50 protein-coding genes, 1 tRNA gene and 1 pseudogene are annotated in these 56818 nt (G+C 66.4%); 22 read left to right on the top strand and 30 right to left on the bottom strand.

The window, feature by feature from the left end; all coding sequences use genetic code 11:
• Positions 1 to 1247 precede the first annotated feature (1247 nt).
• The 5 genes from QX128_RS30590 to QX128_RS30570 form a co-directional block, all read right to left on the bottom strand.
• Positions 1248 to 1658: a hypothetical protein gene (locus tag QX128_RS30590; protein WP_316239377.1), complete on the bottom strand. Its 411-nt coding sequence runs from the start codon at positions 1656 to 1658 to the stop codon at positions 1248 to 1250.
• Positions 1659 to 1788: 130 nt separating this feature from the next.
• A complete protein-coding gene (locus tag QX128_RS30585) occupies positions 1789 to 2673 on the bottom strand; it encodes an NAD(P)-dependent oxidoreductase (protein ID WP_316239376.1) in 885 nt (294 codons plus the stop codon).
• 587 nt (positions 2674 to 3260) lie between these two features.
• Positions 3261 to 4553, bottom strand: coding sequence for a TRAP transporter large permease (locus tag QX128_RS30580; RefSeq protein ID WP_316239375.1), 1293 nt, complete (start codon positions 4551 to 4553; stop codon positions 3261 to 3263).
• Complete coding sequence (locus QX128_RS30575) at positions 4544 to 5089, bottom strand: TRAP transporter small permease (RefSeq protein WP_316215390.1); 546 nt, start codon at positions 5087 to 5089, stop codon at positions 4544 to 4546. Before QX128_RS30575 ends, QX128_RS30580 begins: the two co-directional genes overlap by 10 nt.
• A gap of 110 nt (positions 5090 to 5199) precedes the next feature.
• Entirely contained in the window at positions 5200 to 6171 is a 972-nt protein-coding gene (locus tag QX128_RS30570; RefSeq protein ID WP_316239374.1) for a TRAP transporter substrate-binding protein, read from the bottom strand.
• A gap of 455 nt (positions 6172 to 6626) precedes the next feature.
• On the opposite strand from QX128_RS30570, the gene QX128_RS30565 reads away from it, so the two are divergent.
• From QX128_RS30565 to ptsN, 7 genes are all read left to right on the top strand, one after another.
• A complete protein-coding gene (locus QX128_RS30565) occupies positions 6627 to 7241 on the top strand; it encodes a ribonuclease D (RefSeq protein WP_316239373.1) in 615 nt (204 codons plus the stop codon).
• Between the two features lie 159 nt (positions 7242 to 7400).
• A complete protein-coding gene (lptC, locus tag QX128_RS30560; protein ID WP_316239404.1) occupies positions 7401 to 8102 on the top strand; it encodes an LPS export ABC transporter periplasmic protein LptC in 702 nt (233 codons plus the stop codon).
• Positions 8103 to 8106: 4 nt separating this feature from the next.
• The gene (locus QX128_RS30555) at positions 8107 to 8793 is read left to right on the top strand and encodes an LptA/OstA family protein (protein WP_315805646.1); all 687 of its coding nucleotides are present in this window, start codon (positions 8107 to 8109) and stop codon (positions 8791 to 8793) included.
• Positions 8794 to 9147: 354 nt separating this feature from the next.
• Complete coding sequence (lptB, locus tag QX128_RS30550) at positions 9148 to 10161, top strand: LPS export ABC transporter ATP-binding protein (protein ID WP_316178968.1); 1014 nt, start codon at positions 9148 to 9150, stop codon at positions 10159 to 10161.
• A 210-nt stretch (positions 10162 to 10371) separates the two neighbouring features.
• Positions 10372 to 12006 (top strand): RNA polymerase factor sigma-54, encoded by a 1635-nt coding sequence (rpoN, locus tag QX128_RS30545; RefSeq protein ID WP_316178970.1) that lies wholly within the window; start codon positions 10372 to 10374, stop codon positions 12004 to 12006.
• Between the two features lie 72 nt (positions 12007 to 12078).
• Positions 12079 to 12681, top strand: coding sequence for a ribosome hibernation-promoting factor, HPF/YfiA family (gene hpf, locus QX128_RS30540; RefSeq protein ID WP_316178971.1), 603 nt, complete (start codon positions 12079 to 12081; stop codon positions 12679 to 12681).
• Between the two features lie 328 nt (positions 12682 to 13009).
• The gene (ptsN, locus tag QX128_RS30535) at positions 13010 to 13471 is read left to right on the top strand and encodes a PTS IIA-like nitrogen regulatory protein PtsN (protein WP_315805649.1); all 462 of its coding nucleotides are present in this window, start codon (positions 13010 to 13012) and stop codon (positions 13469 to 13471) included.
• On the opposite strand, the gene QX128_RS30530 is transcribed toward ptsN, so the two are convergent.
• From QX128_RS30530 to QX128_RS30485, 10 genes are all read right to left on the bottom strand, one after another.
• Complete coding sequence (locus QX128_RS30530; RefSeq protein WP_316239372.1) at positions 13432 to 14358, bottom strand: sulfotransferase domain-containing protein; 927 nt, start codon at positions 14356 to 14358, stop codon at positions 13432 to 13434. The two genes, ptsN and QX128_RS30530, sit on opposite strands and share 40 nt — an antisense overlap.
• A gap of 265 nt (positions 14359 to 14623) precedes the next feature.
• A complete protein-coding gene (locus QX128_RS30525) occupies positions 14624 to 15130 on the bottom strand; it encodes a GNAT family N-acetyltransferase (RefSeq protein WP_316239371.1) in 507 nt (168 codons plus the stop codon).
• A gap of 144 nt (positions 15131 to 15274) precedes the next feature.
• Positions 15275 to 15538 carry a DUF1150 family protein gene (locus QX128_RS30520; protein ID WP_009026315.1) on the bottom strand — a complete coding sequence of 88 codons (264 nt, stop codon included), beginning with the start codon at positions 15536 to 15538 and terminating at the stop codon, positions 15275 to 15277.
• 58 nt (positions 15539 to 15596) lie between these two features.
• Positions 15597 to 16022 (bottom strand): Hsp20 family protein, encoded by a 426-nt coding sequence (locus QX128_RS30515; RefSeq protein ID WP_006613108.1) that lies wholly within the window; start codon positions 16020 to 16022, stop codon positions 15597 to 15599.
• Positions 16023 to 16156: 134 nt separating this feature from the next.
• Positions 16157 to 17236, bottom strand: coding sequence for a sn-glycerol-3-phosphate import ATP-binding protein UgpC (locus QX128_RS30510; RefSeq protein WP_315805652.1), 1080 nt, complete (start codon positions 17234 to 17236; stop codon positions 16157 to 16159).
• Between the two features lie 138 nt (positions 17237 to 17374).
• Positions 17375 to 18223 carry a sn-glycerol-3-phosphate ABC transporter permease UgpE gene (ugpE, locus tag QX128_RS30505; RefSeq protein WP_315805653.1) on the bottom strand — a complete coding sequence of 283 codons (849 nt, stop codon included), beginning with the start codon at positions 18221 to 18223 and terminating at the stop codon, positions 17375 to 17377.
• On the bottom strand, positions 18223 to 19104 hold the full coding sequence (ugpA, locus tag QX128_RS30500) for a sn-glycerol-3-phosphate ABC transporter permease UgpA (RefSeq protein WP_316239370.1): 882 nt from the start codon (positions 19102 to 19104) through the stop codon (positions 18223 to 18225). The genes ugpE and ugpA overlap by 1 nt, the downstream gene beginning before the upstream one ends.
• Positions 19105 to 19153: 49 nt before the next feature.
• A complete protein-coding gene (gene ugpB / locus QX128_RS30495; RefSeq protein WP_316178976.1) occupies positions 19154 to 20473 on the bottom strand; it encodes a sn-glycerol-3-phosphate ABC transporter substrate-binding protein UgpB in 1320 nt (439 codons plus the stop codon).
• Positions 20474 to 20684: 211 nt separating this feature from the next.
• Positions 20685 to 21887 carry a CaiB/BaiF CoA-transferase family protein gene (locus QX128_RS30490; RefSeq protein WP_316178978.1) on the bottom strand — a complete coding sequence of 401 codons (1203 nt, stop codon included), beginning with the start codon at positions 21885 to 21887 and terminating at the stop codon, positions 20685 to 20687.
• 121 nt (positions 21888 to 22008) lie between these two features.
• The gene (locus tag QX128_RS30485; RefSeq protein ID WP_315805657.1) at positions 22009 to 22434 is read right to left on the bottom strand and encodes an organic hydroperoxide resistance protein; all 426 of its coding nucleotides are present in this window, start codon (positions 22432 to 22434) and stop codon (positions 22009 to 22011) included.
• A 166-nt stretch (positions 22435 to 22600) separates the two neighbouring features.
• Here QX128_RS30485 and QX128_RS30480 point away from each other — a divergent pair, with 166 nt between their 5' ends.
• Complete coding sequence (locus QX128_RS30480; protein ID WP_316239369.1) at positions 22601 to 23062, top strand: MarR family transcriptional regulator; 462 nt, start codon at positions 22601 to 22603, stop codon at positions 23060 to 23062.
• A gap of 36 nt (positions 23063 to 23098) precedes the next feature.
• On the opposite strand, the pseudogene QX128_RS30475 reads toward QX128_RS30480, so the two are convergent.
• The 3 genes and pseudogenes from QX128_RS30475 to QX128_RS30465 form a co-directional block, all read right to left on the bottom strand.
• Positions 23099 to 23336: pseudogene (locus QX128_RS30475) on the bottom strand (GIY-YIG nuclease family protein).
• Positions 23337 to 23714: 378 nt separating this feature from the next.
• A tRNA-Ala gene (locus QX128_RS30470) sits at positions 23715 to 23790 on the bottom strand.
• 81 nt (positions 23791 to 23871) lie between these two features.
• Positions 23872 to 24276, bottom strand: a complete 405-nt coding sequence (locus QX128_RS30465; protein WP_315805660.1) for a TIGR02300 family protein — start codon at positions 24274 to 24276, stop codon at positions 23872 to 23874.
• Between the two features lie 151 nt (positions 24277 to 24427).
• On the opposite strand from QX128_RS30465, the gene aroA reads away from it, so the two are divergent.
• From aroA to QX128_RS30405, 12 genes are all read left to right on the top strand, one after another.
• The gene (gene aroA, locus QX128_RS30460) at positions 24428 to 25765 is read left to right on the top strand and encodes a 3-phosphoshikimate 1-carboxyvinyltransferase (protein ID WP_316178984.1); all 1338 of its coding nucleotides are present in this window, start codon (positions 24428 to 24430) and stop codon (positions 25763 to 25765) included.
• Positions 25762 to 26400 (top strand): (d)CMP kinase, encoded by a 639-nt coding sequence (gene cmk, locus QX128_RS30455; protein WP_316239368.1) that lies wholly within the window; start codon positions 25762 to 25764, stop codon positions 26398 to 26400. Before aroA ends, cmk begins: the two co-directional genes overlap by 4 nt.
• Before the next feature lie 250 nt (positions 26401 to 26650).
• Positions 26651 to 28360, top strand: coding sequence for a 30S ribosomal protein S1 (rpsA, locus tag QX128_RS30450; RefSeq protein ID WP_315741235.1), 1710 nt, complete (start codon positions 26651 to 26653; stop codon positions 28358 to 28360).
• A 309-nt stretch (positions 28361 to 28669) separates the two neighbouring features.
• Positions 28670 to 29650 (top strand): signal peptide peptidase SppA, encoded by a 981-nt coding sequence (gene sppA / locus QX128_RS30445; protein WP_316239367.1) that lies wholly within the window; start codon positions 28670 to 28672, stop codon positions 29648 to 29650.
• A 169-nt stretch (positions 29651 to 29819) separates the two neighbouring features.
• A complete protein-coding gene (locus tag QX128_RS30440; protein ID WP_315803967.1) occupies positions 29820 to 30137 on the top strand; it encodes an integration host factor subunit beta in 318 nt (105 codons plus the stop codon).
• A gap of 77 nt (positions 30138 to 30214) precedes the next feature.
• Positions 30215 to 30607 carry a lipopolysaccharide assembly protein LapA domain-containing protein gene (locus QX128_RS30435; protein WP_315803966.1) on the top strand — a complete coding sequence of 131 codons (393 nt, stop codon included), beginning with the start codon at positions 30215 to 30217 and terminating at the stop codon, positions 30605 to 30607.
• A 77-nt stretch (positions 30608 to 30684) separates the two neighbouring features.
• Complete coding sequence (locus QX128_RS30430) at positions 30685 to 31344, top strand: phosphoribosylanthranilate isomerase (protein ID WP_315803965.1); 660 nt, start codon at positions 30685 to 30687, stop codon at positions 31342 to 31344.
• Complete coding sequence (gene trpB, locus QX128_RS30425; RefSeq protein WP_316178990.1) at positions 31341 to 32564, top strand: tryptophan synthase subunit beta; 1224 nt, start codon at positions 31341 to 31343, stop codon at positions 32562 to 32564. The genes QX128_RS30430 and trpB overlap by 4 nt, the downstream gene beginning before the upstream one ends.
• Positions 32561 to 33397 carry a tryptophan synthase subunit alpha gene (trpA, locus tag QX128_RS30420; RefSeq protein WP_316239366.1) on the top strand — a complete coding sequence of 279 codons (837 nt, stop codon included), beginning with the start codon at positions 32561 to 32563 and terminating at the stop codon, positions 33395 to 33397. Before trpB ends, trpA begins: the two co-directional genes overlap by 4 nt.
• A 94-nt stretch (positions 33398 to 33491) precedes the next feature.
• Positions 33492 to 34430, top strand: coding sequence for an acetyl-CoA carboxylase, carboxyltransferase subunit beta (accD, locus tag QX128_RS30415; RefSeq protein ID WP_315803962.1), 939 nt, complete (start codon positions 33492 to 33494; stop codon positions 34428 to 34430).
• Positions 34427 to 35770 (top strand): folylpolyglutamate synthase/dihydrofolate synthase family protein, encoded by a 1344-nt coding sequence (locus QX128_RS30410; protein ID WP_316239365.1) that lies wholly within the window; start codon positions 34427 to 34429, stop codon positions 35768 to 35770. Before accD ends, QX128_RS30410 begins: the two co-directional genes overlap by 4 nt.
• A gap of 12 nt (positions 35771 to 35782) precedes the next feature.
• On the top strand, positions 35783 to 36523 hold the full coding sequence (locus QX128_RS30405) for a metallophosphoesterase family protein (RefSeq protein WP_316239364.1): 741 nt from the start codon (positions 35783 to 35785) through the stop codon (positions 36521 to 36523).
• A gap of 2 nt (positions 36524 to 36525) precedes the next feature.
• Here QX128_RS30405 and QX128_RS30400 read toward each other — a convergent pair whose 3' ends face one another.
• The 12 genes from QX128_RS30400 to ubiE all read right to left on the bottom strand — a co-directional run bounded on the left by QX128_RS30400 (position 36526) and on the right by ubiE (position 55077).
• Positions 36526 to 37536, bottom strand: a complete 1011-nt coding sequence (locus QX128_RS30400) for an ATP-dependent DNA ligase (RefSeq protein ID WP_316239403.1) — start codon at positions 37534 to 37536, stop codon at positions 36526 to 36528.
• Between the two features lie 143 nt (positions 37537 to 37679).
• Entirely contained in the window at positions 37680 to 38000 is a 321-nt protein-coding gene (gene trxA / locus QX128_RS30395; RefSeq protein WP_015663255.1) for a thioredoxin, read from the bottom strand.
• A gap of 98 nt (positions 38001 to 38098) precedes the next feature.
• Entirely contained in the window at positions 38099 to 41572 is a 3474-nt protein-coding gene (gene addA / locus QX128_RS30390) for a double-strand break repair helicase AddA (RefSeq protein WP_316239363.1), read from the bottom strand.
• The gene (addB, locus tag QX128_RS30385) at positions 41566 to 44712 is read right to left on the bottom strand and encodes a double-strand break repair protein AddB (protein WP_316239362.1); all 3147 of its coding nucleotides are present in this window, start codon (positions 44710 to 44712) and stop codon (positions 41566 to 41568) included. The genes addA and addB overlap by 7 nt, the downstream gene beginning before the upstream one ends.
• A 349-nt stretch (positions 44713 to 45061) precedes the next feature.
• Positions 45062 to 45784: a nucleotidyltransferase family protein gene (locus tag QX128_RS30380; protein WP_316239361.1), complete on the bottom strand. Its 723-nt coding sequence runs from the start codon at positions 45782 to 45784 to the stop codon at positions 45062 to 45064.
• A 150-nt stretch (positions 45785 to 45934) separates the two neighbouring features.
• Positions 45935 to 46240, bottom strand: a complete 306-nt coding sequence (locus QX128_RS30375; protein WP_008963143.1) for a PilZ domain-containing protein — start codon at positions 46238 to 46240, stop codon at positions 45935 to 45937.
• Positions 46241 to 46419: 179 nt separating this feature from the next.
• Positions 46420 to 47961: a tRNA (adenosine(37)-N6)-threonylcarbamoyltransferase complex ATPase subunit type 1 TsaE gene (gene tsaE / locus QX128_RS30370; RefSeq protein ID WP_316239360.1), complete on the bottom strand. Its 1542-nt coding sequence runs from the start codon at positions 47959 to 47961 to the stop codon at positions 46420 to 46422.
• A complete protein-coding gene (locus QX128_RS30365) occupies positions 47958 to 50465 on the bottom strand; it encodes a sensor histidine kinase (RefSeq protein ID WP_316239359.1) in 2508 nt (835 codons plus the stop codon). Before QX128_RS30365 ends, tsaE begins: the two co-directional genes overlap by 4 nt.
• A gap of 189 nt (positions 50466 to 50654) precedes the next feature.
• Positions 50655 to 51113 (bottom strand): dUTP diphosphatase, encoded by a 459-nt coding sequence (dut, locus tag QX128_RS30360; RefSeq protein ID WP_316239358.1) that lies wholly within the window; start codon positions 51111 to 51113, stop codon positions 50655 to 50657.
• Positions 51110 to 52537 carry a bifunctional phosphopantothenoylcysteine decarboxylase/phosphopantothenate--cysteine ligase CoaBC gene (gene coaBC / locus QX128_RS30355; RefSeq protein ID WP_316179007.1) on the bottom strand — a complete coding sequence of 476 codons (1428 nt, stop codon included), beginning with the start codon at positions 52535 to 52537 and terminating at the stop codon, positions 51110 to 51112. Before coaBC ends, dut begins: the two co-directional genes overlap by 4 nt.
• A gap of 207 nt (positions 52538 to 52744) precedes the next feature.
• Positions 52745 to 54319, bottom strand: a complete 1575-nt coding sequence (gene ubiB / locus QX128_RS30350) for a 2-polyprenylphenol 6-hydroxylase (RefSeq protein WP_316179009.1) — start codon at positions 54317 to 54319, stop codon at positions 52745 to 52747.
• Complete coding sequence (gene ubiE / locus QX128_RS30345; RefSeq protein ID WP_316179011.1) at positions 54316 to 55077, bottom strand: bifunctional demethylmenaquinone methyltransferase/2-methoxy-6-polyprenyl-1,4-benzoquinol methylase UbiE; 762 nt, start codon at positions 55075 to 55077, stop codon at positions 54316 to 54318. The genes ubiB and ubiE overlap by 4 nt, the downstream gene beginning before the upstream one ends.
• Before the next feature lie 105 nt (positions 55078 to 55182).
• On the opposite strand from ubiE, the gene mutM reads away from it, so the two are divergent.
• On the top strand, positions 55183 to 56064 hold the full coding sequence (mutM, locus tag QX128_RS30340) for a bifunctional DNA-formamidopyrimidine glycosylase/DNA-(apurinic or apyrimidinic site) lyase (protein ID WP_316179012.1): 882 nt from the start codon (positions 55183 to 55185) through the stop codon (positions 56062 to 56064).
• A gap of 78 nt (positions 56065 to 56142) precedes the next feature.
• Positions 56143 to 56616, top strand: coding sequence for a cyclic nucleotide-binding domain-containing protein (locus QX128_RS30335; RefSeq protein ID WP_315803949.1), 474 nt, complete (start codon positions 56143 to 56145; stop codon positions 56614 to 56616).
• Positions 56617 to 56818: the final 202 nt, after the last annotated feature.

Raw genomic sequence — 56818 nt, 5'->3', positions numbered from 1 at the left:
GGTCAGCTCCCCTCCCCCTTGCGGGGAGCGGTTGGGGGTGGGGGTCCGCACGCTCCGCTGCAAATGAGGCGCACGTCGCTTCTCTTGCTTCAGAGAGGTGGTGCCTGTCGCTTGCTTCATCGCCCGGAGACCCCCACCCCCGACCCCTCCCCGCAAGGGGGAGGGGAGTGGACCGAGACCTTGGTGAGACTTTGATCCGATCGCGTAACGAAGAAAGGCGAGGCGCCTCCTGCGCGGAGATACATCTTGCTTGTCAGTCATCCTCATCGTCTCGGATCTCGTGCGCTTATCGGAAATCATTCCGGACGAGCCTCCTCGGCCTCGCGACGCATCCGCGCCCGAGTCATGCTGATCGTCTCGCCCTCCAAATCATGAGGGCGCAGGGAAGGCCGGGTGCCGACCGCACCCATGGCCCGCCAGCGGAAGAAAATGCTGGCGGCAGGAACCACAGGTACGCGCCGGATCATCCGGCCCTCCCTGCGCAACGGTTTTAACGGCTGCTTCGCGTTCTCCCTGGTGCGCCGGGCTTGTTGGCCACCATCCCCCACGCAATGCGCTAGCATTGCGCCAGGTTGATATCAGCGTCGGGATATCAGGACCGCGCGACTTGACCGTGCGTGCATCGCCGTTCGTCCGCGCGATTAGCTCACGCTGCGTCGACACACGCCCATCGCATCCCACTGCCAACGTCTCGTGACGGTCGCGACACGCCCCTCATGCGGCAGCAGGGACGCGCGGAAATGTGCAGGTGATTTGCCCGACGGTGCAAGGGGGAATATTGCGACGAACTAACACGACGGGCAATTTGCGCATGGTAGTCATGCTGATAGCGCCACCGTCGTCGCGAGCGACGTGACGCAATCCAGAGCTCGGTCCGGACTCCCGATGACTTGCGGACCGAGTTCGATGGCCGATGATGACCGCATCAGGGGCCCCGTCACGGAGATGATAGCGGTGCCGCGAATTGAAGAGGCAACTGCCGCAGCCCGGTGGTGTGGCGCGAAGCCGCCGCCCCACAATTGGTGTCGTCCCCGCGAACGCGGGGACCCATACCGCGTGATGTCTGAAAGGGGCATGCGGCCCATCCCGAGCGCCTCACGGCATCCTGTGGTTATGGATCCCGGATCAGCGCCCGCCGACGCGTTGCGTCGGCAGGCTTGTCCGGGACGACAGCGGAGGGTGCCGCGAGGCGTGATTTCCGGAAGAAGCAGACGGCACGTTATGAGTCCCTAGCCGTATCGCCGCTGCTAGCTTCCAATTCCAAGAAAACGATCCATGCCTGGCGGCAACTCGCCTTGCCGATCGACGGCAAAGCAGAGCATCTTCAGGCATTCGGCTGCCCGCTGACCTAGCTCAGCCGAACGCGCGGCGAACTGCATGGTCAAGGCTTGAGCCTCCACCCAGGTCAGAGTCTGGTTGGGCCCAGACAGCTTGCTATATTGAATGCCTGGGCTAACTGCCGGACGGTTATCAGGGGATGCGTCGATCAGTAAGGGTTCATCGAAGCCGAGTCTCTCCATTCGATCTCCGTGATTGATCGAGCGAAGCGGCAGGAAAACGATCCATTCCGCGTCACGTTCGTCGCAGAACGACACGGCAAGAGAACCGCCATCGCGGATCATCTCAGCCCCGAGCAAGGTCTTCACATTCGTAAACATGCGCAATTCTAGCCACCGATGTCTCTGTTACAAGAAAAGCTCATCGGCCACGCAGAGAATGCCGTTGTCGGCTGGCTATCAAAGCGCAATCCGCCGGTCCAGGGCTGGCCAACAAAGTCCGATGTCCAGGTCACTCCGTGCGTGACGCCGCGATCACACGGGCCAGCACCGGCCAATACAGATCGCCATATCCCGCTTCGATGGCCTCTCCCAATCGTCGGTCGGCGAGCTCCGCGCCCGGCAGATCGATCTGTACGGACCTGGCGAGATCGAGGGCATAGCCGACGTCCTTGCGCGCATATTCGGTCGAGAACGCGCGCTCGGGATATGTGTCGGGGAGCATCGCCTTCATGCCGTGGTTGCGCAGCGCGAAGCTGTCGGCGGAGCCCTTGGCGAGCGTTTCGAACAGCAGCTTGGGATCGAGGCCCGCGCGCTTGGCGGTCTCCAGCGCCTCGCCGAGCGCCACCACGGTCTGCATCAGCACCATGTTGTTGAGGATCTTCACGACCTGGCCTGCGCCGACGCCGCCGCAATGGGTGATGTCAGTCGCAAACGTCGCGATCAGCGGCCGCAGCCTTTCGAACGTGGCGGCGTCGGCTCCTACCATCACGCTCAGCGTGCCGTCTTCGGCCGCCTGCCGGGTGCGGGCGATCGGCGCATCGGCATAGGCGGCGCCGTTGGCCGCGAAACGCGCGGCCAGGTCCCGGGTGGTCTGCACCGGGGAGGTGCCGAGGTCGACGATGGTGTGTCGTGCTGCCGCGTGCCGGAGCAGGCCGTCATCGCCGTCGCACACGGCCTGGACGTGCTTTCCGCTCGGCAACGCCATGAAGATCACGTCTGCCTCGCGCGCCAACTCCGCCAGCGACGCGGCCCTGATGACGCCGACGGCAGCGAGGCGCTCCAGCGGCGCATCCAGACGATCGAAGCCGAGCACCGGGACGCCGGACTTCCGCGCCAGATTGCGGCACATCGGCTCGCCCATGACTCCCAACCCGATGAATCCGATTGCCGCCATTGCAAGCTCCTCTTCATCCGGTCCTGCCGGTCAATTCGACCATGACACCGCGCTGCGGCTCGGCCGAGCGAGATAGTCGTCCGAATAGTCGCCGGTGTCGATGGAGCAGACGATCCTGCCGCTCATGCAGACGCCACGGATCGCGCGGCCGTCGGAACAATTGGCATTGTCGCGGGTCGTGCATGAAGTGAGCGTCGACGCATGCGGACTCCTATCGCCTGATATCCGCAATGTGCAGGCGGTGCGCCGCATGACCGACGGTGACCATGGGTCCCGGATTGGCGCCCGTCGACGCGTTGCGTCGGCAGGCTTGTCCGGGACGACAGCGGAGGAGGTTGCTGTCAGGCTTTGTGGGGTGAGCAAAGGCGCATCGCGAGCTCTCGCGGCTTACGCTGCTGGCGCGCCGTGCCCACCATCTTGATCTCGGCGCAGCGCGGTGGGCACGTCGCGCGCGAGACCGCATAGGCCAGCTGGCTGTCGGGCGCGCCTTTGCCCACCCTACGCTGTCAGCAAATGTTGTTGTCAGCCAATCACGGCGGGCGCGGTTTGCTAGCCTGGCTGGCCAGCAAACCTTCGACCGCTTGCAGCTATCCCTTATACCCCATCAACAGCCGCGGCAGCCAGAGCGAGAAGGCCGGCACGTAGGTCACGAACATCAGGGCGGCGATCAGGGCGGCGTAGAACGGCAGGATGGTGCGCATGACGGCGCCGACCGAGATGCCGCCGATGGCGCAGCCGACGAACTGCGTGGTGCCGACCGGTGGGGTGTTGAGGCCGAGCGCGCAGTTGATCAGCATCAGCATGCCGAACTGCACCGGATCCATGCCGGCCTTCATCGCGATCGGCAGGAAGATCGGCGTGCAGATCAGGATGGTGGCGGCCATGTCCATGAAGGTGCCGAGCAGGAACAGGATGACGTTGATCAAGAGGAAGATCATCCAGGGCTGCGTCGAGACCTTGCTCATCAGGTCGCCGGCGAAATCGGCGACCTCGTAGAGTCCCATCAGGTACTGGAACATGGTGGAGACGCCGATCAGCAGCAGCACGACGCCGGTGGTCTTCACCGCCTTGGCGGCGGCGCGCAGGAAGTTGCCCAGGGTCATCGTGCGGTAGATGAAGAACGTCAGCAGGATCGTGTAGGTCACCGCGACGGCCGCGGACTCCGTGGCGGTGAAGACGCCGGACAGGATGCCCGTCAGGATGATGCCGACGATCAGAAGGCCGGGCAGCGCCGCCGCGAACGAGCGGAAAACTTCGGGCCAGCCGGGAAACTTGCCCGCGGGATAGCCGCGCTTCACGGCGACCGCGTAGGCGGCGACCAGCATGCAGACCATCAGCACCATCGCCGGCAGGAGGCCGGCGGCGATCAGCGCGCCGATCGACACCTTGCCGCCGGCGGCCAGCGCATAGATGATCATGTTGTGGCTGGTCGGCATCAGCGCGCCGACCAGCGAGGCGTGGGTGGTGACGTTGACGGCGTAGTCGGTGTCGAACCCCTCCTTCTTCATCATCGGGATCATCACCGCGCCCATCGCCGAGACGTCGGCGACGGGAGAGCCGGAGACGCCGCCGAACAAGGTGCAGGCGACGACATTGGACATGCCGAGTCCGCCGCGGATGTGGCCGACAAGATTCTTGGCGAGCTTCACGATCTTGTCGGCGACGCCGCCATGCAGCATCAGCTCGCCGCTGAAGACGAAGAACGGGATGGCGAGGAACGAGAAGATGTTCATCCCCGACATCATCTGCTGGAAGATGACGGCGACCGGCAGGCCTTCATACAGAATGGTGCAGATCGCGGAGAGGCCGATGGCGAAGGCGACGGGAACGCCGAGGATGAGAAAGCCGAAGAACGTGACGCCGAGAATGATCAGTTCCATGACGGGATGACCTCTTCACCGCGCAGGAGAGCAATGATGTGCTCGATCGAGAAGGAGACGATCAGGAGCCCGGAGACGACCAGCGGGACGTAGCGGACGAGCTCGGGCAGGCCGAGATTGGCGATCTTCACGGTGCCGACGGAGGCGCCGAGGATCCAGCCGTTGTAGGCCATGGCGATGCCGAACAGGGCGACCAGCACGTGAATCACGATCTCGATCTTCTCGCGCGTCGAGTCCGGCAGCATCACGAGGAGACTATCCATGCCGATATGTCCGGCGTCGCGGACGCCGACGGCGCCGCCGATCAATGTGACATAGAGGATCAGGACCAGCGCCAGGTTCTCGGTCCAGGTCGGGCTGGAGTTGAGCACGTAGCGGCCGAACACCTGGTAGAACACGATGGTGACGATGACGAGCAGGCCGGCGACGGACAGATACATGCCCAGCCGCGCGATGATGGCGTTGATCCGCGTCAGCGGGCCGCGTGACGGGCGTCCCTCCCCATGCTCGTGGTCGCCGACATGTGGGTCTGTCATTCCCGTCCCTCCCCTGGCTTTCCTCCGGCGCCGCCTGATGGCGGCGCCGGACCGTGTGATTGTTGTTCTTGGTAGGTGTCTTTGAAGTCGCGATTGCTACGTCGCTACTCTTACTTCGTATCCTGGATGCGCTTGACGAGGCTCGAGAGCTTCTCGTCGCCGGCGAACTTCTGATAGACCGGCTTCATCGCGTCGACGAATTCCTGCTTGTTGGCGATCGTCACGACCTGGACGCCGGCGGCCTCGACGGCCTTGCGGGAGGTCTGCTCGCGCTCGTCCCACAGCTTGCGCATGACCGGCACGGAGTCCTTTGCCGCCTTGCGGATCATCGCCTGGTCCTCCTTGCTCAGGGTGTCCCAGACCTTCTTGGACATCACGAGGACTTCGGGCGCCAGCGAGTGCTCGGTGACGTTGTAGAACTTGGCGGCCTCGAAATGGCGCGAGGATTCGTAGGACGGCCAGTTGTTCTCGGCGGCGTCGACGAGGCCGGTCTTGAGCGCGGTGTAGACCTCGCCATAGGGCATCGGCGTCGGGTTGGCACCGAGGCTCTGGATCATGCCGACCCAGAGGTCGGACTGCTGGACGCGAATCTTCAGGCCCTTGAGGTCGGCGAGCGACTTGACCGGCGCCTTGACCGTGTAGATTGAGCGCGCGCCGCTGTCATAATAGGCGAGGCCGATCAGGCCCGCGGGCTCCATGGCGGCCAGGATCTCGTCGCCGATCGGCCCGTCGAGCACGTGGCGCATGTGCTGCGTGTCGCGGAAGACGAAGGGCAGGCATAGCGCGACGGTCTCGGGCACGAAATTGTTGAGCGGCGAGGAGTTGATGCGCATCATGTCGAGCGCGCCGATCTTGAGCTGCTCGATCGTGTCCTTCTCGGAGCCCAGCGCCCCGTTCGGATACACCTTGACGCCGAGCTTGCCACCGCTCGCGGCAGCGAGCTGCTTGCCCATGAACTTGACGGCTTCGACGGTCGGATAATCCGCGGGGTGCACGTCGGCTGAGCGGAAATCGCGCGCGACCGCCAAGGGCGACGAGACCGCCAGCACAGCGGCCGCAATGATACCTGTAAGTGCCTTCATCTTGGCTTCCTCCTCATGTGATTATGTCGTTGTCGGCAGATGCTGCGGCCGCCTTGGGTCGCTGCACTTCAGATGCGAAGTCATGCGACAATATCACGCGTACGGCCAGTGGCATTTTCTGTCCAAGCCAAAGGCGGCATCGATCAATGCAAGAGTTGCATCGATCGATTGGGTGCGATCTGGCGCGATGCAACCACCGGGCCGATCGCCTCAGGGCGCCACCTCGACGGCCGCGGCGACACCTGCCGGCGTCACCTCCGATGCGATCACCTTGCCCCGTCCGGCCCTTGCGCCCGGGCGGCGGGGCTGGCATTCCCACGGCTGATCTCCGGACCGGCCCGGCGCGTTTGCCGGTTGGTTACCAGCGCCGGGCTACAGCCGGTTCCCGAGCGCTTCCCGCGGCGTTGCTCCGGCCCGTCGCGTCCGATTTCGATTCGACCGAGGTTTTGAGAGCCATGACCGTACGCCTGCACCGCGGCGACCTGCCCGATCTTTCCCGCTACACCTCGTCGGTCGCGATCGACACCGAGACGATGGGGCTCAATCCGCACCGCGACCGGCTGTGCGTGGTGCAGCTGTCGCCCGGCGACGGCTCGGCCGACGTGGTGCAGATCCCGAAGGGGCACACCGACGCGCCGAACCTGAAGGCGCTGCTCGGCAACCCCGACATCACCAAGATCTTCCACTTCGCGCGCTTCGACATCGCGGCACTGTTTCACGCGTTCGGGGTGATGCCGCAGCCGGTGTACTGCACCAAGATCGCCTCGCGGCTGGCGCGCACCTATACCGACCGCCACGGCCTCAAGGATCTCGTGCGCGAGCTGCTCAATGTCGATCTCTCCAAGCAGCAGCAGTCGAGCGATTGGGGCGCAGATACGCTCAGCGAGCCGCAGCTCGCTTATGCCGCCTCCGACGTGCTGCACCTGCATGCGCTGCGCGAGAAGCTCGACGTGATGCTCGCGCGCGAAGGGCGGCTGGCGCTGGCGCAGGCCTGCTTCGCGTTCCTGCCCCACCGGGCCACCCTCGATCTGGGCGGATTCGAGGCCGAGGACATCTTCGCGCATTCCTGACGGGGGCGAATCGCAGACGTGTTCACGATCATTAATGTCTCGTAATGATCGCGAGGCCCCTGTGTCGCGATTTCGCGCCAGTTCCAGGCTGCAATGGTGGGGCCCCCCATGGTAGGATGGGCGCTGTTTCGCGCGCATCCCGTGTCCGTCGGAGCCCTGGTGAACTCGGTCCACAACACCGCCTATGATCCCACCCTGCAGGCGCGCTTTGCGATCGCGGCGCGCCACAGCCGTTTCGTGCGCGTGCTGCGGGTCGCGGTGCCGGCGGCGGTCGGACTGGCGATGGCGGTCGTGATCGGCATCGCGCTGTTCAATCCGTTCCACATGGAGATCAACACCCCCAATCTCACCGGCAACCTCGTCATTTCCGGCCGCAAGATCACGATGGAGACGCCGCATCTGACCGGCTTCACGCCGGACCAGCGGCCCTATGATCTCGTCGCCCGGAGCGCGGTGCAGGACCTCACCGATCCCGATCACGTCGAGCTCAACATCCTCCGCGCCAAGGTGCTGATGGAGGATCAGTCGACGGTGACGTTGAAGGCCAATACCGGCGTGTTCGACACCAAGCAGCAGCAGCTCGAGCTGAAGAAGGACATCCTGCTGACGACGTCGACGGGTTACGAGGCGCGGCTGAGCCGGGCCTCGGTCGACATGGCCAAGGGCACCGTGAGCTCGGACGAGCGCGTCGACGTCAAGCTCACCAACGGCACGCTCTCCGCCGACCGCCTGCGCATCACCGACAATGGCGAGGTCATCCGCTTCGAGGGCAACGTGATGATGAACCTCGACAACATGAATGCCGCTCCGGCCACGACCGCGAGCGCCGATCCCGGCCGTCCGGCCCGCAACGTGAAGTGAGCTCATGACGACGTATCGTTTGATTGCCGCGGTCCGGCGCGGCGCCTCGTTCGGTGCGCTGGCGCTGATCGCGTTCGCCGATCCGCTGCAGGCGCAGAGCGCGACCACCGGGGTGCCGAACGCGCTGCAGGGATTTTCGCAGAACCGCGACCAGCCGATCCAGATCGAGGCCGCTGCGCTCGAGATGCGCGACAAGAAGAAGGAGGCGACCTTCACCGGCAACGTCAAGGTCGTGCAGGGCGATACCACCATGACCTCGAAATCGCTGGTGGTGTTCTACGACGGCGGCGCCCAGCCGGGCGGCGCCAAGTCGAGCAAGGCCACGCCGGCGGCGACGCCGGGGCCGGACGGCAGCTCGGCGATTCGCCGGTTGGAGGCGCGCGGCGACGTCAAGGTGACCCAGAAGGATCAGGTCGTGACCGGCGAGACCGCGGTCTACGACACCAAGACCAACATGATCTCGATGCAGGGCGGCGTGGTGCTGACCCAGTGCAAGAACGTGATGCGTGGCGACCGCCTGACGGTGGACATGACCACCGGCGTGTCGCGCGTCGAATCCGACAGCGGGCGCGGCGTGCAGGTGCTGCTGCCGCAGGCGGGCGCCGGCGCGGGCGGCGGCTGCGGTCCGTCGACCGCCTCGGCTCCGGGCAGCGCCGCGCCGCTGCAGCTCGGTCCAGGCAAATCGAAGTGACTTCAATTATTTAGCAAAACGCCGGCGGCCCAGTTGAACCGCGCCGCTGCTGCCTCTATCTAGCGGGCGGGCGGTTCTGTCGCAGGACCGATGTAACGGGAGGCCGTGGAGCCCGTTGCATGGCTGCGAAAGAGTGATGCCGGACACGATTGCGATCTTGCGATCGGTCGCCTGCGTGGCGACCGCGACTTCGCCGTCAGACGACAAACTCCGAAGCGCGGCCTGCCGCGCTTTGGCCGGCCTCGCGCTCCCTGTGATCCGCGAGAGAGGTGAGATGCGTTCGCTCGCGGTGAGCGGGCGAGCCAGCGCTGCGGTCGGTGACGGGCAGCCTCGAAGGGCGTAAGCGAAGCGGGGATGGTGGATCTACTCGGCATGTTTCGTGGGCGTCCCGCCAAGCGCGGCCAGCGAGGCTCCTCGCGCCGGCGCGACGACATCACGGCCATGGACGATCCGTTCGGCAATTCCTACAGCGATGATCCGCTCGCCGCGCTCGCCGACTCCGTGCGCGATGAAACGGTGCCACGCATCAATCCGCGCTCGCCGCAGAACACCGAGCAGATCCAGCGCAAGCGGCCGGCCTCACAGCCGGGACCCGCCAAGCCGCGCAACAATGGCGCGGGCGGCGGCCCGCAATTGCTGCGCCGGCCGGGCTTCCTCGCCGTGCATTCGATCGAGAAGAGCTTTGGCAGCCGCCAGGTCGTGCGCGGCGTCTCGATCTATGTCCGCCGCGGCGAGGCCGTCGGCCTGCTCGGGCCGAACGGCGCCGGCAAGACCACCGTGTTCTACATGATCACCGGGCTGATCAAGGCCGATCGCGGCGCCATCGAGCTCGATGGCCATGACGTGACGCGGCTGCCGATGTATCAGCGCGCGCGGCTCGGCATCGGCTACCTGCCGCAGGAGGCCTCGATCTTCCGCGGCCTCACCGTCGAGCAGAACATCCGCGCCGTGCTCGAGGTGGTCGAGCCGTCGCGCAAGAAGCGCGAGCGCGAGCTCGACGCGCTGCTGGAAGAGTTCACCATCACGCGGCTGCGCAAGTCGCCGTCGATCGCGCTGTCCGGCGGCGAGCGTCGCCGCGTCGAGATCGCGCGCGCGCTGGCGACGCGCCCGAACTACATGCTGCTCGACGAGCCGTTCGCCGGCATCGATCCGATCGCGGTCGGCGACATCCAGCAGCTGGTGCGCCATCTCACCAACCGCGGCATCGGCGTGCTCATCACCGACCATAACGTCCGCGAGACGCTCGGCCTCACCGATCGGGCCTACATCGTCTATGCGGGGCAGATTCTCACCGAAGGCAGCCCGGAGGAGATCGTCGCCGATCCCGACGTGCGCCGGCTGTATCTCGGTGAGGAATTCCGGCTGTAGGGTTGCCGACGCGCTGTTTGTCCGCTTTGTCGGACACAGGACGGGTCGCGGAAACGCTGCGAATACCGCTGTTTCCAACTGCTTTGCGAGGCCGGTAACCTCGTCTTCCGCGCGCGCCATACTCCGTTTTTCTTATTCGTCAAGCCGTGTACATCGCGCGCAGATTAGGATAAGCAAGAATTGGACCAGTAAGGGAATGTTCTTGCTCCCATGGCGTTGACGCAGAGATTAGAATTCCGCCAGTCGCAGTCGCTGGTGATGACGCCGCAGCTGATGCAGGCGATCAAGCTGCTGCAATTGTCCAATCTCGACCTCTCCACGTTCGTCGAAGAGGAGCTGGAGCGCAACCCGCTGCTGGAGCGCGCGAGCGACGGTCCGGAAGCGCCGGTCGCCGGCGAGCAGCAGATGTCCGAGCGGGCCGAGTTCTCGGAAGGTGGCGAGGCCGGCGGCGACGATTTCGGCGAGGGCGCGAGCGGCGGCGAGAGCTTCGAGGGCGCCCAGGACGACTGGATGAGCCGCGATCTCGGCACCCGTACGGAGATCGAACAGACGCTCGATTCCGGGCTCGAGAATGTGTTCTCCGAAGAGCCCGCCGAAGCGGCCGCGCGGACCGCGCAGGACGCCGCGCCGACCACCTACACCGAATGGGGCGGTGGTGCCTCCGGTGATGAGGACTACAATCTCGAAGCCTTCGTCGCGGCCGAGACCACGCTGTCGGATCATCTCGCCGAGCAGGCGGCGGTGGCCTTCACCGCGCCGGCCGACCGCATGATCGGCCAGTATCTGATCGATCTCGTCGACGAGGCCGGCTATCTGCCCGCCGATCTCGGCCAGGCCGCCGACCGGCTCGGCGCCGAGCAGGCCGACGTCGATGCCGTGCTCGGCGTGCTGCAGACGTTCGATCCGCCCGGCATCTGCGCCCGCAATTTGAGCGAATGTCTCGCAATCCAGCTGCGTGAGCTCGACCGCTACGATCCGGCGATGCAGGCGCTCGTCGAGCACCTCGATCTCCTGGCCAAGCGCGACTTCGTCGCCCTTCGCAAGCTGTGCGGCGTCGACGACGAGGACCTCGTCGACATGATCGGCGAGATCCGCAGGCTCGATCCGAAGCCGGGGCTGAAGTTCGGCACCACGCGCACACAGACCATGGTGCCCGACGTCTACGTCCGCCCGGGTCCCGACGGCGGCTGGCTGGTCGAGCTCAACAGCGACACGCTGCCGCGCGTCCTGGTGAACCAGCACTATTACTCCGAGCTGTCGAAGACGATCCGCAAGGACGGCGACAAGTCCTACTTCACCGACTGCCTGCAGAACGCGACGTGGCTGGTGCGTGCGCTCGATCAGCGCGCCCGCACGATCCTGAAGGTCGCGACCGAAATCGTGCGCCAGCAGGACGGCTTCTTCACCCACGGCGTCGCGCATCTGCGGCCGCTCAACTTGAAGGCCGTTGCGGATGCGATCCAGATGCATGAATCGACGGTTTCGCGCGTCACCGCCAACAAATACATGGCGACCAATCGCGGCACGTTCGAGCTGAAATATTTCTTCACCGCCTCGATCGCATCGGCCGATGGCGGCGAGGCGCACTCGGCGGAAGCCGTGCGCCATCACATCAAGCAGCTGATCGATGCGGAAGATCCCTCCGCAATTCTCTCCGACGACACCATCGTCGAGAAGCTGCGGACCGCCGGCATCGACATCGCCCGCCGCACGGTCGCGAAATACCGGGAGGCGATGCGGATCCCGTCCTCGGTGCAGCGCCGCCGCGACAAGCAGAGCATGCTGGCGCATGCCCTGTCGGCCCCCGCCAGCGCCGACCGCACCCGGGATGCCGCGTCAGTTTGACCGGGCCCCGCGATTGCGCCTTAACCAAATAGGCTTAGTGTCATACTTGGTTCACATGAATCGAGGCGACACATGACCCTGCGGATTTCCGGAAAGAGCATCAGCGTCAGCGAAGCGCTGCGTGGGCGCGTCAGCGAGCGCACCGACGAAGTCTTGCGAAAATACTTCGACGGCAACTATTCCGGCCATGTCACGCTCTCCAAGGACGGTTTCGGGTTCAAGACCGATTGCGCCCTGCACCTCGATTCCGGCATCACGCTCGAGGCCGAATCGAATGCGCCGGACGCCTATGCCAGCGCCGACCAGGCGCTCCTGATGATCGAGAAGCGCCTGCGCCGCTACAAGAGCCGGTTGAAGGACCGCTCGGGGCGCAAATCCCATGCGGCCAATGCGGCGCTCGCCAATCTCGACGGCGCGGTGCTGGATGCGCCGAGCTACGTGATCGAGGCGCCGGCCGAGGGCGACGAGGAGATCACTGGCTACAGTCCGGTGATCATTGCCGAGAACACCACGGCGCTGAAGCGGCTGTCGGTGTCGGAAGCGGTCATGGAGCTCGATCTTTCGGGGGCGCCCTGCATGGTGTTTCAGCATGGCTCCAGCGGCCGGGTGAACATCATCTACCGCCGCGCCGACGGCAATATCGGCTGGGTCGATCCACCGGCGGTGACACCGTAGTCGCGCGGATGCGTTCCAGGGATCTCCTGGCGGCGCGAAAACCGGTTCCCGATCAGGCGGTTGGCGGACGGGTTGCGACGTCACGCCACGGCAATGAAGGGATGCGACCAAGCGGTTGGGGCGCTGGCGCCTTCAGGCCGCCACGCTCCGGCGATCTTTAAGGATAGGCTGCGGGAACACGCTTGCGGGTGTTGGCACGGCCGTTGCGTTGGGGTAGAAGCCCCACCCATCGGACACGGGTTAAGCCCGCCTGCCGCCTCAGCTTCTTGACGCCGGTCTGTCCCGACCTATTTCGCACCCTGACGGTTCAATCACCTCGGAACGCCCTATGCCGATTACCGATCTGGTCGCACCCGAGGCGATCGTGCCGGCTTTGAAGGTCATCAGTAAGAAGCAGGCGCTGCAGGAGCTTGCCGCCCGCGCGGCTGCGCTGACCGGGCAGAACGAGCGCAACATCTTCGAAGTGCTGCTGCAGCGGGAGAAGCTCGGAACCACGGCCGTCGGGTATGGCGTGGCGATTCCCCACGGCAAGCTGCCGAAGCTGGAGAAGCTGTTCGGCCTGTTCGCCCGGCTGGAGCGGCCGATCGATTTCGAGGCCATGGACGGCCAGCCGGTCGATCTGGTGTTCCTGCTGCTGGCGCCGGAAGGCGCCGGTGCCGACCATCTGAAGGCCCTCGCGCGGATCGCCCGGCTTCTCCGCGACCAGGATGTCGCCAAGAAGCTCCGTGCCTCGCGCGACGCCCAGGCGATCTATTCGGTGCTGGCGCTGCCGCCCGCCTCCGCGGCCTGACGTCGTATCGCGCCGCCGCCCTGCAAGGACCGGGAAAGCCTGCTGGCGAGCTTCCGCGCCGCACTGAACCCGCTCGTCCGCGCGGGTGGGTGCAACGGCGTCGGCTCGTAGCCGAACTCGACGACGAGCTCCTGGAATGCCTCGCTGCGGAGCAGGTCGAAATGATGCGGCATCATTCGCTCCTTGTAGATGCCGACCTTCCGGCCCCGTCCCGACGACGTCAGACCGCGGCCGAGCACATCGAGCTCCGCGGCCGTCTTGCGCGGCAGCCCCAGGTAGTCGCAGATGCCGTGAAGGACGGGAAACGACGACCGCGCCACATCGTCGGCCGCGAGCTCTGCATAGAGCTCTTCGAACCTCACGGTCAGGCAGGCCGGCGAGTCCAGCCAGCTCATGAACTTCTTGATGCCCGATCGGGGCAAAGAGAGGAGGGTCGATGTGATTCGGGAGTCGTCATCCGGGTGAGCGGCCGATCCGGCCGCCCGCAGATAGGCGTTCCACTTCCGCATCTTCGGGTAGGCCGCCGAATGGTAGACGAAGTCGACCCAGCTCACGACGATGTCGCGGGGGTCGCGGACGATGAACAGCATCTTGTGGTCCGGTCTGCCCAGCAGGTATTGCTCGAGATACGGACAGTACTCGGTGTGCGAGGCGCAGGAGTAGCCGGAGCTCAGGGCCGACGCCCAGAGCGGCGCCGGGAGCGCGCGTCCGTAGTCGAGCGAGCCGTCGGGATTCAGCCTGCTGATCGATGACGTGTAGGTGTGATAGCCGACATCGACGTGACCACCCAGCGCTCTGACGAGTTCGACCAGCAGGTACGTTCCTGCTTTCGGCACGCTGTTGCAGATGACGTAGTAAGGGCTCGGTCCCGGCGGAGGACTGTCCACAAAGACGTGCCGGTTGGGGAGGGTCCCGCGTGCAAGCTCTCGATAGACGCCGCCTGCATCAAGCCGTGATCCATGCATCTGCCATCCCTACACATGCTCGTCACACATCGGACTAGCGCGTGCCGCAACGGGGACAACTTAAGGATTGGACACCTTCGCCTTAAACCCGGTCGGATTGTATCTGGTTGTCAAATCGACCGTTCCAGACATCGATGGAAACAAATTTCTCAAAGGCGCTTTCAGCAGCCGCGTCGTCCGACGCCGGCTATCGCAACGATCTCGCCATGTAGCGCACCGTCTTGGCGCCGCCATGGATGCCGGCCGTCGCCAACGGCGCGAAGCCGAGCGCAGCATGAAACGCGTCCGACTGCGGATTGGGCGGATCCAGATTGACCTCGCAGACGATGTGGTCGTGGCCCGCCGCGGCCGCCTCCCGAATCAGCTCCTCATAGAGCTGCCGCGCCAGGCCCCGGCCGCGGGCGGCCGGCGCCACCACGATGCGGTCGACATAGACGAACCGATCGTAGCGCGCCCGGAACCAGCGGTGATTCGGATTGTCATAGGCGGCGGCGTGATCCAGCGCGATCACCAGCGCGTCGGCCCAACCAACGCGCCGGGCGCGCCAGGCTCGATCGACCAGCTGCTCCAGCGCATCGGGCGAGAGCCAGGACAGCTCCGAGGCATGCGCATTGTTGAGCGCGAGCAGTGCGTCCGCGAGCGCGCGATCTGCGCTCAGCTCTGCGGCGCTCAGGGGTGTTGTCGGCAACGTCATGTGCGGCGCTCGCTCCGGGCAGAAAAAAGGGCCGCCCCCGTTTCCGGGGACCGCCCTCGTGTCAGTGCGTGAGCCGCATGGATCTCGTGAGCATCAAGTCTCACGAGACGCGGTTGCCGCAGGCGCTGCGGCGCGGCCTTTGCGTCAGTGCACGCTCACGGCCTGGAGTTCGTGGCTCCAAGCATTCGCAATCGCGGCTTCGCGGCTGTCGGTGAGCATGATCGGCGTGCCGTCAGCGGCATGCAAGGCGAACAGCTTCAGTCCCGGCGCGATGTGCGGTGCCTGCGGAAACAGTCCCGGTACGTCCTCGGAGCGGATCTGCTTCACATAAGCAATGTGGCCCTCGCCCAAGGTAGCCAGCGACTCCAGGGAGACGGGGGATTCCGACGCAACATTACCTTCAGTCATGGTCTCGACTCCTTCTGAGACTCAAGCGGTCGAGTCCGCTACTCGTTCCATCAAACCATTATTCGTGTTCATTGATCGCTATTGTCTTAACGATCCGCTCAGGCTCCGGCCTGGCCAGATCGACCGACAACAACCCGTTCTTCAGGTCCGCACCGAGCACATGCATTCCCTCCGCCAGCACGAAGGTGCGCTGGAAGTGGCGCGCGGCAATGCCGCGATGAATGTATTGCCTGGTCTTGTCGTCCTGCTGCCGGCCGCGGATGACCAGCTGGTTTTCCTCAATGGTGACATCGAGTTGGTCGCGGGTGAAACCCGCCACCGCCAGCGTGATCCGCAGACGCTCGGGCTGGCCATTGGTGCGTTCGAACCGCTCGATATTGTACGGCGGATACCCGTCGGCACCTTTGACGACGCGGTCGAGCACGCGCTCGATCTCGTCGAAGCCCAGCAGAAACGGACTGGAGAGCGAAGGAACACGAGACATGGTTTACAAAGTCCTCTCGAAGCGACTTTGATGTATCAGGGCCCTGTCGGCACCCCTTGAGCAGCAATATGGGCACGATCCGGGGTGCGTTCAAGCACCCCGAATGCGCCGGAACGGTCAGCCTGTGGAAGGGCTTAAGCCGATAGCCGCTGCCGGCCGTCGGCCGAGAACAGGTGCAGCTTGGCCCGCGGCGCCACGGCGCGAATCCGCGCGCCGATCTCCGGCGCGGCCGTGCCCGGCAGCCGCACGATGATGTCGTTGGCGGTGGCGGAGAGCCGGTCGTCGCTGCCGGCGTCCTGGCGCGCGCCGTAGACATAGGTTTCGGCGCCGACGTGCTCGATCGCTTCGACGCGGAGGTCGAGCCCGACCCCGCCCGCCGGAACGGTGTCGCCGAGCTCGAAATCTTCAGGGCGGATGCCGAGCTGGCCGGCATCGGCGGGAACCGCGTCGGCACCGTGCAACTGGGGACGGAGGCCATCGACCGGCATCAGGTTCATCGGCGGCGCGCCGATGAACGATGCGACGAAGGTGGTGGCGGGCTTCTGATAGATCTCGAGCGGATTGCCGATCTGCTCGACCTTGCCGCCGTTCATCACCACCAGGATGTCGGCGAGCGTCATCGCCTCGAGCTGGTCGTGGGTGACGTAGATCGCGGTGGTGTTGAGCCGGCGCTGCAGCTTGCGGATCTCGACCCGCATCGCGATGCGCAGCTTGGCGTCCAGGTTGGAGAGCGGCTCGTCGAACAGGAACACCTTGGGCTGGCGCACGATGGCGCGGCCCATCGCGACGCGCTGGCGCTGGCCGCCGGAGAGCTGGCGCGGCTTCCGCTCGAGCATGGTGCCGAGCTCGAGGATGCGAGCGGCGTCCTCGACGCGCGTCCTGATCTCCTTCTCGGCCATGCCGCGATTGCGCAGGCCGTAGGCCATGTTGTTGTAGACGGTCATATGCGGATAGAGCGCGTAGTTCTGGAACACCATCGCGATGTCGCGATCGGCCGGCTCGATCGCATTGACGATGCGGCCGCCGATGTCGATCTCGCCCGAGGTGATCGTCTCGAGCCCCGCGACCATCCGCAGCAGGGTGGATTTGCCGCAGCCCGACGGGCCGACCAGCACGCAGAACTGACCGTCGCCGACATCGATATCGACGCCTTTGATGGCTTCGAAGCCGCCCTGGTAGACCTTGCGGACGTTGCGGAGGGTGACGTTGGCCATGGAATGATTACCGGTAGAGGTTGAGCAGCGGGCGGTGGCAGGCGAATGGTGAATGGGGAGTGGCGAGGAGGGGAAGGCGAACGGCTTCTGATGCCCGGATGTCTCTATTCGCTATTCGCCACTCCCTATTCGCCGTCCTCACTTTTCCGTCTCCACCAGCCCCTTGACGAACAGGCGCTGCATGACGACGACGACGAACACCGGCGGCAGCATCGCGAGCACTGCGGTCGCCATGACGATCGGCCACTCCGTCAGCGCGTCGGTCGTCGTGATCATCTTGCGGATGCCGATCTGGATGGTCTGCATGTCGTCGCGCGTCGTGATCAGCAGCGGCCAGAGATATTGATTCCAGCCGAGGATGAACAGGATCACGAATAGCGCCGCCATGTTGGTGCGCGACAGCGGCAGCAGGGTGTCCCAGAAGAAGCGGAACGGCCCGGCGCCGTCGATGCGGGACGCCTCCAGCAGCTCGTCCGGCACGGTCATGAAGAACTGGCGGAACAGCAGCGTCGCGGTGGCGGACGCGATCAGCGGCAGCGCGAGCCCCGCATAACTGTCGAGCATATGGAGGTCGGCGACGATCTTGTAGGTCGGATAGATGCGCACCTCGACCGGCAGCATCAGGGTGATGAAGATGAGCCAGAAGATCGGCATGCGGAACGGGAAGCGGAAGTAGACGACGGCATACGCCGAGATGATCGAGATCGCGATCTTGCCGACGGCGATCGAGAGCGCCATGACCAGCGAGTTCAAAAGCATGGTCGCAACCGGCTCGCGGGTCGAGCCGCTCGTGCCGACGAAGATCGTCTGATAGTAGGTCGACAGGAAGTGCCCGCCCGGCAGCAGCGACATCTGCCCATTGGCGATCACCGCATTGTCCTGCGTCGAGGCGACGAATGCGAGATAGACCGGGAACGCGACGATCGCGATTCCGATCCACAGGATGACATGCGCGACGTAGCGTCGAATGCCTTCTTGCTCGACCATCAGTAGGTCACCTTGCGCTCGACGAAGCGGAACTGGATCGCCGTCAGCACGATGACGATGACCATCAGAACGACGGATTGTGCAGCCGAGGAGCCGAGATTGCCGCCGAGCAGGCCATCGGTGTAGACCTTGTAGACCAGCGTCTCGGTGGACTTGCCAGGACCGCCGCGGGTCATCGTGTCGATGATGCCGAACGTCTCGAAGAAGGCGTAGACGATGTTGATCACCAGCAGGAAGAAGATGGTGGGCGACAGCAGCGGGAAGGTCACGGTCCAGAACCGCCGCATCGGCCGCGCGCCGTCGATCGCCGCGGCCTCGAGCACGCTGCGGGGGATGCTCTGCAGCCCGGCGAGGAAGAACAGGAAGTTGTAGGAGATCTGCTTCCAGGCGGCCGCGAGGATGATCTGCAGTGCCGCCTGGTCGCCGTCGAGCAGCGGATTCCAGTCGATGCCCATGGCGCGCAGATAGCGCGAGATCACGCCGAGCGAGGGGTGCAGCATGAAGATCCAGAGCACGCCCACCACCGGCGGCGCCACGGCATAGGGCCAGATCAGCAGCGTCCGGTACAGCGTCACGCCGCGCAGCGGCTTGTCCGCCATGACCGCGAGCAGCAGCGCGACCGACAGCGACGAGAATGCGATGGCGAACGAGAAGCCGAACGTGCGGAGAATGGCCTCGAAATAGTCCGGCTGGCTGAGCAGGTCGGCGTAGTTCTCGAACCAGACGAAGCTCGTGGACAGGCCGAACGCGTCCTGCAGCAGGAACGACTGGATGACGGCCTGGATGGCGGGCCAATAGAAGAAGATCAGCACGATCGCGAGCTGGGGAGCGACCAGCACGAACGGCAGCAGCTTTGACTGGAAGATGGCGTTCTTCTGCATGATCGGTCGGCGAGCCGGCAGGCCGCGGGTGGCCTGCCGGCTCTTGGCCTTATTTCACGGCCGTCTTTTCGAACTGGCGCAGCATCTGGTTGCCGCGCTCGACGGCGGCGTCCAGCGCCTGCTTGGCGGTCTTCTTGCCGGCCAGAGCCTGCTCGATCTCCTCCGACCAGACGTCACGCAGCTGCACCATGTTGCCCAGGCGCAGGCCGCGGGAGTTCTCGGTCGGCTCCTTGTTGGTCAACTCGAGCAGCGGGGTCTCCAGATAGGGCTGATCCTTGTAGAAGCCCTCGGCCTTGGCCTTGGCATAGGCGGCCTTGGTGATCGGCAGATAGCCCGACGCCTTGTGGATGTAGACTTGGCGGTCGGTGTCCGAGAGGAAGGTCAGGAACTTGGCGACGCCCTTGTACTCATCGGCCGACTTGCCGCCCATGACCCAGAGCGAAGCGCCGCCGATGATCGAGTTCTGCGGCGCGCCCTTCACGTCGGGGTAATACGGCATCGGCGCGGCGGTGAAGGCGAACTTCGCCTGCGCCTTGACGTTGCCGAAGAACGCCGACGAGGTCAGGTAGATCGGGCATTCGCCCGAGGTGAAGCGGCCCTCGCCGGTGTTGGTGCGGCCGGCGTAGTCATAGGTCTTGTCCTTCTGCAGCTCGACCAGGTTTTCGAGATGCTTGACCTGCAGCGGACCGTTGAACTCCAGCACAGTGTCGAAGCCGTCGAGACCGTTCGCCTTGCTGGCGAGCGGCACGTTGTGCCAGGCGGAGAGCTGCTCGAGATTGACCCAGGTTACCCACGAGCCGGAGAAGCCGCAGGTCGGGTGGCCGGCCGCATGGAGCTTCTTGGCGGTCTCGAACAGCTCGGGCCAGGTCTTCGGGATCTCGGCGTTGACCTTCTTCAGCTCATCGAGATTGACCCACATGACGGTGGAGGACGAGTTGAAGGGGAAGGACAGCATTTCGCCCTTCGAGGTCGAATAGTAGCCGGTGATGGCCGGCAGGTAGCTCTTGGGATCGAACTTCTCGCCGGCGTCCTGCATCAGCTTGTAGACCGGCTTCACGGCGCCGGTGGCGGCCATCATCGTGGCAGTGCCGACCTCGAACACCTGCATGATATGCGGCGCATTGCCGGCGCGGAACGCGGCGATGCCGGCATTCATCGTGTCGGCGTAGTTGCCCTTGTAGGTCGGAACGACCTTGTAGTCGGTCTGCGAGGCGTTGAAATCGTTGGCGAGCTTGACGATGACGTCGTTGTTGGCGCCGGTCATCGCGTGCCACCACTGAATCTCCGTCACCGCGTGTGCGGGTGCGGCGGCGCCAAGGACCAGCGTGGCTGCCGCTGCGGCGGCTGTCCAGAATTGTCGAAGTGACATTAAAAAAATTCCTCCCATGGAACGTCATCGGCGTCGCGGCCGTAGCAGCGCGAGATGACAGTTTTGTGAATGTATAACCGGTTGGATCGTCAGCGGAAAGCGCGTTCGTCGCGGCTTTGCGGCGCAACGCCGCGAGTTGTGCGAGACGGCGCGGCGCCCGGGCGATGCCCGAGGCGACGCTCGCGTTGCGAGACGACAGGCTGATGGCGCTTCACCGCTTGCGCTCTGCGCACACCGTGCCCTCGGACAGCAGGGCCTGGATCTCGGGCTCCGAGTAGCCGAACTCGCTGAGCACCTCCTGGGCATGCTGGCTGAACTTCGGCGGGGTGGAGCGCAGGCTCGGCTTGGTGCGTTCGAGCCGGATCGGCGACGCCACGCCCTTGTACCAGTCCTTCTCGATGACATCGCCGCGGTGGATCGTGTGCGGATTGGTCAGCGCCTGGTCGATCTTCTGCACGGGTCCCGCCGGCAGGCCGGCTGCGAGGAGCCGGTCGCACAGCGGCTCCGCCTCGAATTGGCTGAACACGGCGGCGAGCTCGGCGCGCAGAGCCTCGCGATTGGCGACGCGATCCTTGTTGCGGGCGAAGCGCGGATCGGTGCCGAGTTCCGGCCGGCCGATTTCCTTGGCGAGCTTGCGGAAGGTGCCGTCATTGCCGACGCCGATGAAGATATCGTCGGTCCTGGTCGGGAAGATCGCATAGGGCACGAGGTTCGGATGCTCGTTGCCGGTCAGCGACGGCGGCTTGCCATGCATGAAGTAGTTTGCGGTATGCGGATGCATGATCGCGAGGCCGGTCTCATACAGCGTGACCTCGAGGAACTGACCGAGCCCAGAACGCTGCCGTTCCGACAGCGCCATCAGGATGCCGATCGCGGCATAGAGGCCGGTCGTGATGTCGACCAGCGGCACGCCGATCCGCATCGGCCCGCTTTGCGGCGAGCCGGTCGCGGCGATCATGCCGGTCATCGCCTGGATGATCGCGTCATAGCCGGGATTGCCGCCGCGCGGACCGTCGGCACCGAAGCCGCAGATGCGGCAGTGCACCAGCTTCGGGAATTTCTCGCGCAGCGTGTCGCTGCCGATGCCCCACTTCTCCAAGGTGCCGGGCTTGAAGTTCTCGATCAGCACGTCGGCGGTCTCGAGCATCCGCATCAGCACGACGCGGCCGCCCTCGGACGCGAGATCGAGGCCGATCGAGCGCTTGTTGCGGTTGATCCCGACGAAATAGGCCGCGTCCTCGTCGTGGAACGGAGGGCCCCAGTCGCGCACTTCGTCGCCGGCCGGCGGCTCGACCTTGATCACGTCGGCGCCGTGATCGGCCAGGATCTGCGTGCAATAGGGCCCGCCGAGCACGCGCGTCAGATCGATCACGCGCAGTCCGGCCATGGCGCCGGGAGCAAATTGAGGTGTCATCGGATGTCGCGAGGTTGGTTTCAGCTCGCGATCATTAAGCATTGCTGCGGCGGTGGCGCAAACGGGGGCTGCCATGCGGCAGGACAACGGAGGTCGTCCTGCCGCACGACGGAATTGAAGCTCAGACGACGGTCAGCTTGACGTCGACATTGCCGCGCGTGGCGTTGGAATAGGGGCACACCTCATGCGCCTTGGCGACCAGCGCCTCGGCGTCAGCCTTGGCGAGGCCGGGCAGAGAGATGGCGAGCTCGACGGTGATGCCGAAGCCGCCTTCCGAGCGCGGCCCGATGCCGACGGTGGAGGTCACCGACGTGTCGGCGGGAACCTTCGGGCCGCCCTGCGAGCCGACGAACTTCATCGCGCCGATGAAGCAGGCGGCGTAGCCGGCCGCGAACAGCTGCTCGGGATTGTTGCCGGCGCCGCCGCCGCCACCGAGCTCCTTCGGGGTGGAGAGCTTGACCTTGAGCGAGCCGTCGAGGGTCGCCGCCTCGCCGTCGCGGCCGCCGGTGGCCTTGGCGCTGGTCTTGTAGAGCACGTTCACGGACATGGAGTGTCTCCTGGTTGGACGAATTCAGCGAGTCCATATTGCACACAATTAGATTGTGCACAATATAATTGTTCGGTAGAAAATTCGTGATCGGTGCGCCGGGCCCGTTGTCGATGCGAGGCGTGCGGGCTCAAGATGCCGATAGGATCGACCTGTGGTGACCTCGATGCGAAAGAAGTCCGCGGCAGACGTGCCGCTCCAGCTCGGCAACCAGCTCTGCTTCGCCGTCTATTCGACCGCGCACGCCTTCAACCGCGTCTACAAGCCGCTGCTCGACCGCCTAGGCCTGACCTATCCGCAATATCTGGTCATGCTGGTGCTGTGGGAGCAGGACGGCCTGACGGTGAAGGACATCGGCGCCCGCCTGTTCCTCGATTCCGGCACGCTGACGCCGCTGCTGAAGCGGATGGAGGCTACGCATCTGGTGAAGCGGACCCGGTCGGCCGAGGACGAACGGCAGGTGCTGGTCACCCTGACGAGCCAGGGCGCGAGCCTGCGCGACAAGGCAAGAGCGATCGTGCCGCCGGCGATCCTGGACGCGACGGGATGCTCGATCGCGGAGCTCACGGATCTGCACGGCAAGCTGGTGAAGCTGCGGGAGCGGCTCGATGCGGCGGCGGAGGGGTGAGACCTCCCGCCTGATCAGCCTCGGAGCACCGCATCGTTAGAGGCGCTTCTTCGCAAACGCCCGACCTGAGCCAGATTTGAGATACTTCTCGAAGGCGAAGGCCTGCTTCACGTCGTTGAAAGCGATGTAAGTCTTGAGCCGCCACGGCCGAAACTTCGAGGTGTGCGGGAACTTCGCCTGCATTGTGCTTCGCGACCCGAGCCGGGACGTCGTCTGTGATGCCGGCGTAGAAGTGCTCGCCATCGAGGCTTTCGAGGATGTAAACAAACTTCATGGCAGGCCGTCCCGACCCTTCTAGGTACGATTGTGGCAGGCGATGCCGCTTAGGGTCTACAGCTTCGGTCGAATGAGCAGTTCGAAGGAGGTGGCCTTATCGCCCGGAGCCCAGGTCCGCCTTCGCCCTTCGGGCTATGGCGCGACAGCCCTCGCACGCTTCGCGCAATTGGCGGATTAGGGTGGCTTGCCGAGCCGAAGCTCGCGAAGCGACGGAGAGGGGGGTATCGTCGTGCGGAGCGAAGTCCGCCTTCGCCTTCCCGCCTGCGCCAAAGAGGGCTCCGGCGTCCAGGCTACGGCGCGACAGCCTTCGCTCGCTTCGCTCAATTGGCAGATTGGGGTGGCTTGCCGAGCCGAAGCTCGCGAAGCGAGCGAAGGCTGGTGGAGCCAGGCGGGATCGAACCGCCGACCTCTTGCATGCCATGCAAGCGCTCTCCCAGCTGAGCTATGGCCCCTGAACCTCCCCGGCGGTCTGGGTGACCGCCGGGGAGCACCGTGAACCACAGTTCACGGCTGATCTCAAGTGTCTTCGACGATTATTCTTCGTCGCCGCCGACATCACCGATGATGTCGGTCACGTCCTCGTCGCCTTCTTCCTCGTCGGCGATGAAGGTCGAGTCATCATCCTCGTCATCGTCGAGGGTCTCGTCGATCTCGATGTCGTCCTCCGATTCGGGAACGACGGCCTTGACCTTGCCGGAGTTCTCCTCGGCATCGGCCTCCTCGAGCGACACCAACTCCTCGGCCTCGGCGGGCTCAACCACGTCGGCCGCCGCAGCGGCACGCGCAGCCTCGCCGCGCATGGCGCGGGTCGGAGCCACGGGCGCGATCGGCACGACCTCGCCGGTGTAGGGCGAAATCACCGGGTTCTTGTTGAGGTCATAGAACTTTTTGCCCGTGGTCGGGCAAATGCGTTTGGTTCCGAGCTCGGATTTGGCCACGTGCAGGCGTCCTGGCAATGTCTGAAAAGCGGTGTCTCACTTGGCTAGTTGCCGCGCCGCTGTCAATAGCGCTGTCAACGGGAAAATCACCGCTCGTGACGGAGGGCGGGGGCTGTGATACCTGCCGCGTCCGAAACACGAGGATCCCGCCGTGAGCACGTCAGCCGCCCCGACTCCCCTGGAATCACGCGCCTCCGGGCCCCTCTCGGGCACGATTCGCGTGCCTGGCGACAAGTCGATCTCGCACCGGGCGCTGATCCTGGGGGCGCTGTCGGTCGGCGAGACCCGGATTTCCGGCCTGCTCGAGGGCGAGGACGTCCTCAACACCGCCGAATCGATGCGATCCCTGGGTGCCAAGGTCGAGCGCACCGGCGACTTCGCGTGGACCGTCCGTGGCGTGGGGGTCGGCGGCTTCGCCCAGCCCAGCACACCGCTCGATTTCGGCAACTCCGGCACCGGCTGCCGGCTGGTGATGGGCGCCGTCGCCGGTTGCCCGATCACGGCCGTTTTCGACGGTGATGCCTCGCTGCGCAGCCGTCCGATGCGGCGCATCCTCGACCCGCTGGCGCTGATGGGCGCGAAGGTGGTGTCGATCGCCGAGGGCGGCAAGCTTCCGTTGACCCTGCAGGGCGCCGGCAACCCGGTGCCGATCGAGTACCGCACGCCGGTGGCTTCGGCCCAGATCAAGTCGGCGGTGCTGCTCGCGGGCCTCGCCGCGCCCGGTGTGACCACCGTGATCGAGCAGGAGGCCAGCCGCGACCATACGGAGCTGATGCTGAAGCATTTCGGCGCGGAGATCGTGACCACGCCGGAAGGGTCTCATGGCCGCCGCATCGCACTGACCGGCCAGCCGGAGCTGTGTGGTGCCCCCGTGATCGTTCCCGCCGACCCGTCCTCGGCCGCGTTCCCGCTGGTCGCCGCGCTGATCGTCGATGGCTCGGACCTCGTGCTGTCGGACGTGATGACCAACCCGCTGCGCACCGGCCTGTTCACGACCCTGCGCGAGATGGGCGCCTCGATCGAGGAGGACGACGTCCGCGGCGATGCCGGCGAGCCCATGGCCCGGCTGCGCGTACGCGCCTCGAAGCTGAGGGGCGTCGTCGTGCCGCCCGAGCGCGCGCCGTCGATGATCGACGAATATCTCGTCTTGGCCGTCGCCGCCGCCTATGCCGAGGGCACCACCGTGATGCGCGGCCTGCATGAGCTGCGCGTCAAGGAATCCGACCGGCTGGAGGCCACCGCGGCGATGCTGCGTGTCAACGGCGTCAAGGTCGAGATCAGCGGCGATGACCTGATCGTCGAGGGCCGCGGTCACGTGCCGGGCGGCGGCATCGTCGCGACCCACATGGACCACCGCATCGCGATGTCCGCCCTCGTGATGGGCCTCGCGTCCGACAAGCCGGTCACCGTCGACGACACCGCCTTCATCGCCACCAGCTTCCCGGATTTCATCCCGCTGATGTGCAAGGCGGGCGCGGATTTCGCATGATCATCGCCATCGACGGCCCGGCGGCCTCGGGCAAGGGCACCATGGCCAAGCGTCTCGCGGCGCATTACGGCCTCAGGCACCTGGATACGGGCGTGATCTACCGGGCCGTTGCCCATGCGCTGCTGACCGCCGGCATCGACCTCAAGGACGAGGTGCGGGCGGCGGACGTCGCCATGAGCCTGGATCCCTCGACCTTCGACAATCCGGCGCTGAGGTCGCACCAGGTCGGGTCCGCGGCCTCCGTGGTCTCGGCGTTGCCGAAAGTGCGCGAGGCGCTGGTGGCCTTCCAGCGTCAGTTCGCAAGCCAGCCACCCGGTGCCGTGCTCGACGGCCGTGACATCGGAACCGTGATCTGCCCGGACGCCGAGGTGAAGATCTACGTCGTCGCCGATCCCCGCATCCGGGCGCATCGCCGCACGCTCGAGGCGCTTTCGCGGGGGGAACCGGCCGACGAGGCGGCCATTCTGGCCGACATCCTGGCGCGCGACGAGCGTGACCAGAACCGGGCCGTCGCGCCTTTAAAACAAGCCCCGGATGCTTACTTGCTTGACAACTCCCATTTGGATATAGAGAGCGGCGTCCGGGCCGCCATCGACATCGTCGAGGCCGTTCGAGCGGGCCGCCAGCGGGTTTGATTTCCGCCGGCGTCATTGGAGGAAAGCCCGCTCCCGCCCTTGACCGTCGATAGCTCGATTGCGGTTCAATCGAGTCCGATCAGCCGGACGCACTTCATACGTATCGCATGTGCAGGCACTGCCGGCCCGCGCCGTTTGCGCTTATCGCGCTGACAGCGCGGACGTCTGGGGATTTGTGGACCTCCAGGCACTGTCCATTCGATGCGCCGATCAACCCAAGCTGGCGAGAATGTCCGCATCTGGAGAACAAATGGCTTCGAGTACCTCTGCTTCTTCCTACAATCCCAGCCGCGATGATTTCGCCGCGATGCTGGACGAGTCCTTCACCAAGGGCAACCTGCAGGAAAGCTCTGTCGTCAAGGGCAAGGTTGTTGCGATCGAGAAGGACATGGCCGTCATCGACGTCGGCCTGAAGACCGAAGGCCGCGTGGCGCTGCGCGAATTCGCCGGGCCCGGCCGTGACAGTGAATTGAAAGTCGGCGACGAGGTCGAAGTGTTCCTCGATCGCATCGAGAACGCGCTCGGCGAAGCGGTGCTGTCGCGCGACAAGGCGCGCCGCGAAGAGAGCTGGGGCAAGCTCGAGAAGGCGTTCCAGAACAACGAAAAGGTCAACGGCGTCATCTTCAACCAGGTCAAGGGCGGCTTCACCGTCGACCTCGACGGTGCCGTGGCCTTCCTGCCGCGCTCGCAGGTCGACATCCGTCCGATCCGCGACGTCGCGCCGCTGATGAACAACTCGCAGCCGTTCCAGATCCTCAAGATGGACCGTCGCCGCGGCAACATCGTCGTGTCGCGCCGGACCGTGCTGGAAGAGACCCGCGCCGAGCAGCGCCAGGAGCTGGTGCAGAACCTCGAAGAGGGTCAGGTGATCGACGGCGTCGTCAAGAACATTACCGATTACGGTGCGTTCGTCGACCTCGGCGGCATCGACGGCCTGCTGCACGTCACCGACATCGCCTGGCGCCGTGTCAACCATCCGACCGAGGTGCTGAGCATCGGTCAGACGGTCAAGGTCAAGATCATCAAGATCAACCACGAGACGCACCGCATCTCGCTGGGCATGAAGCAGCTGCTCGACGATCCGTGGCAGGGCATCGAGGCGAAGTACCCGCTGCAGGCCCGTTTCCATGGCCGCGTCACCAACATCACCGACTACGGCGCGTTCGTCGAGCTCGAGCCGGGCATCGAAGGCCTGATCCACGTCTCCGAGATGTCGTGGACCAAGAAGAACATGCACCCCGGCAAGATCGTCTCGACCTCGCAGGAAGTCGAAGTGCAGGTGCTCGAAGTCGACAGCGTCAAGCGCCGCATCTCGCTCGGTCTCAAGCAGACCATGCGCAACCCGTGGGAGGTCTTCGTCGAGAAGCATCCGACGGGTTCGGTGGTCGAGGGCGAGGTCAAGAACAAGACCGAGTTCGGCCTGTTCCTGGGTCTCGAAGGCGACGTCGACGGCATGGTCCATCTGTCGGACCTCGACTGGAAGCAGCCGGGCGAGCAGGTCATCGACAACTACAAGAAGGGCGACATGGTCAAGGCCGTGGTGCTCGACGTGGACGTGGAGAAGGAGCGCATCTCGCTCGGCATCAAGCAGCTCGAAGGCGATCCCTTCGCCGAGCCGGGCGATGTCAAGAAGGGTGCGGTCGTCACCTGCGAGGTACTCGACGTCAAGGACGGCGGCATCGACGTCAAGATCACCGGCACCGACTTCACCACCTTCATCAAGCGCTCCGAGCTGGCGCGCGATCGCAACGATCAGCGCACAGAGCGGTTCGCCGTCGGTGAGAAGGTCGATGCCCGCGTGATCCAGTTCGACAAGAAGGCCCGCAAGGTCCAGGTGTCGATCAAGGCGCTGGAAGTCGCTGAAGAGAAGGAAGCCATCGCGCAGTACGGCTCGTCCGATTCGGGCGCGACGCTGGGCGACATTCTGGGCACCGCGCTCAAGAACCGCGACTCGAAGTAAGCCTTCGATCCGCGTGACGAGATCAAAGCCCCGGCTTCGGCCGGGGCTTTTTTGTGCCCCCGGGGCATTTCGATCCGCCCCTCGCCATCGCATATGCGGATACGCCCGGCCATGACGACGTGGAGAGATGAGAGCAAGACTCCGATCATCGAATACGCTAGCCCTGCGGCCTGCTCGGAGCCCGTCGACCCTTTGACGGCTTCGTGGCGGAGCCTTCCTTTCTTCAAATTGCGCCGCGATTGATGTAATCGGATAACGAGATATTCAGGCTGCGGATGCAAAACGCGCCGAGACTTCCAGGAGCTGTCCATGTCGCTTGATTCGGATGTGATCGTCGATCGCCGCAGGCTGCGCCGCAAGCTGACGTTCTGGCGGGTGGTCGCGGTGCTGATCGCGGTCGCGGCTCTTTCCGCCATCGGCCTCGCCATGTCGCCGCGCGGCCGCACCGTGCTGTCGACCACCGGCTCGATCGCCCGCGTCAATATCGATGGCCTGATCCGTAGCGATCATGAGCGCGTCGAGGCGCTGGAGCGGCTCGAAAACTCCTCGGCCGAAGCCGTCATCGTCCACATCAATTCGCCGGGCGGCACCACCGCCGGCTCCGAGCAGCTCTACGATTCGCTGGTCCGGCTGAAGGCGAAGAAGCCGCTGGTCGTCGTCGTTGAAGGTCTCGCGGCGTCCGGCGGCTATATCGGCGCGATCGCTGCCGATCACATCGTCGCGCAGCAGAGTTCGCTGGTCGGTTCGATCGGCGTGCTGTTCCAGTACCCCAATGTCGGCGAGCTGTTGAAGACGGTCGGCGTGAAGATCGAGGAGGTCAAATCCTCGCCGCTGAAGGCCGCCCCCAACGGCTACGAGCCCACCAGCCCGGAAGCGCGTGCGGCGCTCGACGCCCTGGTCAAGGATTCCTACGCCTGGTTCCGCGGACTGGTGAAGGATCGCCGGGCCATGAATGATGAGCAGTTGGAGAAGGTGGCCGACGGCCGCGTCTTCACCGGCCGGCAGGCGATCGAGCTGAAGCTGATCGACGAGCTTGGCGACGAGAAGACCGCGGTCGCCTGGCTCGTCGCTAACAAGAACGTCAAGAAGGACCTTCCGGTGCGTGACTACAAGCTCACGCCGCGGTTTGGCGATCTCACCTTCCTGCGAACGGCCACCTCGATCGCGCTCGACGCCGTCGGTCTTTCCGGAATCGCCCGCCAGCTCGAGCACACCGGCGTGGTCCAGGCGGTCGATCGCATCGGCCTCGACGGCATGCTCGCGCTCTGGACGCCCGCGCCGGGCAATTGAACTCGCCAAGACCATCCTCGGGACGATCTTCCCGTTTCGCGTGTGCCATGGCGAGGCCCCGTACCCGGCCTCGCCCCCCGATTCACGGCCGCGATGAATGATTTAGCGTCTTGACAGTCCAGCATATTTTCACGGAAATGGGACCTGTCTCCCCGGGTACATTTTCTCGATGATCAAATCCGAGCTGGTTCAGCGTATCGCCGAGCACAACCCGCATCTCTACCAGCGGGATGTCGAGAACATCGTCAACGCGATCCTCGACGAGATCGTCGCGGCGCTCGCCCGCGGTGACCGCGTCGAGCTGCGCGGCTTCGGCGCCTTCTCGGTCAAGCATCGGCCGGCCCGCGCCGGTCGCAACCCGCGGACCGGGGCGCATGTCCCGGTGGACCAGAAGAGCGTCCCGTTCTTCAAGACGGGCAAGGAAATGCGCGAGCGGCTGAACCGGGACAATCCCGCCGGCGCTGCGGCTGACGACTCAGACGATTGAAGCATCTCGCGCCGGCCGTGCTAGTCGTCGGCGGCTGATTTCGAGGCGAATCCGGCCTGACTGACACGAGCGAGCGCATGCGAAAATTCTTCACTGTCGTGGTCGTCCTTCCGCTGCTGGTGCTGTTCGTCATCTTCGCGGTCGCCAATCGGCATTTCGTTACCGTATCGTTTGATCCGTTCAACGCGACCGATCCGGCGCTCGCGGTATCGGTCCCGTTGTTCGCCTTGATCATCGCCGTCGCGATCCTGGGCGTGATCGCAGGTGGTTGTGCCACCTGGATCGGCCAGCGCCGCTGGCGGCGGGCCGCGCGCCGTCATCAGGCCGATGCCGAAGCGGCCCGTGCGCAGGTGGTGCAGTTGAGCGCCGCGGCGCGTGCAAATCAGGGCTCGGCACAATCTCTGGTTCCGGCGGCGCCGGCGCGGCTTTTCGCCCCTTATGGGCGAGACAAGCAGGGCGCCGCGTTGTAGAAGGCGCCCAAGCTCGGCGGCCTTGGAAGCCGCCGGCTTCTGGTGATCCTTTCCGCCCGGACGTGCGTTGTTCATCGATGTCCCTGCTCGTCAAAATCTGCGGCCTGACCACGCCCGATACCCTCGCTTCGGCGCTCGACGCGGGCGCCGACATGGTGGGCTTCGTGTTCTTTCCGCCGTCCCCACGCCATGTCGGCCTGACGGCCGCGCGTGAGCTGGGCCGTGACGTCAGGGGGCGCGCGCTCAAGGTGGCGCTGACCGTCGATGCCGACGACGCGATGATCGAAAATATCGTCGAGACGCTGCGGCCTGATCTCCTGCAGCTGCATGGCCGCGAAAGCATCGCGCGCATCCGCGACCTCAAGCAGCGCTTCGGCCTGCCCATCATGAAAGCCATTCCGGTCGCGACCGACGCCGATCTTGCGCCGCTGGCGGGCTACGCCGATGTGTGCGACCGCATCCTGTTCGACGCGCGGGCGCCGAAGGATGCGACCCGTCCCGGCGGACTCGGGGCTACCTTCGATTGGCGTCTGCTGCAGGGCCTGAAACTCGATCGCCCGTTCATGGTGTCCGGCGGCCTGAGCGCCGACAACGTCGCCGAGGCCGTGCGGATCACGCGCGCCGGCGGCGTCGACGTGTCATCCGGCGTCGAGCGAACGCCGGGTGTGAAGGATTGCGACATGATCCGGGATTTCATTCGCGCGGCGCGGGCCGCTGAAGAGTTGAGCGTTCAATGACGACAGCCATTCCCAATTCCTACCGCAGCGGTCCTGATGACCGCGGTCACTTCGGCATCTTCGGCGGCCGCTTCGTCGCCGAAACCCTGATGCCGCTGATCCTCGACCTGGAAAAGGCCTATGCGGAGGCCAAGGCCGATCCGGCATTCCATGCCGAGATGAACGGCTACCTGAAGAACTACGTCGGCCGGCCCTCGCCGCTGTATTACGCGGAGCGGCTGACGGAGCATCTCGGCGGCGCCAAGATTTACTTCAAGCGCGAGGAGCTGAATCACACCGGCTCGCACAAGGTCAACAACGTGCTCGGCCAGATCATGGTCGCGCGCCGGATGGGCAAGAAGCGCATCATCGCCGAGACCGGCGCCGGCCAGCATGGTGTGGCCACCGCAACGCTGTGCGCGCGCTTCGGATTGGACTGCGTGGTCTACATGGGCGCCGTCGACGTCGAGCGGCAGCAGCCGAATGTGATCCGCATGGAGATGCTCGGCGCCAAGGTGGTGCCGGTGCAGTCCGGCGCCAAGACGCTGAAGGATGCGATGAACGAGGCGCTGCGTGACTGGGTCACCAACGTCCACAACACGTTCTATTGCATCGGCACCGTCGCCGGCCCGCACCCCTATCCGATGATGGTGCGCGACTTCCAGTCGGTGATCGGCAGCGAGACGCGCGCGCAGATGCAGGAGGCCGAAGGCCGCCTGCCGGATTCGCTGATCGCCTGCATCGGCGGCGGCTCCAATGCGATGGGCCTGTTCCATCCGTTCCTCGATGATCCCTCGGTCGAGATCTACGGCGTCGAGGCCGCGGGCCACGGCCTCACGCAGCTGCATGCGGCATCGATCGCCGGTGGCCGTCCCGGCGTGCTGCACGGCAACCGCACCTATCTGCTGATGGATGAGGACGGACAGATCGAGGAGGCGCATTCGATCTCGGCCGGTCTCGACTATCCCGGTATCGGACCGGAGCATTCCTGGCTGCACGAGGTCGGCCGCGTGAACTATTTGTCGGCGACCGATGAGGAGGCGCTGGCCGCGTTCCAATTGCTATCGCGGCTCGAAGGCATCATCCCGGCGCTGGAGCCGGCGCATGCGATCGCCAAGGTCATGGAGCTCGCGCCGAAGAAGCCGAAAGACCACCTGATGGTGGTCAACATGTCCGGCCGCGGCGACAAGGACGTGCCGCAGGTGGGCGACATCTTGCGAGGAAGGGCGAAGGCATCGTGACCAGCCGGATGGATGCGCGTTTCGCGCAATTGAAAAAGGAAGGCCGCTCGGCGTTCGTCACTTTCGTGATGTCAGGCGACCCTGACCCTGAAACCTCGCTGGCGATCGTCAAGGCGCTGCCGCAGGCTGGCGCCGACATCATCGAGATCGGCATGCCGTTCACCGATCCGATGGCCGACGGTCCGTCGATCCAGGCGGCGGGCCTGCGCGCGCTGAAGGCCGGCATGACCCTGAGGAAGACGCTGCAACTGGTGCGCAGCTTCCGCGACGGCGATGTCGACACGCCGATCGTGCTGATGGGCTACTACAACCCGATCTACATCTACGGCGTCGACAGGTTTCTCGACGATGCCAAGACCGCCGGCGTCGACGGCCTGATCATCGTCGACCTGCCGCCGGAAGAGGACACCGAGCTCTGCATCCCCGCGCTGAAGGCCGGGCTCAACTTCATCCGGCTGGCGACGCCGACCACCGATGACAAGCGGCTGCCGGCGGTGCTCGCGAACACCTCCGGCTTCGTCTACTACGTCTCGATCACCGGCATCACCGGCGCGGCGGCCGCGGATTCGTCGGCTGTGGGCGCCGCCGTGGCGCGCATCAAGCGCCATACGGCGCTGCCCGTCTGCGTCGGCTTCGGCATCCGGACACCGGAGACGGCCCGCGCCATCGCAGCCCATGCCGATGGCGCCGTGGTCGGCACCGCCCTGGTCGACGCACTCCGCGCCAGCCTCGATGCTGAGGACCGCGCGACCGCCAAGACCGTCAGTGCGGTCGCCGATCTGGCCGCCGCTCTCGCCCAGGGCGTGCGCGGCGCGCAACAGGCCGCGGAATAGGCCGTCAACCACTATCCGAGCGGATGTCGCGGCCGTCTTGCCGTGACCCCGCCGTCCCGCCATATATCCGGGCGACCGCAACACGGAGCGACACATGAACTGGCTTACCAATGTGGTCCGGCCGAAGATCCGCAACATCCTGCGCCGCGAGACGCCGGAGAACCTCTGGATCAAGTGCCCGGATTCCGGACAGCTCGTGTTCTACAAGGACGTCGAGGCCAACCAGTTCGTCATTCCCGGCTCCAACTATCATATGCGCATGGGCGCGGTGGCGCGGTTGAAGTCGATGTTCGACAACGAGACCTGGTTCGACGTCGCGCTGCCCGAGGTCACGCCCGACCCGCTGAAATTCCGCGACGAGCGCCGCTATGCCGACCGCATCAAGGATGCGCGGGCGCGCACCGGCATGAACGATGCGGTGAAGGTCGGCTTCGGCAAGCTCGAAGGCATGGGCGTCGTCATCGCCGTGCAGGATTTCGATTTCATGGGCGGTTCGCTCGGCATGGCCGCCGGTGAGGCGATCGTGCGTGGCCTGGAGCTCGCGGTCGAGAAGAAGTCGCCGTTCATCGTGTTCGCGGCCTCCGGCGGCGCGCGCATGCAGGAAGGCATCCTGTCCCTGATGCAGATGCCGCGCACCACGGTCGCGGTCCAGATGCTGCGCGAGGCCAAGCTGCCCTACATCGTCGTGCAGACCAATCCGACCACCGGCGGCGTCACCGCGTCCTACGCGATGCTGGGCGACGTCCACATTGCCGAGCCCGGTGCGCTGATCGGGTTCGCCGGCGCCCGGGTGATCGAGCAGACCATTCGCGAGAAGCTGCCCGAAGGTTTCCAGCGCGCTGAATACCTGCTCGACCACGGCATGGTCGACATGGTCGTGCACCGTCATGACCTGCGGCCGACGCTGGCGCGGCTGTGCCGGTTGCTGACCAAGGCGCCGGCCATCGAACACGCCAAGCCCGCGCCGCAGCTGCCGCCGCCGGCCAAGCCCGCCGAAGCCGCGGAAGCGCCGGCGGTCGCAACGAGCGCGTGAACGATTCTGCCGCCCAGCCAAGACCGTCGCTCGACGAGCTGATCACGCGGCTTTCTGCCCTGCATCCGAGCCGGATCTCGCTCGGGCTGGATCGCATGCACCGGCTGCTGGCGCAGCTCGGTCATCCCGAGCGCAAGCTGCCGCCGGTCATCCACGTCGCCGGCACCAACGGCAAGGGCTCCACGGTCGCATATCTGCGCGCAATGCTCGAGGCCGCGGGGCTGCGCGTCCACGTCTTCACCTCGCCCTGGCTGGTGCGCATCAACGAGAGCTATCGGCTCGGCCGCGCCGGCGGTGGCGTCCTGGTCGAGGACGACGAGCTGATCTCCGCGCTCTTGGAGTGCGAGCGGGTCAATGCCGGCGCGCCGATCACCTTCTTCGAGGTCAAGACCGTCGCGGCCTTCGTGCTGTTCGCAAGGCATCCAGCCGATGTCGTGCTGCTCGAAGTCGGCCTCGGTGGCCGGCTCGATTCCACCAATGTTGTCGAGCAGGTCGCGGCCTCCGTGCTGACGCCGATCAGCATGGACCACATGGAGTTTCTCGGTGACACCCGCGCGCTGATCGCGGCCGAGAAGGCCGCCATCATCAAGCGCGGCTGCCCGGTGATCTCGGCGGCGCAGGAGCCCGATGCGATGGCCGTGATCGAGCGCGAGGCCAGGCGACAGCGCGCGCCGTTGTTTGCGGCCGGAGAGAGCTGGCACGTCAGTGTCGAGCGCAACCGGCTGGTCTATCAGGACGACCGTGGTCTTCTTGATCTTCCGGCGCCAAAACTGTTCGGCCGGCATCAGTTCGACAATGCGGGCCTCGCGATCGCGACCTTGCGCGCGGTCGATCAGTTCAAGCTCGCCACCAAGGCGTTCGAGGACGGCATCGTCGGCGCCGAATGGCCGGCGCGCATGCAGCGGCTGTCGAGCGGCGCGCTCACCGCGATCGCGCCGCAGGGCGCGGAGATCTGGCTCGACGGCGGCCACAATGCCGAAGGCGGCCGCGTCGTCGCCGCGGCGATCGGGGATCTCGAGGAGCGCGTGTCGCGGCAGCTCGTCGTCATCGTCGGCATGATGGGCAACAAGGATGCCGCGGGCTTCCTGGTCAACTTCGCCGGCCTGACGCGCCACATCATCGTCGTGCAGATTCCGAACGAGAGCAAGGCGATGGCGCCGGCTGATCTGGCCGCCGCCGCGCGCACGCTCGGCATGCGCGTCGAGATCGCCGATGGTGTCGCGTCGGCACTGGCCGGCATCGCGCGGCTTGCCTATGAGGTCCCGCCGCGTATCCTGATCACGGGGTCGCTCTATCTCGCGGGCCACGTGCTCGACCTCAACGGCACCCCGCCGACCTGAGAGGAATGGCGCATGCGCTTTGCCGCGATCGCGGACGTCCACGGCAACCACCTCGCACTCGAAGCCGTGCTGGCCGACATCCGCGCGCAAGGCGTCGATGACATCGTCAATCTCGGCGACATGGCGAGCGGCCCGCTCGATGCGCGCAAGACGATGGACTTGCTGATGCCGCTCGATGCCGTCCATGTGCGCGGCAATCACGATCGCTGGCTGATCGACCGGCCATTCGATAAGATGGGAGCCTGGGAGCGGCCGGCCTTTCCACAGCTCGACGCCATGCACCTCGACTGGCTGCGCACGATTCCGGCGACCGCTGTCTACCGCGACGAAGTGTTTCTATGTCACGCGACACCCGAGGACGACAACGTCTACTGGCTCGAAAGCGTGGCTCCAGATGGTGCGATCACTTGCGCGCCGCTCGACGACATCGAGCGACTGGCCGCCGGCATTTCGCAATCATTGATCCTGTGTGGCCACACCCACACGGCCCGTGCAGCGCGCTTGCGTGACGGTCGGCTGATCGTCAATCCCGGCAGCGTCGGCAGCCCCGGCTATTCCTACAACGTCCCGCATCCGCATGTCGTGCAGGCCGGCACGCCTGATGCGCGCTACGCGATCCTTGAGCTGACGTCGTCCGGCTGGAGCGTGAGCTTCCGCCACGTGCCCTATGATCACCGATCCATGGCTGCGCTCGCGCGCGCCAATGGCGACGAGGAATTTGCATCGGCGCTTGCGACCGGCTGGATCCGCTGAGCTCACGCGAGCAGTTTCCAGGGATCGGCGACCTTCTGCTCGAGCTGCTCGAACGTGCATTGCCTCGGCGATTTGTCGGGCCGCCAGCGCAGGATCGAGGTGCCGTGGCGAAAGCGCTCGCCGGAGAAATGGTCGTAGCAGACCTCGATCACCAGCTTCGGTTTCAGCGGACACCACTCCGCGGAGCGCTCGGTCGACCAGCGGCTCGGCCCGCCCGGCGCATTGCCGGTGAAGCCGGGTGGCGAGATCAGCGGCTCGAGCTTGTCGGTCAGCGCGGGCTTCTCGTCCTTCTTGAGCGCGGAGGTGAAGCCGACGTGATGCAGCAGGCCGTCATCATCGTAGAGCCCGAGCAGCAGCGAGCCGACCAGCTTGCGCCCCTGGGCGCCCTTGTTGGTGGCGTAGCGGAAGCCGCCGATCACGCAATCGGCCGAGCGATAGCGCTTGATCTTCTGCATGCCGTCGCGGTTGCCTGCCTGGTAGGGCAGGTCGATGCGCTTGGCGATCACGCCATCCGAGCCGCCGCCGGATTGCGCCAGCCAGTCTTGCGCGGTCGCAAAGCGCGTCGTCGCCGGCGACAGCCGAAACGTCGGGTGCCCGGCGAAGTTCGCTTCCGCAAACGCCTCCAGCGCCGGCCGCCGCTCGTGCAGCGTGTGCGTCACGAGCTCCTTCTTGCCACTCGCCAGCAGATCGAAGGCGAGGAACAGCGCCGGCGTCTCCACCGACAGCTTCTTCACCCGGCTGGCGGCGGGATGAATCCGCTGCAGCAACGCATCGAACGAGAACGACTTCACCTGCGGCACCACCAGCTCTCCGTCGAGGATGAAGCTGGTTGCCTTCAGTTGGCGTGCCGCAGCGACCACCTCGGGGAAGTAGCGGGCGAGATCTTCGCCGGCCTTGGACTGCATCGTCACCTGAGCGCCCTCGCGCGCGAGCAGGCAGCGGAAGCCGTCCCATTTCGGCTCGTATTGCCAGTCCTCGCCGCGCGGGATTGAATCCACCGAGCGCGCCTCCATGGCCAGCAAACCGGATTTGCGGGAGGGCGAGCGATGGGCGCGGGCGGGCATGGCGACATCCGAAAACGCTGAAACATACCCCCTCAACGCGAACGGCCGGCGATTCCGCCGGCCGTTCGACAAAAATCCTGGATCGTGAAGCGTCAGACCGCCGACGAGATCCACTGCTGCAGCTTCGCCTTCGGCGCAGCGCCGACCTGGCGCGAGGCCATCTCGCCGCCCTTGAACACCATCAGGGTGGGGATCGACATCACGCCGTACTTCGAGGCCGTCTTCGGGCTCTCGTCGACGTTGAGCTTGACGATCTTGACCTTGTCGCCCATCGCGCTCGAGATCTCGTCCAGGGCGGGCGCAATCATGCGGCACGGGCCGCACCACTCGGCCCAGAAGTCGACCACGACCGGGCCGTCGGCCTTGAGCACTTCGCTTTCGAAATCGGCGTCGGAAACCTTGCCAACGGCCATGGGATTACCTCGTTCGGTTGGAGGGAGCGGCGCGGACGCACCGCCTCAGCGTGGGTGTCAAAGTAGGAATGGCGTGATGCCGGGTCAAGCGGGCTCACTCAGACGTGCTGGGATGGCAGCATGGCGTCCAGCGCGGAGGCCGGAAGCTCCATGAATTCAGCGGCTTCGGTCCAGAGCAGCGCGGCGCGGACGTTTCGTCCGGGGTACAACTGGCCGAGCACGGCGCGGTACAGCGCGAGCTGCCGGACATAGGCCGGGGGCACGTCGGCGAGTCCCGAGGGCGGCTGCTGGTTGGTCTTGAAGTCGACGATCAGCACCTCGGCCTCGGTCACCACCAGTCGGTCGATCTGGCCGGAGACCAGCGCCGGAGGCTGGCCGGCCAGTGCGAGGCGGCCCACGATCGAGACTTCCGCCCGGCTCCCGGCCGCGAACACCGCGGCAAAGCGCGGGTCTTCGACCACGGCGAGCACGCGTTCCGCGAGTCCCGCGCGCTCGTCCTCCGGCCAGTCGGCGGCGTTGCGAATCAGATATCGCAGCGCGGCATCGCGCCGCCGCTCCGGCGGCACGTCGGGCAGCGACTGCAGCAGGCGATGCACCAGCGTGCCGCGCTGCATCGCGAGGCTGCGCGCCGCCAGCGATTCGCCCGTGCGCACCGGCCGCTCGTCGGCGGACGGATCGGACGGCCGGAGCACGGCGACCTCGCCGGGCGCCTCCGCCGCCGCCGTGCGTAGCCACGCCGGCAGCTCGACGGCCGTCTCGACCATGCGCTGCGTTTCGTCAGCTGCGGTTTCCGCGATGTCCTCGGCCCGCGCGTAGCGCTTGACCGGCCCGTCCTCGGTTTCGATCACCTCGACCTGCAGGCCCGCCGCGTCAAGGCCGCGCGCCATCAGGTCGTACCAGCTGCCGCCGCGCACGTTGTTCATGTTGCCCGGCATGCAGCCGCCGATGACCAGCCGATCCGCGGCGCGCGTCATCGCGACATAGAGAAGCCGCCGATATTCGTCCTCGGTTTCCTTGAGCATCGCCGTGCGCGAAGCCGCCACGGCTTGCGGATCGTCGGCCTTGCGGCCGGCCCAGACCACGATCTCCTGCTCGCCATGCGGCACGTGGATCAGCCGCAGCCGCTGCGAATCCGCGGGCGAGGAGGTCGTATCGACCAGGAACACGACGGAGGCTTCGAGACCCTTGGCGCCGTGAACGGTCATGACGCGCACCTCGTCGCGCGAGATCTCCATGTCGCGCTTCACCTCGGTGTCGGCGGCGCGCAGCCAGGCGATAAAGCCTTGGAGGGAGGCCGGCGCCTTGCGCTCATACGACAACGCGAGCTCCAGGAATTCGTCGAGCGCGTCATTGGCCTCGTGGCCGAGCCGCGCCAGGACACGCCGCCGGCCACCATCGCCGCCGAGCAGCCAGGCATAGAACGCGAACGGCGTGTCCTCAGACGCACGGCGCTCGCATTGCTGCAGGCGTCGGACGACCGCCTGCAGCCGTTCGTCGTCAGCGGCGTGGGCTGTGAGTGCGTCGCGTAGCGAGCCGCGACGCTGCCACGCCAGCTTGAACAGATCCTCGTCGTCGAGGCCGAACAGCGGGCTCTTCAGCGCGGTGGCCAGCGCCAGGTCGTCCTGCGGCAGCAGCAGCGCGTCGGCGAGGTTCATCAGGTCGATGATCGCGATGTGCTCGGTCAGCTTCAGCCGGTCGGCGCCGGCGACGGGGATGCCGGCGTGCTTCAGCGCCTGGATCACGGCATCGAATGCGTTGCCGCGCCGGCGCACCAGGATCAGCATATCGCCATAGCTGAGCCGCCGCCGCGCACCGTCATGGCCGGTCATCGTCCCCACACGAATGAGCCGCTTGATCTCGGCCTGGATGCGCCGGGAAAGCTTGACCTCGGGGCTGGTGACGGAGACGCCGTCGAACGGCGCGCGCCAGCCCTCGATCTCCTTGCGGTCGTCGCGCTCGCACAGGCTCCAGAGCTCGACCATGCTCGGTCCGGCATCGGTCAGCGCGTTGTGGATGGGATGGCCGATGTCAGGCGAGTGGATGCTGCTGTAGACCTCGCGCTCGCGGAACACGTGGTCGACCGCGTGCAGCACCGTCGGCCCGGAGCGGAACGAATAGGTGAAGGACACCGGATCGAACAACAGCCCGGCGTCGGTGAAGCGCTTCTGCAATTGCCGCCGGCGCGCATCGAACTCATGCGGGTCGGCGCCCTGGAACGAGAAGATCGATTGCTTCTCGTCGCCGACGGCGAAGATCGTGCGCGTCAGCCCGTCGCGCGCGCCGGCGCCGGCGGTGAACTCCTCGATGATGTGGGCAACGATGTCCCACTGCCGTGGGCTCGTATCCTGGGCCTCGTCGATCAGCACGTGATCGACGCCGCGGTCGAGCTTGTAGTGGACCCAGCCGGCGGAGACGCGGTTGAGCATCGCCAGTGTCTTGTCGATCAGGTCGTCATAGTCGAGCAGCCCGCGCTCCTCCTTCTCGCGGCGATAGTTCGCGGCTGCCGCTGTCGCGATCTGCAGCAGCGCCTCGGTGCGGTCGCGCACGACAGCGGCGCGGCGCTTCTCGATCAGGCGGTCGAGCCGACGCGCTTCGGCGTCGAACAGGCCGGCAAGGCCGGGATTGCTCTCGGCGAACTTCTTGGTCAGCAGCGATTTGCGCGGCTGCTTGTCGTCGGTGAGAAACAGCCGGAGATATTCGTCGACCTGATCGGCTCCAGAGAACGCCAGTGCAGCGCGAAGTTGCTCCGCCTGCTTCTGGTCGGTCTTGGCGCCGCCATCCAGCCGGGCGGCGATATCGGTCCAATCCGCACGCGGCAGATTGGGACCGTCGACCATGTCGCGCTCGATGGCTTCCAGCGTCTCATCCGGCGCGATGCCGAGCACCTCGCCGAGATGCTGCGCGGCGACCTCGACGCGGCCGGCGCCATCGGTCCAGGCCATGAAATGATCGCGGCTCAGGCAAGCCTCGCGCACGACCTCCTTGAAGGTCGAGTCGGCGGCATTGGCCATCGCCACCTGCAGCGCCCGGCCGACCGCGCTGTCCGGCGCCCTGGAGGCATCGAGCAGCACCTTGAGATTGGCGCGCTCCATCATCTCGGTCTGGTCGCGCTCGTCGAGCACCGAGAACCGCGCGGGAACGTTGGCCTCGAATGGAAACTGCTGCAGCAGCCGGGTGCACAGCGCGTGGATGGTCTGCACCTTCAGCCCGCCCGGCGTCTCCAGCGCGCTGGCAAATAGTTTGCGCGCCGAGGCGCGCAGCTTCTTGTCGGGGTTGGGAATGCCGGTGGATCGGATCGCGTCATCCAGCGCGTCGTCGTCGAGCGTCACCCAATGGCCGAGCGTCGAGAACACGCGCTCGGCCATGTTGGCGGCGGCGGCCTTGGTGAAGGTGATGCAGAGGATCTTCTCCGGCGGCACGCCGTCGAGCAGCAGCCGGATCACGCGCTGCACCAGCACATGCGTCTTGCCCGAGCCGGCATTGGCCGACACGAACGCCGAGGCCGCCGGGTTCGACGCGCGCGTCTGCGCCTCGCGCACGGCCTGCGGAATGGGGCGGGGCGCCTTCACCATTCCTCCACTCCCAGGCCGCCGGCCGCCGACCACTCCTTGATGCGGGCGAGGTCGTCATAGCTGCCGTAGCGGTTGGCCCACATCGACAGGTTCAGCGAGGTGTAGCCCTGATTGACGTCCTCGAAGCTGCGGATCAGCGCTTCGAGTTTTTCGCGCGCCTCCTGCGCGGCCTGGTCCGGATGCTGCGGCGGGTCGCTCTTGTTGATCTTCAGCTCGAGAATGCGCTCCTCGCCCGGCGGGTTGTTGCCGGACAGCCGGACATAAACGAGCTGGCTGATCAGGCTGCCGGCCGGAATGCCGTCGAAGCCGCCCTCGCGGAGGATCGCGGCTTCAAGCGTGAGCTGCGGCGACAGGCCCATGCGCACCTGCTTGGCCGTTGGTGGCTGCCCGGTCTTGTAGTCGAGAATGGCGTAGGTGCCCTCGGCACGCTGCTCGATGCGGTCGGCGCGCGCCGACAGCATGAAGGTGCGGCCCGGGCCTACGGGAATGCCGATCTCGCCACGGATCTCCGCGGTGATCGCGCCGATCTGCGCGCGCCGCGCACTCTCCCACGCCGCGAACCAGCCGGCGATGCGCTGGAAGCGAGGCCACCACAGCGCCCGCGCCTCGGGACGCTCCATCAATGGTGCAAAATGCTTCTCGCCGATCACGCGTAGCGCATGCGCCGGATGCAGCGGCAGCGCATCGGCATAAACTTGCGTGAACTCGCCGATCGCCTCGTGGATCGCCGAGCCGCGATCGGCGGCCGACAGCGGCATGTCGACGGGATCGAGCGGATCGAGCCGCAGGATGTAGCGCGCGAAGATGGTGTAGGGATCGCGCAGCCAGTCTTCGATGGCAGTGACCGACATCCGAAGGGGACGTGCCGCCAGCGGCGGCTTCGGCGCCGGCTGCTCGATCGGTTTCACCGCGGCGGGCTGGTCGAGCACCTCGGCATAGCGGACGTAGATGTCACCGCGCGCCTCCGCCGCCTTCCAGCGCTCGGCGCCGGCGACGGCTTCGAGCCGATGCAGGAAGCGCGAGGCCACGGCGGGCGCGCCGCCGGACTTTGCGGCGTGGGTCAGGATCACCTCGGGCGCGCCGAGCAATTGCGCGAAATCGTGTGCTGATAGTCCGATGCGGCGCTCAGGCAGGTCGAGGCCGAGCTGATGCCGCATCGGGCGGCTGAGCCAGGGATCGATGCGCGGCGCCGGCGGCCAGATGCCCTCGATCAGGCCGCCGACGATCATGCGGTCGGCCTGCATCAGCCGGGCTTCGAGCGGACCGTAGATCTGCAGCTGCGCACCGTGGCGCTCGGGGCGGCGCACCGCGCGATCGGAGAAGGCGGTATGGAACAGATCCGGATAATCCGCCAGCGGCGCCATCAGGCCGCAGCGCTCGCCGGACGCGAGCAGGTCGTCGAAGCAGCGCGCCAGCGCGGCGCCGTCGCGATCGGTGAAGGCGGTGCTGAGGCCGACATCGTCGGTCGACAGCGCGATCAGCACCTCACGATGCCGCGCCGCGAGCTCAGCGAAATCCTGCGGGCGCGGCGAGGCGAGGTTTTCCAGCGGCGCCAGCGCCGTCTGCAATTGCGCGATCAGCGCGCCGGCGCGGTCGAGCTGCTCGGGACTGAGGCGCGCGCGCGGCTCGGCCTTGTGCAGCGATGATGCCTCGCCCTGGTGCAGCTTGGTGTGCTCGTCGCGGAAGCGCGCGAAGTCGCGCGCGAGCCCGCCGCTTCCGGCTTGCGGCCGTGTGCCGCGCAGCACCGCGAGCTCCAGCGTCTCGATGGCACTCTTCCAGCCATTCGCGGCGCGGCCGAGCCGGCACAGCGGATGCTTGAGCAGCGCCAGCAGGGTCGGCGGCTCCAACCCGCGCGCGGCGGCTTCGGCGGCGAGGCGCGCGAAGATGCCGGCGGGCGTTTCCAGCAGCGCGTCACCGCCGGAGTCGTCGAAGGTGAGGCGCCAGCGCGCCAGCGCCGCCATCACGCGGCGCGCCAGCGCGCGGTCCGGCGTCACCAGCGCGGCCGATTTGCCGAGATGGCGCGCCTCGCGCATCGCGATGGCGATCGCCAGCGCCTCCATCTCCGGATTGGGCGCGGCGACCACGGCGAGGTTGTCCATGGCTTCCGCGATGTTGGCGGCGATGTCGAACTGGCGCAGCCGCTCGTGCCAGACGGCGGTCGCTTCCGACGGCCGCATCGCCTCTGAGATCAGCACCTCCCGGCCGCCGCGGCCCGTAGGCGCGAGACGGACCACGTCGCGCCGCTCTAGGCCGAAGCGCTTGAGCAGCAGGTGCATGGCATATTGCGGATGGTTGACCGCGGGCGGCGTCAACACGCGGCCGGCGCGGTCCCTGGCACCGCCGATCGAATTCCACGCGGCTTCGTCGAGATCGGTGTCGAGCCCAGGCAGCACCACCGCGCCATGCGGAAGCTTGGCGACGGCGAGCAGGAATTTTGCCGTCGCCGGCATCGAGCCGGTGGAGCCGGCGGCAATCACGGGCCCATCGGGATGCGCCGACAGCCGCGCCGCCTCGGCCGCGATCAACAGATCGCGCCGCGCCGCCGGCTCGATGCGCCCGATCTCCTGCAGATAGGCCGGCCACGCGGTCCGCGCGATCCGCAGGAACTCGAGCGAATACTGCCAGTATTTGTCGAGCTGATCCGGCACCAGCGCGTCGAGCGCGTCCCACGACACGCCGCGCGTCACCATGTCGTCGATCAGCCGTGCGAGGTCGCCGGCCAGCGCGAGCGTCGAGGCGGGCCCGCCGATCACCAGCGGCGCCGACACCGGCGTCTTGGCCCAGGCCGCCACCAGCCGTGCCAGCGTGAGCCGGCGCTGGAGGTCGTCGAGCCGTTCCGGGATCTCCAGCGGCGCGGGCCCGAGGAACGCGTCGCGATCCTCGGCGAAGGCAAGCTCGTCCTCATCGATGTCGCCGAGCGCGACGAGGCGCGGCAGCACCGCGGCATCGGTCTTCAGCTCGTCGAGGAACATTTCGCGCGCGACACGGAGCGAACGGCGCGTCGGCAGATACAGCGTGGCGGTCGCGAGTCGGGCCGGATCGCTGCGCGCCTCGAAGCCGTCGACCAGCCGGCCGTCGACCAGCGCCGCGATCACGCTGCGCAGGAACGGCGCCGAGATGGGAACGGTGAAGACGCGCATGGCCTGCGATTCGGGTTGCTCAGGCCGTCTATATAGGGAGCGATCGGGCGGAGGTCATATCCGGGGTGTGGATGGGTGTTGATAGCGCCGCGACCGCTCCGATGTTGGACGCCGCACGCGGGGAGCCCCTCTGCGGCCGCGATCTCAGCTGTCCTCGCCCGCTTTCGCGGGCGGGGACAGCTGAGTTGCTGGAACCATCCGCCCACCTTCATCGTCACCGACAGCGCGGCGAAGCAATCCACGGCTGAGCACGGGACTCTGGATTGGGTCGCTGCGCTCGCAATGACGGAGAAAAGCCGCTGCGCTCCGGATGATACCGAGTGTGAGGTGATGGCTTCGCCCCGGGGGTCTACGCCGCACTCTCCAGCAGCGCCTCTTCGGCTTCCATCACAGCAGCCGGCGTGCCCACATGCATCCACACGCCTTCGAGGCGGAGGCCGAACAGGCGGTCCTGCTCGTTCGCCTTGTCGAACATCTTCGTCAGCGAGAACTCGCCCTTCGGCGCGCCGTCGAAGATCGCCGGCGAGATGATCGCGGCGCCCGCATAGACGAACGGCACCACCTGATGCTCCCGCCGCTTGCGCAAGGTGCCGTCGGCGAGCATCGCGTAGTCGCCTTGACCCGCGTAGCCGATCGAGGTCGCGGTCGGCGCCATCAGCAGCATGATGTCCATGCGTTCGGGATCGAACGCGTCGGCGAGCCGGGACAGGTTCTGGCGCACGCCCTCGATCCACATCGTGTCGGAGTTGACGTGGAAGAACGGCTCATGGCCGAGCAGCGGCAGCGCCTTGACGACGCCGCCGCCGGTGCCGAGCACCTGGTCGCGCTCGTCGGAGATGATCACGCGGGGCGTGCTGCGCGCGGCCGTGTGCTCGATGATCTGGTCGGCGAGATAGTGGACGTTGACGATGGCTTCGGTGACGCCGGCTTCGGCGAGGCGGTCGAGCACATGGTCGAGCAGCGGGCGGCCGGCGACGCGCACCAGCGGTTTGGGCATCGTCTCGGTCAGTGGGCGCATGCGCAATCCGAGACCGGCGGCGAGGACCATGGCTTTGTGCGGTTTGACGGGCATCTTCAGGGCATCTCGATCAACGGTGGTGCGAATCATACCACGCAAGAACATCTATCGTCTCGGCCGGTTGCGATAGCCTGGGCCGATGACGAATATGCGACGGCTGCCCGGCCGTCGTGATGCAAGATGCCGCAGGCTGTCGTGGCTCGGTCAGGCTTCGGCCGTGGCGCGCTTGTTGGTCTTCTTCTTGCCCTGCTTCAGGAAGGTGACGCCGATCTGGTCGCCATTGACCCAGGCCAACTCGCAGCGCCGGTAGGCCAAGCCGGTCGACGACAACAGCAGGAAGAACTCCTTCAGGTGCAGGCCTTCGACCGAGCCCTCGACCGTCAGCTTCGCCCCGGTCTCCGAGACGTCCTCGATGGTGCAGTTGCGGCGCCAGGTGCCGTCGATGCCCATCATGAAAGCCGGGATGCCGCGCTCGAAGACGACGCGTTCGCCCTTCATCCGCTCTGCCATCGCAACCTCCATTCACGCGCGGCGCGCAACCGGCGCCGCGGGCGCAAGGTAAGGGGGGATGGCTAAGAACCGGTAAAGCTACGGTGTGAGAGCGATGGTGCGAGCTTGCCATGGCGACGGTCGGCTCCCCTGCCCGCATGGGGGAGGGGAGTGGACCGTCGGTGCCATGAGAGGATGCTTCAAGCTATGCCCGCCGGCGGCGGCACGTTCGCCGCGTACCAGTCGCGCAGCGGCTCCAGTGCGGGATGGGCCAGTGACCGGTGCAGGTAGTCCCAGATACGGGGCTGGTGCTTGAGGTAGTGCGGCTTGCCGTCGCGGCGGTTGAGGCGGGCGAAGGTGCCGAGCAGGCGGGTGTTGCGCTGGGCGGACATGATCGCGTAGTGCGCGCCGAATTCGTCGGCGTCGAACTCCGTCGACGCAGCCTGGCGTGCGGCGATGTAGCGCTCCCGGAGCGCCCGCTCGATCTCGGGCGACACGTCGATCCGGGCGTCCTGCGCCAGGGAGACCACGTCGTAGGCCGGCGGTCCCATCACCGCGTCCTGGAAGTCGATCACGCCCACGCGGGCGATGCCGTCGCGCGCGGGCAGCCAGAGCAGGTTGGGCGAGTGGTAGTCGCGGATCACCCAGGTCGGCCTAGATGTCGGCTTGGCCGCGAGCGGCGCCTCCAGCATCTCCCGCCATATTTCCAGGAATTCGGCCCGCAGCACCTGCGACAGCTCCACGCCACGGTCGGGCAGGTACCATTCGAGCATCAGGCCGATCTCGATCAGCATGGCTTCGGCGTCGAAGGTCGGAACCTCGTAGGTCACCTGCGGCGCCAGCGGCAGCACCGCGGGGACGTCCTGCGCGTGCAGCGCGGCCAACAGATCGGTCGCGGCCTCGTAGCGCTCCACGATCGGTCGTGGCGGGTCGCCCTCGATCACGCCCTCGCGTCCGAGATCCTCGGTGATGAGAAAGCCTTGGCCGAGATCGGCGTCGTTGATCTTCGGCGCCGAGATGCCGCGCCCGCGCAAGGCGGCGGCGATCGCGACGAAGGGGCGGACGTCCTCGGCGAGATGCACGGCGCCGCTATAGGGTTTGCCGTTGTAGGTTGCCGGGCCGTCGGGCCGTTTCGGCGAGTTCATCAGGATGAAGACGCGCTCGCCCTTGTGGAGCCGCGCATAGGAGCGGGTCGAGGCATCGCCGGCCATGCGCTCGCGGCGCGATTTGGCGTGCCCGGCCTCGGCGAGGAATTCGCGCAAGGCTTTCAGCCGTGCAACCACCGCGGCCGCCTTGCCGCTGCCGGTGACCTCGGCGCTGCGGGCGGTGTCGCCCCGCGATGGATCGTGGCGCAGCGCGATGTCGATGCGGTCCAGTGGCAGAGCGCTGCCGGCGCGCTCCGGCCATTCGATCAGCACGACGGTCGCCTCCGGCAGCGGCGACAGGCCGATCTCCTCGAGCTCCGATGCATCGCTGATGCGATAGAGATCGGCATGCACCAGCGGGAAGCTCGGCAGGTCGTAGCTCTGCGCCAGGGTGAAGGTCGGACTGGGCACCTCCAGCTCGTCGTCGCCGGCGAGGTAGCGGATCATCGCCCGCGCCGCCGCGGTTTTGCCGGAGCCGAGATCGCCGGTGAGCGTGATCAGCGCGCCCGGGCCGATCAGCAGCGCGAGGTCGGCCATGAGAGCGGCGGTGGCGGCTTCGTCCGCGAGCGCGGTGGTGAATGTCAGCTGGTCCGTCATTCCGCGGCGTTGCGTTGCGCGACGTGGTCGGTCGGGAAGTCACAGGTGACCGTGGTGCCCTTGCCGACCACCGAATCCATCCGCACCCTGCCGCCATGCAGCTCGACGAAGGAGCGCACCAGCGACAGGCCGAGGCCGGCGCCGCGATGGCGCGAGCCCTGCGAATGGCTCTCGAACCATTCGAACACCTTGTCCTTCACCTCGGGCGGAATGCCGGGGCCGGAATCGGTGACCGCGAAGGTGACGCTGTGATCGGTGCGGCGGGCGCTGACGACGACGCTCGAATCCGGCGGCGAGAAGCCAACGGCGTTGGCGAGCAGATTGTAGAGCACCTGCACGACGCGGCGCTCGTCGCCGACGAAGGAGCCGACATCGGGGTCGACCGCGATCGTCAGGCGGATGCGATCGGTGGCGAGGCGGTCCTGCACGCCCTCGGCCGCGGCCTCGATCGCCTTGGCGGCGTCGACCGGCCCGAGCTCGAGCTTCATGGCGCCGGCATCGATGGTGGCGAGGTCGAGAATGTTGTTGGTGAGCGCGAGCAGCGCGTTGGTGGATTTGGTGACGTAGTCGAGATACTCGGCCTGCTTCGGCGTCAGCGGTCCCGTGGATGGATCCGACAGGAAATGCGCGAAGCCGATGATCGTCGTCAGCGGCGCGCGCAGCTCGTAGGACACGTGGTGGACGAAGTCGATCTTCATCTGGCCGGCGGCTTCGAGCGCCTCGTTGCTCTCGCGCAGCGCCCGCTCGACATTCTCGGTGTCGGTGATGTCCTGGAAGGTGAGCATGGTCGCGCCGTCGGGCAGGGGGCGGCTCATGCAGTCGAGCACGCTGCCGTCCTTGCGCTCGAGCTTCAGCGCCGCGTCGAGCCGGTTCTCGATCGAGGTGATCGCCTCGCGGATGGTGCGCCAGGCGACCGCGTCGTCATAGAGCTGATGGCACCAGGATTCCACGGTGTCGATATGCGGATGCTCGCGCAACTGATCCGGCGACAGCCGCCACATCTTGGCGAAGGCCGGATTGAACAGCTCGACCCGGCCGTTCGAGCCGAACACCGCGACGCCTTCGGCAAGGCTGTCGAGCGTCTCGCGCTGGACCCGGATCAGGCCGTCGAAGCGGCGGGCAAGCGCGAAGCTCTCGGTGACGTCGTCGAACAGATAGGTGACGCCGCCTTCCGGGTTCGGCGTGGTGACGACCGATAATGCGCGGCCGTCGGGCAGGAACCAGGTGTCCTTGGCGGCCTCGACGGCGCGATAGGCCTCGTGAAGCTTGGCCTTCCAGGCCCGGAAGTCGGCCTGCTCGGGCAACTTGCGCGCGGCGCGAAGACGGTCGAGCACCGACGAGTCATCGGGCTGACTGTCCAGGAAGGCGGGATCGAGACCCCACAGCCGGCGATAGGAGTCGTTGTAGAAGGCGAGCCGGCGCTGGCCGTCGAACACGGCCACGCCTGAGGACAACTGGTCGAGCGTGCGCCGGTGTGCTTCCCGCATCCGCACCACGGCCGCATCCAGCGCCGCCGCCTCGCTGGCGTCGATGGCGACACCGGCGCTGCCGTGGCCCAGCATGAAGGCGCGCACGTCATACATGCGGCGCTCGCCGCCGGTCACGATCGGCAGCCGGCCCTCGAAACGGCCGTTGGCGCCGAGCGCACGCTGCAGGTCGATACGGTCGGCCGAGTCGAGCAGCTCGATGTTGCGGCCGATCGCGTCCGGCACGTCGCGGGCGTCCGCGGCGCGGGCATAGGCCGGGTTGACGTAAGCGAGGGCGCCATTGGCCTGCCGCGCCCAGATCGGCCACGGCAGCGCCGATGCCAGCGCGCGCAGCGACTCCGTCTCCTCGCCGAGCGCCTTGAAGCGGAGCTGCGTCTCGGCGAGCTCGCGGCGCAGGCCGGACAATTCGCGGATGCGCACGATGGCCTGCCCGCCGATGGCGCGGCCCATCGCCTCGATCGCATGGCCGTGCGAGGTGGTGAGATTGAGCATGAAGCCTTCGCCCGCTTCGCGCAGCGCGTCGACGGCGCGGTCGAGCTGCAGCGCAGGCTCCGGCGGCAGCCAGGTTCCAAAGGCGAGAATGCGCTGCGGCTGATCCTGCGGCACCAGCATCGAGGTGTCGCCGGAGATCTGCGGGCGATGGCCGCCGGCCGGCCAGGCGATCAGGATCTGCGGCTCGGCGAACAGCAGCGCACGGTAGCGATCGGCCTGCAGTTGCAGCTCGGCGACATTGGCACGCAGCCGCGCTTCCTTGCGCGCGGCCGCCAGACGCGTGCGCACCAGCGCGACCGCAGCGACCACGGAGAAGCCGAGCAGCGCCAGCATCGCCGTGACCTCGGCGATATCAGGACGGCTCAGCTCGAACAGCGTCGTGATCGCATCCGGCGGCACGCCATCGCCTGCGAAGCCCGGTGTCGCCGGCGCAAGCGCAGTCGCAGCGAGACCCATCAGGCCTTTGCGCGCAAGTGACGTGCACGACAGCAGCGTCTGACGCATCACCACGATCACGCCCGACATATTTGCCCCAAACCGCACGAAGTTCCGCGCGGCGCCGATCGCGTCGACCGCGCCGTCTCACGAATCAATCAACCATAACCGCTTCGGGACTCCAGCGGTAAGAGTCCAGACCGTGAACGGTGGTTGCGCCTGAGGAAAATGCGTCCGCCGATCGACTCTTTCGAGTCGGAACAGTGGCAAGCCCGTAGTTCAACGGCCCGTCGAGCCGAAGCCGCCGCTGCCGCGCGCGGTCGTCGTCAAGCTTGTCGCGAGGCTGAGCTCGGCGCGCACCACGGCGGCGATCACCATCTGCGCGATGCGCTCGCCGCGACGGATCGTAAACGGTTCCTTGCCGTGGTTGATCAGCAGCACGCAGATCTCGCCGCGGTAGTCCGCGTCCACCGTGCCCGGTGCGTTCAGCACCGTGACGCCGTGGCGTGCAGCGAGCCCCGAACGCGGTCGCACCTGGGCCTCGTAGCCGTCGGGCAGCGCGATCGACAATCCCGTCGGCACCATCGCGTGGCCGCCTGACGCAAGGACGAGCGGTGCATCGGCCGGAACCGCGGCGAGCAGATCGAGCCCCGCGGCATGTGCGGTCTGATAGGCCAGCAGCGGCAGGCCTTCGCCATGCGGCAGGATCTGCACGTCGATCGCGATCGTCTGTGTCACGCAACGGGTCCCATGGTTCTGGCAATCTCGGCAACGAGCGCCGTCGCGACCTCGTCCTTGGTCATGATCGGCCAGGACGCGACATGGACGCCATCGGCGTCCTTCGTCAAGAGATGCACGGTGTTGCGGTCGCCGCCCATCACGCCGGTCGCAGGCGAGACGTCGTTGGCGACGATCCAGTCGCAGCCCTTGCGGGCGAACTTGGCCTTCGCGTTGTCGATCAGGTGCTCGGTCTCGGCGGCGAAGCCGATCACGAGACCTGGCCGCTTGTCTTTGAGCTTCGAGATCGTTGCGAGGATGTCGGGATTCTCAACCAGCGCGAGCGGCGGAATCGCCTTGTCCGTCTTCTTCAGCTTCTGGCCGCCCTCATTGGCGACGCGCCAGTCGGCCACCGCCGCGGCGAAGATCGCGACGTCGGCCGGCAGCTCGGCCTCGACCGCTTCCAGCATCTGCCGTGCCGACTCGACATGCGTGACGTTGACGCCCTTGGGATCGGCGAGCTCGACCGGCCCCGCGATCAGCCGGACGTCGGCGCCGGCGGCCTGCGCGGCGGCGGCGATCGCAAAGCCCTGCTTGCCGGAGGAGCGGTTGGCGATGTAGCGCACCGGATCGATCGGCTCGTGCGTCGGTCCGGCCGTGATCAGCACGCGGCGGCCGGCGAGCGGACGCGGCGTCGGCGGCTTGAGCATGGCGACGACGGCGTCCGCGATCTCGATGGCCTCGGCCATGCGGCCGACGCCGGCCTCGCCCTTCTCGGCCATCTCGCCGGCGTTGGGGCCGATCATCCGGACGCCGTCGCGCTGCAGGGTGGCGGCGTTGCGGCGCGTGGCCGGGTTGCTCCACATCATCGGGTTCATCGCCGGCGCCAGCAGGATCGGCCGGCTCGCCGCGAGCAGGATGGCGCTGGCGAGGTCGCCGGCGGCGCCGTGCGCCATCTTCGACATCAGGTCGGCGGTGGCCGGCGCGACCACGATCAGGTCGCAGTCGCGCGCGAGGCGGATGTGGCCGACGTCGAACTCGCTGCGCGCGTCGAACAGATCGGTGAACACGCGGTCGCCCGACAGCGCTGACGCGGCCAACTCGGTGACGAACTGCGTCGCCGCCTTGGTCAGCACGCAGCGGACGCGGATGTGGCGTTCCTTCAGACGGCGGATCAAGTCGAGCGACTTGTATGCCGCGATGCCGCCGCCGATGATCAGGGTGACGCGCGCTTCACGGGCGGCGCCGGGCTGAGGGAGACCAGGCTCAGGCAGAGCGGCTGGAGCTGGCGCTGCCGTCGTCGGCTCGGACGGATCGACCGGCTCGATCAGCGCGCGCAGGATGACCCGGACTTCCTCCTCGACGGAGCGCCCGTTCTGCGCCGAGCGCAGTCGTAGATAGGTTTTGAGCGAGTCGTCGAGCTTGCGGATGGTCAGGCTGGCCATGTCCGCCTCCCCAGCAGGGTCCAGATGCAAGCAATGCTAGCAGAAATTGATCGCAGTGCAATCAATGTAGGGTGGGCGAAGCGGCCGCCGTAGGCGGCAGCGTGCCCACCGTCGATCGGCAGGCTCCAGGGTGAGACGGTGGGCACGGCGTCACCGCCATCTCGTACGACGAGACAGCACGGCTGCGCCTTTGCCCACCCTACGAATCTACAGCCTGAGCACCGCGAACAAAATGCCGATGAAGGTCAGCGCGATGACCCACAGCGCGATCGCGCGCCAGCGGCTCTTCTTGCCTTCGGTGCGGCCCATGGCGGCGATGGTCTCGGGCGACAGGCGGAGGCCGTCGCGGGTCATGGTCTCCATGTGCTCGAGCACGGCGGCGGCGCGGGCGGCGAGCACCGGCAGGGTCGCGGTCAGCCGGGCCAGTTCGCCGATTCCGGTGACGGCGCCCTCGATCCGGCCGATCGGCCCGAGATTGCGCTCGATCCATTCTCGCACCACGGGGTCGGCGACCTTCCAGATGTCGAGCTTGGGATCGAAGCCGCGCGCGACGCCCTCGACCACCACCATGGTCTTCTGCAGCAGGATCAGCTCCGGCCGGGTGCGCATGTCGAACAGGCCGGTGACCTCGAGCAGCAGGGTCAAGAGCTTGGCCATCGAGATTTCTTCGGCCGTGCGGTTATGGATCGGCTCGCCGATGGCGCGGATGGCCTGTGCGAAATTCTCCACCGAATGATGCGGCGGCACGTAGCCGGCCTCGAAATGCACTTCGGCGACGCGGCGATAGTCGCGGGTGATGAAGCCGAGCAGGATTTCGGCGAGGAAGCGCCGCTCCTTCATCCCGAGCCGGCCCATGATGCCGAAATCGACCGCAACCAGCCGTCCCTGCTGGTCCAGGAACAGGTTGCCCGGATGCATGTCGGCATGGAAGAAGCCGTCGCGCAGGGCGTGGCGGAGAAAGCTCTGGATCACCTTGCGGCCGACGTCGGGCAGATCGACATTCGCCTCCGCGAGCCGGGCGTGATCGTTCAGCGCGATGCCGTCGATCCACTCCATCGTCAGCACGGTGTTGGCGGTCCGGTCCCAGTCGACCGCGGGCACGCGGAAATCCGGATCGTCCTTGATGTTCTCCGCCATTTCGGAGAGCGCAGCGGCCTCCAGGCGAAGGTCCATCTCCATCGCGACCGAGCGCGACATCGTGTTGATGACCTCGACCAGCCGCAGCCGCCGCGCCTCCGACGAATGCGCCTCGGCCTTTTCGGCGACGAAGAAGAAATCGGAGAGGTCGCGGCGGAAGCGCGCAGCGACGTTCGGTCGAAGCACCTTCACCGCGACCGGACGACGAATGCCGTCGCGCTCGACCTCGCCGCGATGCACCTGCGCGATCGAGGCGGCGGCGACCGGTGGACCGAGATGCGTGAACAGCTGGCTGATCGGGCGTTCGAGCGCGGTGGCGATGACGGCCTCGGCCTCGGCCTGCGGGAACGGCGGCAGCCGGTCCTGCAGCGATTCGAGATCCCGCGCCATGATGACGCCGACGACGTCGGGCCGGGTCGCCAGGAACTGGCCGAGCTTGAGATAGGCCGGGCCCATCCGCTCCAGCGCGCGCGACAATCTTGGCCCGGACTTGGCGCCGGGGCGCTCGATGAGCCGCGCCAGCTTCAGCGCGAGCTGGCCCGGCGGCGGCGCCAGGCTCGGATCGACGGCGCCGAACACGCCCTCGCGCGCGAACACCAGGGCGGCCCGGGCGAGCCGCGTAATGTGGGTGAGTGCGGAGATCACAAACGCCAGCCGGAATGAAGCGCGACGATGCCGCCGGAGAGAGTCTGCCAGGACACGCGGGAGAAGCCGGCCGCCGAGATCATCTCGGCGAAGGCGTTGGGCCGCGGAAACTGGCGGATGGATTCGACGAGGTAGCGGTAGGACTCGGCATCGCCGGTAACGGCGCGGCCGAGCTGCGGGATCACGTTGAAGGAGAACAGGTCATAGAGCTTGTCTAGCCCTGGCATCTCGACGGTGGAGAACTCCAGGCACAGGAAGCGGCCGCCATGCTTGAGCACGCGGAATGCCTCGGCCAGCGCCAGCTCGATCTGCGGCACGTTGCGGATGCCGAAGGCGATCGTATAGGCGTCGAAGGAGCGGTCGGGGAAGGCGAGCTTCTCGGCATTGCCCTCGACGAACGAGACCTTGTCGTCGAGATATTGCTTCAGCGCGCGCTGGCGCCCGACCTCGAGCATGTCGCCGTTGATGTCGCACACGGTCGCATGGAAGCCGGCGCCGGCCTTCCTGGCGGCGCGGAAGGAGATGTCACCGGTGCCGCCGGCCACATCGAGCAGCGCAAACGGCGCATCGCTCTTCGGCGGGTTCAGCATGTTGATCATGATGTCCTTCCAGACGCGGTGCAGTCCGCCCGACATCAGGTCGTTCATCAGGTCGTAGCGCTGTGCCACGCTGTGAAACACTTCGTTCACCAGCGTCTGCTTCTCGCCCAGAGGCACGTCCCTGAAGCCGAAATGAGTGGTTTGGTCCGGCTGATCCATCACCCTTACTCCGATACGGCACCATAGCGCTGATGCGGCCAAGGCGCTATCACGTCAGCCGGACAAGGTGAATGGTCGCGGATGCAAAAGGTGAAATGAGCAGGGATGCCTGAGCTGCCCGAAGTCGAGACCGTCCGGCGCGGGTTGCAGCCGGTCATGGAAGGCGCCGTCATCGTCAAGGCCGAGGCCCGGCGCGGCGATCTCAGGTTTCCGTTTCAGCCCGATTTTGCCAAGCGCCTGCAGGGCCAGACCGTCAGGGGGCTCGGTCGGCGCGCCAAATATCTGCTGGCCGACCTCGGCTCCGGCGACGTGCTCTTGATGCATCTCGGCATGTCCGGCTCGTTCCGGGTGATCAAGCCGGAGCACGAGGAGACGCCGGGCGAGTTTCACTATCCGCGCGGCAAGGACAGCGTGCACGACCATGTCGTGTTTCACATGTCGTCGGGCGCCGACATCGTCTTCAACGATCCGCGCCGCTTCGGCTTCATGAAGATCATCGGCCGCGGCGACATCGAGACCGAGCCGCATCTGAAGGGCCTCGGGCCGGAGCCGCTCGGCAATGAATTCGATGCCGCGATGCTGGCGCGCGCCTGTGCCGGCAAGAAGACCAGCCTGAAGGCCGCGCTGCTCGACCAGCGCGTGGTCGCCGGGCTCGGCAACATCTATGTCTGCGAGGCGCTGTTTCGCGCCCATCTGTCGCCGCGGCGTCTGGCGGCGACGCTGGCAACGAAGAAGGGCGAGCCCACGGATCACGCCACGCGTCTGGTGGAGGCGATCCACGCCGTACTCAACGAGGCGATCCGCGCCGGCGGCTCGTCGCTGCGCGATCACCGCCAGACATCAGGCGAACTCGGCTATTTCCAGCATTCGTTCCAGGTCTATGACCGCGAGGGTGAGCCATGCCGGACGGACGGCTGCAGCGGCGTGGTGAAGCGCTTCGTGCAGAACGGCCGCTCGACCTTCTGGTGCCCGAAGTGCCAGAAGTGATGTCGCGGCCGAGGAGCCGGCACGGCCGGCCATCCCCGGTCTGCTTGTGGCGGACGGGAGTGGGCGTATACTGCCGCCATGGCTGTCAGCTCGCCCGACCTGAAAGCATTTCTGCTCGCGACGCCGTTCTTCGGCGGCCTGCTTGATGCGAGCCTCGATCTGCTGGTCTCGATGCTGGTCGAGCGGCGCTTCGACAAGGGCGCCGTGGTCGTCGCCGAAGGCGAGGCGGGTCGCTCGATGTTCGTCGTGCATAGCGGTACGCTGGAGGTCAGTGAGCGCCTGGAGACGGGTGCCGCGATCCATATGTCGCGTCTCGAGCCCGGGGATTTCTTCGGCGAGATGACCCTGCTCGACATGCAGAACAGATCGGCCACCGTGGTCGCGGAAGCGCCGACCGTGCTGTACGAGCTGACGGCGCAAAAGCTGTATGCCTTCTACAAGGCTGACATCCACGCCTACGTGATCGTGCTGCAGAACATCAATCGCGAGCTGTGCCGCCGCCTGCGTCGCGCCGATGCGCGGATCAAGATGCGGGAGGGTGGGTCGCGGTAGGCGAGCGGGCGGCGAAGCAGTGCGAAGCGTGCTCGATCTACGGCTGGGCTACTCCTTAACCTCGCCCCGCTTGCGGGGAGAGGTCGGATTGCATCGTGAGATGCAATCCGGGTGAGGGGGACAGGTCATTGGCGCTAACTTACCAAATTAACGCTTGGTATTCTCGTTTTCTTGGCGGCTCTCGGAGATGGCGTTGAATGTT

The sequence above is a fragment of the Bradyrhizobium sp. SZCCHNR1015 genome (assembly GCF_032489875.1).
GTDB lineage: Bacteria > Pseudomonadota > Alphaproteobacteria > Rhizobiales > Xanthobacteraceae > Bradyrhizobium.
Note: the sequence above shows the minus strand (reverse complement) of the source record. Positions and strands in the feature narration are given on the sequence as shown.

What these genes read in the sequence shown, in the direction of transcription:
- QX128_RS30590 (WP_316239377.1), bottom strand. Translation starts at nt 1,658, where the DNA reads ATGTTTACGAATGTGAAGACCTTGCTCGGGGCTGAGATGATCCGCGAT.
- QX128_RS30585 (WP_316239376.1), bottom strand. Translation starts at nt 2,673, where the DNA reads ATGGCGGCAATCGGATTCATCGGGTTGGGAGTCATGGGCGAGCCGATG.
- QX128_RS30580 (WP_316239375.1), bottom strand. Translation starts at nt 4,553, where the DNA reads ATGGAACTGATCATTCTCGGCGTCACGTTCTTCGGCTTTCTCATCCTC.
- QX128_RS30575 (WP_316215390.1), bottom strand. Translation starts at nt 5,089, where the DNA reads ATGACAGACCCACATGTCGGCGACCACGAGCATGGGGAGGGACGCCCG.
- QX128_RS30570 (WP_316239374.1), bottom strand. Translation starts at nt 6,171, where the DNA reads ATGAAGGCACTTACAGGTATCATTGCGGCCGCTGTGCTGGCGGTCTCG.
- QX128_RS30565 (WP_316239373.1), top strand. Translation starts at nt 6,627, where the DNA reads ATGACCGTACGCCTGCACCGCGGCGACCTGCCCGATCTTTCCCGCTAC.
- QX128_RS30555 (WP_315805646.1), top strand. Translation starts at nt 8,107, where the DNA reads ATGACGACGTATCGTTTGATTGCCGCGGTCCGGCGCGGCGCCTCGTTC.
- lptB (WP_316178968.1), top strand. Translation starts at nt 9,148, where the DNA reads ATGGTGGATCTACTCGGCATGTTTCGTGGGCGTCCCGCCAAGCGCGGC.
- rpoN (WP_316178970.1), top strand. Translation starts at nt 10,372, where the DNA reads ATGGCGTTGACGCAGAGATTAGAATTCCGCCAGTCGCAGTCGCTGGTG.
- hpf (WP_316178971.1), top strand. Translation starts at nt 12,079, where the DNA reads ATGACCCTGCGGATTTCCGGAAAGAGCATCAGCGTCAGCGAAGCGCTG.
- ptsN (WP_315805649.1), top strand. Translation starts at nt 13,010, where the DNA reads ATGCCGATTACCGATCTGGTCGCACCCGAGGCGATCGTGCCGGCTTTG.
- QX128_RS30525 (WP_316239371.1), bottom strand. Translation starts at nt 15,130, where the DNA reads ATGACGTTGCCGACAACACCCCTGAGCGCCGCAGAGCTGAGCGCAGAT.
- QX128_RS30520 (WP_009026315.1), bottom strand. Translation starts at nt 15,538, where the DNA reads ATGACTGAAGGTAATGTTGCGTCGGAATCCCCCGTCTCCCTGGAGTCG.
- QX128_RS30515 (WP_006613108.1), bottom strand. Translation starts at nt 16,022, where the DNA reads ATGTCTCGTGTTCCTTCGCTCTCCAGTCCGTTTCTGCTGGGCTTCGAC.
- QX128_RS30510 (WP_315805652.1), bottom strand. Translation starts at nt 17,236, where the DNA reads ATGGCCAACGTCACCCTCCGCAACGTCCGCAAGGTCTACCAGGGCGGC.
- ugpE (WP_315805653.1), bottom strand. Translation starts at nt 18,223, where the DNA reads ATGGTCGAGCAAGAAGGCATTCGACGCTACGTCGCGCATGTCATCCTG.
- ugpA (WP_316239370.1), bottom strand. Translation starts at nt 19,104, where the DNA reads ATGCAGAAGAACGCCATCTTCCAGTCAAAGCTGCTGCCGTTCGTGCTG.
- ugpB (WP_316178976.1), bottom strand. Translation starts at nt 20,473, where the DNA reads ATGTCACTTCGACAATTCTGGACAGCCGCCGCAGCGGCAGCCACGCTG.
- QX128_RS30490 (WP_316178978.1), bottom strand. Translation starts at nt 21,887, where the DNA reads ATGACACCTCAATTTGCTCCCGGCGCCATGGCCGGACTGCGCGTGATC.
- QX128_RS30485 (WP_315805657.1), bottom strand. Translation starts at nt 22,434, where the DNA reads ATGTCCGTGAACGTGCTCTACAAGACCAGCGCCAAGGCCACCGGCGGC.
- QX128_RS30480 (WP_316239369.1), top strand. Translation starts at nt 22,601, where the DNA reads ATGCGAAAGAAGTCCGCGGCAGACGTGCCGCTCCAGCTCGGCAACCAG.
- cmk (WP_316239368.1), top strand. Translation starts at nt 25,762, where the DNA reads ATGATCATCGCCATCGACGGCCCGGCGGCCTCGGGCAAGGGCACCATG.
- rpsA (WP_315741235.1), top strand. Translation starts at nt 26,651, where the DNA reads ATGGCTTCGAGTACCTCTGCTTCTTCCTACAATCCCAGCCGCGATGAT.
- sppA (WP_316239367.1), top strand. Translation starts at nt 28,670, where the DNA reads ATGTCGCTTGATTCGGATGTGATCGTCGATCGCCGCAGGCTGCGCCGC.
- QX128_RS30440 (WP_315803967.1), top strand. Translation starts at nt 29,820, where the DNA reads ATGATCAAATCCGAGCTGGTTCAGCGTATCGCCGAGCACAACCCGCAT.
- QX128_RS30435 (WP_315803966.1), top strand. Translation starts at nt 30,215, where the DNA reads ATGCGAAAATTCTTCACTGTCGTGGTCGTCCTTCCGCTGCTGGTGCTG.
- QX128_RS30430 (WP_315803965.1), top strand. Translation starts at nt 30,685, where the DNA reads ATGTCCCTGCTCGTCAAAATCTGCGGCCTGACCACGCCCGATACCCTC.
- trpB (WP_316178990.1), top strand. Translation starts at nt 31,341, where the DNA reads ATGACGACAGCCATTCCCAATTCCTACCGCAGCGGTCCTGATGACCGC.
- accD (WP_315803962.1), top strand. Translation starts at nt 33,492, where the DNA reads ATGAACTGGCTTACCAATGTGGTCCGGCCGAAGATCCGCAACATCCTG.
- QX128_RS30405 (WP_316239364.1), top strand. Translation starts at nt 35,783, where the DNA reads ATGCGCTTTGCCGCGATCGCGGACGTCCACGGCAACCACCTCGCACTC.
- QX128_RS30400 (WP_316239403.1), bottom strand. Translation starts at nt 37,536, where the DNA reads ATGGAGGCGCGCTCGGTGGATTCAATCCCGCGCGGCGAGGACTGGCAA.
- trxA (WP_015663255.1), bottom strand. Translation starts at nt 38,000, where the DNA reads ATGGCCGTTGGCAAGGTTTCCGACGCCGATTTCGAAAGCGAAGTGCTC.
- addA (WP_316239363.1), bottom strand. Translation starts at nt 41,572, where the DNA reads ATGGTGAAGGCGCCCCGCCCCATTCCGCAGGCCGTGCGCGAGGCGCAG.
- addB (WP_316239362.1), bottom strand. Translation starts at nt 44,712, where the DNA reads ATGCGCGTCTTCACCGTTCCCATCTCGGCGCCGTTCCTGCGCAGCGTG.
- QX128_RS30380 (WP_316239361.1), bottom strand. Translation starts at nt 45,784, where the DNA reads ATGCCCGTCAAACCGCACAAAGCCATGGTCCTCGCCGCCGGTCTCGGA.
- QX128_RS30375 (WP_008963143.1), bottom strand. Translation starts at nt 46,240, where the DNA reads ATGGCAGAGCGGATGAAGGGCGAACGCGTCGTCTTCGAGCGCGGCATC.
- tsaE (WP_316239360.1), bottom strand. Translation starts at nt 47,961, where the DNA reads ATGACGGACCAGCTGACATTCACCACCGCGCTCGCGGACGAAGCCGCC.
- QX128_RS30365 (WP_316239359.1), bottom strand. Translation starts at nt 50,465, where the DNA reads ATGTCGGGCGTGATCGTGGTGATGCGTCAGACGCTGCTGTCGTGCACG.
- coaBC (WP_316179007.1), bottom strand. Translation starts at nt 52,537, where the DNA reads ATGGCCAGCCTGACCATCCGCAAGCTCGACGACTCGCTCAAAACCTAT.
- ubiE (WP_316179011.1), bottom strand. Translation starts at nt 55,077, where the DNA reads ATGGATCAGCCGGACCAAACCACTCATTTCGGCTTCAGGGACGTGCCT.
- mutM (WP_316179012.1), top strand. Translation starts at nt 55,183, where the DNA reads ATGCCTGAGCTGCCCGAAGTCGAGACCGTCCGGCGCGGGTTGCAGCCG.
- QX128_RS30335 (WP_315803949.1), top strand. Translation starts at nt 56,143, where the DNA reads ATGGCTGTCAGCTCGCCCGACCTGAAAGCATTTCTGCTCGCGACGCCG.